Consider the following 56,443-nt stretch of genomic DNA (forward strand, 5'->3'; position numbering starts at 1 on the left):
TGTCGACCGTGATCGTATTAGCGAAGTTCGGCGCAGCAAGGAAAAACGCTCCCTGCTCGCTCCTCACATTGAAGCTCCCACCGCCCGAATTTCCGGTCACGCGACTGCCACCGAGCTGGTCTTGGTACAAAGCAAGATCAGACAAAGGCGGATGCGACATGTCGCCAGCAGGTCGCGACAGGTCAGCCATGCCGAGAATCCCGCCGGGAGACTTGATAGTCCGCAGGTACTCCGCTTGGCAGCTCTGGCTGTACCACTGGGTAAATGAAGTATTGGCAAGCATGAGCCCCCCATTGAAGTCTGGTTAATCAGCCAGGCGTTGTTGCCTGAGGTCCGGCGAATGGCCGGTATCTTTCCTTCCAAGCAGCGGGCGAAGGCAATGGCAACTGGTCAGATCAGTTCCTCGGGCCCTGTCCATCAAGGTGTGTTCGGCAGCCATTTAGATTACGGCGTTTCGTGTGGCCTCAAGTCGAAGATCAGGATCTCGCTGTCGCTCCCATCCGAGACGACCAACCTTGTCTCCTTTCGAACTCGAGCTCCATCGCCATCTCTCAGCGAGCAGCCATTGATCGAGACGGCTCCTCTGGCTACGTGCACATATGCATATCGGTCGTTCGGTAGCTCTAGCACCCCCGCCTCGGCTCCATGGAACAGCCCCGCGTAGGCACGGACGTCCTGATAGGTGCTCACCGATCCGTCCCGACCATCTGGGGAGATAACCAGTTTGAGTTTCCCACGCTTGCCGGTCTGTGGAAACTGGGCATTCTGGTAACGGGGCAATGCACCGCTCCGCTCCGGCTGGATCCAAATCTGCAGGAAGTGCACGCCTTCGGTAGACGATGGGTTGAGCTCGCTGTGGGCGATTCCCGTACCTGCGTTCATCATCTGCACTTCACCCGATTTGATGGTGACGTCATTTCCCAGCGTGTCTTTGTGCTGCAGTGCTCCCTCGAGTATGTAGGAGAAGATATCTACGTCGCGATGTGCATGGTGCTCGAAGCCACGGCCTCCGATCACGCGATCGTCGTTGATCGCGAGCAAGTCAGAAAACCCAACCTGCTTGGGATCGAAGTAGTGGCCGAAAGAAAACGTGTGGCGCGAACTCAACCAATGCCGCTCGATCACGCCGCGATCATCAGCTCGTCTGACTTCGATCATCGGTCGCCCCTTTTCCGGGGGCTCTGCGCAGCGCGGAAGACCGCACCTCGAGATCGACTTGGTACCAACTCAGGTCGGTACTTGAGGCTGCCGTTCAAGCTGCCACGTCGATCGGCCAGTACTGACATGTGCGCAGCTTGTGGACGAACGACTTCACGGATCATGCTGCCAGACGGCAATCGCTCGTTGACATTGCAGCCCATGGTTACAACCAGCAACAAAATTACGCTACATCCCACGAGGATCGCTGGCGATCGGGATGCGGACAACAGGCACCAACAGTGCAGGGGATGGCCACTCTCAGTCCTTGAGAATCGGGACAATGCCGCTTTGCAGGCGCCGATCTCCTGCGGCAATCAAGAGCTTCCGCAGGCGCTCGATGTTTGCTTCACCTGTCATAAGAGACTCCGCAGACGTGTGAACGGAGTACCTTCCCAGATGCAGTTCATGGGCGTGCGGTACTGCGCTGCCGATCACCAGAACCGTGTCGTCAATGGGTCCGGCTTGAACTGTGAAGGGTTGGCCAGACTGTTCGAAGAGCAGCATCTCACCCTCTTTGGCGGCGGTATCCCCTTCCAGCTCGCCGCTCGCTACGGCGAGCCAGGCCACCGTCTGCTGGTCGGGCGGAACGAAAGTCCACTGAGCACCGGCTGGTAGTCTGAGCATCAGATAAGTGAGGCCGTCGGGCGCCCGCGCAGGGCTGCGCATACCGTCATACGTTCCCAGGATCACGCGGGCAGGTCCGGTTGTTGGCACTAGTTGCGCTTCCATGTACTGGCTTTCGACCGTCTCGTGCTCATGCTCCGGCCCCAGTGCAATCCACAGCTGAAAGCCCTTGGCCCGGTGTGACTCCCCGGCCGACAGCTCCCTGCCATGCCACACACCGGCACCAGCTCGCATCCACTCGAAGCCGCCGAATGCAATACGCCCAGAGCCATCCGCGGGATCATCGAAGCGCAGATCGCCGTCAGCGATGACGGTGATCGTCGCAAGTCCCGAGTGTGGGTGGATCGAAAACTGCGATTGCGGATCATGGAGGTCGATATCGAAAAGATCGAGAAATACAAAGGGCTTGAGAATCTGCCCCAGATCCCCTGGGCGCATCAACCGCGTGATGGGACCATGAGTCACGCCTACAGTTCGATGGGAGACTCGGCGCGCGACGCTCACTGCTGCGACTTCCTTCAGGCTCAGCTGGTTCATGTTCATTCCCACTAAAGAACGCGGACAACAGCATGCGCGGCTGCTCGCAGTGTTAAGTACTCAACGCCCGCAATTCGCGCGAACAGGAAAGCACTCGAGCTGACTCGGCAGAAGACAAACACTCCGGTCCAGCAAGGGAAGTTGCGCTTCACCTCACCGTTTGTTGGATCGAAGGATGATGCCAAGGCTGTTCGGCGCGGTCCCTGTTCGTTCTTGCTGGCAGCAGTACGAAACGCTCGTTGTGTTGAACCTCTGAGGGTTAGCCTGCCGAAAGTCCCCTCAGACAGCGCAACGAGTATCCGCACGCTTGCATGTTGCGAAGGGCTCTTGAGTCTTCTGGCGCCAGTTCCATCAAGAGTTTTCTATGAACTCGCCATTGAGATTGCAAAGGCCCGCCCACCACAGTTCGTATCAGTGCCTGCGGCTGGGGGTCAGTGCTTAAGGCGGTCGTTAGCACCTTCAACAGTGCAGAGAGGCATCAAATCGATCGCTGGGAAGTTCTGCGAGACGCACGAGGAAAAGTCAGCGCCACTCAGACGGGCTTCTTCCGCAAAGAGCATTCAAGGACCGCCGTGGTCCGATGGGCCAGAGGTCTCCATGTCCGACGAGAAGGATTCGGTATCACGTCTCCGATGTCGTCTATGCCGATTGCAGCCGGGCCTTGCGTACTTCAGGAACTGACCACCTTCGTAGGCGTTGTTACAAAAGTTCCGTATATGCGGCGCAAAGCTAGACGGTCGGCGAAGTGAGAGGTTCGTACTGCTGCCAGCAAGAACGAACAGTGACCGCGCCGAACAGCCTTGGCAATATCCGAACCCATCAACGAGGCAAGGGATGAAGCGCAATTCTGGTTGCAAAGCGGACCCGCCTCTGGTCACCGCTACAGGATAAATGTCTCTGCCGGCGCAGCAGGCAATCTGCTGGAACTGTGGGACTAAGGACTGAGCCGGTCGCGCACGGCGTCACGGATGCTAAAGACCCGTTTTTCAGCCTCTTGCAAGAGTGCGCAGAAGGGCTGTGCAAAGTATGGATAGAAAAAATGAAGTGCCGTCGGCAAGCGGAACGAATCGAGGGGGCAACGCTCCTACTTCTCTGGAAACAAGGACGAACATGATCAATTTGAACGGTAAGCGAGCCCTGGTGACGGGAGGGTCGCGCGGCATTGGCGCAGCTATCGCTGTTGCCTTGGCGGAAAGCGGCGCTGACGTTGCATTCACCTATCGGAGTTCGATAGAGAAGGCTCAATCGGTCGTGGAGTCCATCGAACGCAGCGGACGCCGCGCTTTTGCAATACAGGCAGACAACGCAGACCCTGAGGCGATCGCACGCTCTGTGGCAGAAGCAGCAGCAGCGTTGGGCGGCATTGATATTCTCGTGAACAGCGCTGCAATCGGCCACACTGGCATGATTGCAGACCTTGATCTGAATCAGTACCAGGTACTGATGGATACCAATGTGCGAGGCCCCGTGCTATTCGCCAAGGCTGTCATTCCACACCTCAAGGACGGTGGACGAATTATCTCGATTGGGTCGGGGTTAGCGGAGCGGGTGCCGTTCCCAGGCGTTACGGCTTACGCGATGTCGAAGTCGGCACTGCTGTCCTTCACCCGGGGTCTGTCACGCGAACTCGGCCCGAGGGGCATCACCGTGAACCTGGTTCACCCAGGCTCTACGGATACGGACGCGAATCCTGCTAGCGGGCCTGCAGCTGACTTCCAGCGAGCCATGACCTCTCTGGGGCGATTCGGAGAGCCCAGGGAAGTTGCGAATGCCGTGGTCTTTCTTGCCAGCCCTGCCGCGAGCCTGATCACGGGAGCTATCTTGGTCGCCGACGGAGGTGCAATTGCTTGAGTGAGGACAAATCCCGTAAGCAAGTCACCTTTGGCGACCAGGCATTGATCGCTCTTCAGGCCATTCACTATCAGAACCTTAATTCATACAACGCCGTGTGGTTGGGATTGATCCAGCCTCACGACGCTCATCAACCATTGAACTGACCACAAAACTATGAATACACCTACCAGCCCCACACATACCCCGAATCGTCGGGGATTTCTTGTTACCTCTGGCGCAATCGGCGCTTCGGCTGTGATTGCTGCGTCGAATGGGCAAGCACAAGCCGTTGACGGCAGGACGCCTGCCACCGAGATCGTGCTCGAATTCCTGAATAACACGGGGGCAGACAAAATCGAATCGGCCGCCGCACGCCTCGTTGCCGAAGATGCCACCTACATCTCGCTCAATTTCGACAACCCGGAACTCAAGAAAATACTGCCGTGGACAGGAACGCAGACGGGACGCAAGGCGTACATAACCACTTTCCTCAGCGTCGCCAACTATTGGACCATTGAAGACTTCAAGATCACGGACGCATTCGGCGCCGGTGAAAACGTTGCCGTCTTCGGCGCATTTACCTACCGCTCGAAGGCCCGCGGCAAGTCGTTCACCTCCCCCCTCGCCATTCACGCAAAAGTGAAAAATGGCAAGATCGTGTACTTCATGTTCATGGAAGACACCTTCGCTTCTGGACGTTCGTTCAGCGCCGGTGGCACATGGAGAGTCAAAACCGCCCCGAATGGTCCAGAGTTCAAGGTGTAAGCACCTCTGAGCTCCCGGGCACGGTGCGCGAGACGTGCCCTACGCACCTACAGGACTTGTGGCGCCTCTGGCGACAAATATTGGCGCAGATCCTTATGCTTGGTCAACATTCATACCGCACAGTCGCGGTCGCCGATCTCCGGCTCAGCGTTCACCATGTGCACGCCAACCACGCGCTCGGTCTTCGTCTACGTCAGTATTTTTGATCAATGGATGCGCGCTATCGAACTTCACTCGAGGAGACCAGTTGGAGCGGGCGCTCCAACAGCTCATCGAAGCGCATCGCAAACGCTTTGAAGTAAGGCATTGAAAGTGTCGAAGCCTTTCCACGGAACGGTGACGGCTTGCCGCCAAACAGATTGTCCCGCCCGCCCACGCGCAGCTTGGCATCCGGTTCGGGCAACAGCGACGCGTGCCTTCCGAAACGGTGAGCCTGCCCCGTGACCAAGTTCAACGCGATCAGGCCGGGCGGCTCAATGTAGGCTAAATAGGCCCAGCCCCCGCTCGGCATCGACCGCGAGATCCTGCACGAAGGCCCCCTTGTGCGCGACCTTGGCAGGCAGCTCGATCTTGCGCAACTGACCTGCCCGGTTTCTCCAAAACAGTGATTTCTAGACATCATGGTCGCCGCTAAGGCCAAGGCGGCCGGTCTCCACCATCGTAGGTTGCGCGCCGAGGCGCGTAGAGCTACATGCTGTGACTTGCGTCGTCAGCATCAAGGAGACCGACCATGCAAAAGCGTAGCAAGATTCATGTGGGTTTGGATGTCCACAAGGGCAGCATCACGGTGGCCGCAGCCGAGCCAGGACGAGAGAAGGCGAGACTGATCGGTAAGGTGGCGCATGACGTGCCCAAGCTGCTGAAGGTGCTGGCCAAGATAGGTGCGGTTGAGGAGCTGCACATCGTCTACGAGGCCGGGCCTACGGGCTACGGGTTGCAGCGAGCATTGACGAAAATGGGTTATGTCTGCGAGGTGATCGCACCGTCCAAGACTCCACGACAGCCAGGCAACCGTGTCAAGACAGACGCTCGCAAAAGCATCGCACTGGCCGAGCATTCGCGACTGGGCAAGCTGACCGTCGTGTGGATCCTCGATCCGGCCGACGAAGCGATCCCGGATCTGGCTCGGGCACGCGAAGACGCTGTCAGTAGCCGCCGGCAGATGCGTCAACAGCTCAAGGGTTTCCGGCTGCGTCACGACAGGCGCTATGGCGGCAAGACCTCGTGGTGCGGTGCACACGATCATTGGCTAGCCAGGCAGAGCTTTGATGCAGCGGCGATGCAGACGGCGTTCACCGAATACTGGCAAGCGGTGAAGTCGGCTAACGACCGCGTCGAGCGCTTGACCAAGGCGCTGCAGAGCTCGATCACGGGTTGGCGCTTCGAGTCGGTGGTCAACGCCTTTCAGCCGCTGCGCGGCGTGGCGGCGATCACCGCGATCGGCCTGGTTGCCGAGATCGGTGACCTCAAGCGATTCGAGCAGCCTGCACGGCGCGCGCCGTTGATGTGTGTGTGAGCTGCCGCGTATTGCATCCTTGGAGGCGGTGAAGGCCGCCGAACTATCGCTATCAGCTTAGGAACCGCAACTCCAACTGGCAGCGCGACAAAGGACGATGTCGCCGTCGGCATTTGGGACTATTCGGGGACGCCTGAGCCATGGCAGTGCAGCAGCTCGGCGTGCTCTCAGCCGGCGGAGATGCGGGCAAGGACGCCCCGAAGCTGGCTTGCAAGTCGGCTCGAGAGAATCGCTGTCTGCCTTCAGCAAGAGCGGACTGATCGCGGTCCTCCCATCCAACTTAGTCTTATGCCCCACTAGTTTCTGGCACAAGTAGTGCATGGCAATGCAGTATTCTTTGGAAGGATATTTCCAAGAAGGGGCGGCGCGCGATTGTGCTGAATGCAATTTGGTACTACTGCTGCCCCACAGCGAAAATATTCCTGAACTTGTATATTGGCTTCAAGCTCTCAAAGCCAAGGAATGGCTTGAATCCAAGTTATTCATTACCGCAACACACCCTCATTTACAAGGCTCAACGCCCCCTCCATCCGCAGAAAAGTTCCGTCGGGGAGCGTCGCATGCGAGTGAATTCTGTTTTCAATAAAATCTTCAACGTGCACCACTGTCGCGCAACTACTTTCCGTCCAGCTCACAAGAAAAATTCCTGGACGAATGCAGGTAGCCGCCATGTTGACCACCTCGGTCTGAGCATAGATTCCATTGTCGATATGAAATTGAATCTTATTTCTAGGAAGCACTGTAAACCTAACCGAAAATTCGATGAATTTCGCATCAAAAACCAACCCAATTGGGTAGCGCGTTGAACGCGCTGGGGAGTTTGCAGCATTCATGATTTTTCAGATGTTCAACTAAAAATACACAAGCAAGCGCCTGTCGGTTTGACGCATACGCCGGATTTTCAGTATCACCATTGAGAAAATAGCCCGCACTGTCTGAACATGCTATTGGTAGTCTCAAATTGTTTGAGGTGGCTTCACAAATCCCCGCCCGCTGGAGCTAGCGGGTTCATCATGGCTCGAACTGAGTTCGGCAATGCTCGTTGGAGCGTTGATGCCGGGCAGGGTCGGCCCTGCATCTCAGCGTAAATCTCCGACTGAGCACACCGATGCGGCAGGAGTTTCGGGAGGCTCCAGCGGTGGGGCTGGAGCCATGAAGAAGTTCCCCTGCGCGGTTGTCAGGCCCTGGCCCCAGAACTTCGTGCAGCTACCGCCACGGCATCGGCACCCGCCGGCAATCGCATCGGGCTGCCGGGATCCGTGGCTGCGCGCCAGATCGCGTCCGCCACGTCAGATGGAAACGTCAACCCATCCGCCTGGTCAGTCATCCCACCCACAACCTTTTGCAGAAGGGATGCATAGGCCTCGGGCGCGGGACCTTGCAAAAGAGAGCGCGCGCTCTCACCGAACCTCGTCGACGGGGCTCGTCCCGGAAGGACGAGATGTGCACGCACGCCAACCTCCTGCAACTCGATAGCCAGTGATTCGGTGAAGGCGTTGACTGCCGCTTTGGATGCCGTGTAGGTCGACAGGAGAGGCAGCGGATGCTCCGTGACCATCGAAGAAACGTTAACGATGACACCTGAACGGCGCGCTCGCATTTGTGGCAAGACGGCTTGCGTCATCGCAATGGTGCCAAGGATATTGATTTCAAAGATCTGGCGTACTGAAGCCATCGACGCAGCCTCCAGTGCGCCGAACAGGCCAACACCAGCATTGTTGACGAGAACGTCGATCGGGCCGGCGACTTCGATGGCCCGACGGATGCTGGCGATGTCAGTCACGTCCAGTGGCAGAGCGCGCAAACGTTCATGTTTCTCTAGCGAGGACCCTTCCAACGAGCGCATGCTGGCAATCACTTGCCAGCCGCGATCTAGAAAGAGCTCCGCCGTGACGAGACCGAAGCCAGACGAGCAACCAGTGATAAAGACAGTTTTCATGGGATTTCCCGCAGTCAAGAACCCACACGATATGCCTACGGCATCAGACCATCTATCATCAATAGTCGACCATTCCTTAGATAGCGTCCAAAATTGAGTGATCCACTGGCTGAAGTCGTTAGCTTTCTGCAACCCAAGCTGTCGATATCCAAGCACGTTACCGCCGTTGCGCCGTGGTTGGTACGGCGGGTCGAACTTCAGCAAGCGTTCTACTGCGTCGTGCTGCAGGGTTCAGCAAACGTGCTATTCGATGGCTGCGCCGCCAGACAATTGAGCAAGGGTGACTTTCTTCTGCTGCCCGCCTCGAAGGGGTTCGCTATGACCTCACTCGACGCGGAATCTGCGGCGCAGTTCCCGCCTTCTCAAATTACGACTCGTGCCGGAAGAGCACGTGTTGGTAGGCGGGATGGGCCTACCGACTTTCAGGCGCTCGTCGGGCACTGCGAGTTTCAATCTCCCGATTCGGCGCTGCTTGTCGCCCTACTGCCTGAGGTTGTACACGTTCAATCCAGTGGTCGCCTGCACAGTCTCGTCCATCTCCTGAGTGACGAGTGGCGAACAGAGCGCCCAGCCCGCGATATGGTTCTGACCCGCCTGATGGAAGTACTGCTTCTGGAGGCCCTGCGGACGGCATCCCAGCCTCAAGCATCACCTGGATTGGTGCGAGGGCTTGCGGATCCGAATTTGGCTTGCGCCCTGCGAGTGATGCATCTGCAGCCCGACATTGCTTGGACAGTCGGTCGCCTTGCCACTAAGGCGGCCATGTCGCGCTCGACATTTTTCGCACGATTCAGTCAATCCGTGGGCGTGGCCCCGATGGCATACCTGCTGAACTGGCGGATGGCAATAGCCAAGTCGCTGCTTCGGCAACGCCAGGCGAACGTTGCCGAGGTCGCTGAGCGGGTGGGATACGGCTCTGCAAGTGCGTTCAGCATTGCGTTCTCTCGGCACACCGGGATGGCACCCGGACGCTACGCACGCGCTCCCGAGGCCTAGTGCGATTGGCCCGTCACCGAGCTAGGCAGCGGCGATCCTCCACGCTCCTTGAAGCTGCACTCCGGCAATGCCACAACCGACGCCTGAAGTCACCTGCGTCCCGGATGCAGGTACTGCGCAAAAGGCAATGCAGCCGATTGATCAATCGCCGCCATCTGTGATGATGCGTCACTAGCAGTGGGCCGCCTTGCGCCACTGAACTCCACGTCAGGCTTCTCTCTGGTGGATGTGCCCGAGGCGCGAAACAGCTGGCCCGAAAAACGTTGCAATGAACTAATCGGTCTTGTTCCTTAGTCGAAACGCCGCCACCTTCATCCGATTGCCGCACAAAGCCATGCTGCACCAACGTCGGCGGTGCGACTTCGTCATGTCATGAAACATGAGCGTGCAGTCATGCGCCTCGCATTGCCGCACGCGGTCCAGTGTTGTGTCCGTCAGCAGATCGACCAATGCCCGTGCGACTGGCTCGAGCAGACTCGCGGGGGCGTCGTCACGACGCTGCGTGGCTGCCCGAAAAGTCTTGCTGGAGTTGTCCCATGCCAGTTCTCTCCCGGCACGACCAGCCTCTAGCACTCTGTTGACAACGCTGGCGTCCGCAGCCTCCTCGGCCTTCGCTGCGTTTACCAACAACCTTGCGCTCTCACGCAGTTCTAGCGCAAGTGTTAGCAAGCCGCTAGGCGCACCCCTGAACTCATCTGGAAGCAAGCTGACCTGCTTCAACCAAGCAACGACGCTGGCGTCATCGACCAGGCATTCGCGCCGTTCGTTGCCGGTTCCGTACCGAGTGTTGATGAAGTCGAGCGCGAGGTTGTCACCAATGAGCGGCGCGCTGGATGTGGGTTGCGATGTCTCTGGCATGCTCGCAATGTAACCTAAATAATAGATTTGACAGGTTACAGTGTGCTGATGTAACCTGTACATGTACTTTTACTGGTTACATGGAGTTTGTACTATGGCTTCTAACAAAACCGCTGCGGCGGTAGGTATCGCGGCAATGACGTTGACTGTCGCCGCCCAGGCGGCAGACCTGCAGGTCCGGCACCGTTTCGAACAGGTGGGGGATGTAAAGGTGTTCTATCGAGAGGCAGGCAACCGCAACGCCCCCAAGGTGCTGCTTCTTCATGGATATGCCGCTTCCTCTTTCATGTATCGCGGACTCATCCCGATGCTCGCGGACAAATACCACGTCATTGCTCCCGACTTGCCCGGGTTCGGCTTTACGGAAGCACCAGCGCGTGGGAAGTACGCCTACACCTTCGACCAACTTGCCAAGACCATCGGGCAGTTCACTGAGCAACTCAAGATGGAGCGCTATGCCATGCAGGTCTTCGACTACGGGGCGCCAGTGGGATGGCGCCTAGCGGTGGCGCACCCTTCACGCATTACCGCGATCATTTCCCAGAACGGAAACGCCTATGAGGAGGGACTTGGCAAGGGCTGGGCCCCGATTCAGAAGTATTGGAAGGAGCCCTCGAAGGCCAACCGAGATGCGTTGCACGAGTTCCCCACGCCAGCGTCCATCAAGTGGCAGTACCTCGAGGGGGTTAGCGATCAAAGTCTGGTGGCGCCGGATGCCATTGAGCTGGAGAGCTTCCTGGTGGCGCGCCCTGGCAATGCCGAGGTGCAACTTGACCTGCTGCTGGACTACAGGTTCAACGTTGCGAAGTACCCGGAGTTCCAAGCCTACTTCCGCAAGCACCAACCACCGCTACTGGCTGTCTGGGGCAAGAACGATCCGTTCTTCCTTCCTGCCGGTGCGGAGGCCTGGAAGCGAGACATCCCGACTGCAGACATCCGCTTCTATGACACAGGCCATCTGGCACTCGAGACCCATGGTGCGGAGATCGGCGCAGTGATTCGAGCGTTCCTAGACAAGAGCGTGAAGTGAGCCTGGTCTGCATGGCAAGCGGGAGGTTCTTCGCCATGCAGATGAGCGCTTGGGTTCAGCGGCTTACTCGATCCAAATCAGGTAGCTCCACATCGCGCACTACGCGTGGCTCGCGTACAGCGGAGGCGTTCTTGCCGCCGATCATGTAGCCACGAACCGCACTTGCCAGCTTCATATCCGCAGAGTCGTCCGACGACTCCAGCACTTGCATGATGGCTTGCCACGCAGTACTGCGGGCGTTGGCGGGCTCTCCCTTTGCCTCCATCTTCGGCCTGCGCTCCGCCATGAGCAGGCGCCCCTCACTGCGAGCACGAATGCGCCACAGTGGCTCGTAGCCCCTGATGGCGCCTCGTGACGCGCGCGAACTGGCGCCAGCCTCGACACCCCATCCCTTCAACCGCTCGGCAAAGAGCTCACGCCAGCGCCGCAAGTCCGCCTTCCTCGGATTCAGTCGATGCCCATGCCTGGACTCCATCCGCACGCTGAGGTGCACGTGGGGATTGGCCTGGTGATCGTGCAGCACCATCAGGTATCGGTGGTCCTTGAACTCGATCTGTGCAAACTCACGGGCCGCCCGCAGTACGGCCAGTGGGTCTGTACCCTGCGGCATCGACAGCATCACATTGAGCGCCTCCCGCCGTGGGCCCTCCTCCGGAATCCTCGACCCGCCATAGCGCCAAGCGTCCGTCAGCTCGTGCACCGCTTCACGCCCGGAGGCCTTCAATCCCAGCTCGTCCTCGATCTCCAGCCGCCCCGCTTTGCTGATGTAGCGAAAGTGCGCGGCAATCGCTTTCATGCAGCGCCCGCCCCCTGTCACCTTGACCATGACCTGCGGTACGCGCCGCAGCACCACCGCCCCGATGTGACGGCGAATCGCGTCGGCGCGTTGATGGACGGACTGCCCCGAGAGCTTTGGTGTCGAGCTTCTCACCACACGGTTTGGCGGATAGAAGAGCCTGTCACCCCACTGGACCAGCAGTCCGTCGATCCACTGGGGCTGCTCATTCATGACGTTCTCCGCTCGCTCGGGCGCGTCCAGCTGAGCCCGCCCGGGATCGTGGCCTGCTCAGCCCGGACTCAGCCAAGGCCACCGAGGCCAGCTTCAGGTGCCGGAGGATGGGCGCTTCGATCCGCAGCAACAAGTCCCGGTATGCGCGCGCTGCCTCACCTTCCCCGTGCCTCAGCAAAGCAGCCAGTTGCAGGAGTCCCCGGCGTACGGTCACCAGCTCATCTGTCGAAGCGTGCAGCTCGGTCAGCAACGCAGGCCGCCCTCCTCCTCCGGTTAACGACGGCACCTCACTCGCAAGCCCCACGAGGTAGGCGCCTGGTGACAATCGGGCCTGCCGAGCAGCCAGGCGGATGAGTTGGGCGTCTGCGGCGCTCAGGCGCAGCGACAGACGGACCGGTCCGCGGCTCACGGGGTTGATGCGCACGGATGGAACGAGGTCGCGCCCCTCCTCGTTACCCAAGCGCTCAACCAGCACGCGCCGCACAAGGTTTGCGGGCGACACGCCCTCAAGTCGCGCGCACGCCAGGAGCGCTGCTCGCATCCCTTTCAGGTCGACGCAGAAGAGCTCTCGATGCGACTTGTCCATGGTCACCTCCATCGCGGATGGGTGCAATACATCGGGGCGCCTTCGCCCCTATCGCTGCACTCAACCCATGACCAAGTATTGGTCGGAGATCTAGCTTTCTGAGCGCTGATTTCTGCCAAAAATCAGCGCCGCTACCCGACCAATCGTGGACTAAAGATTGATCATGGATACCTCAGCCGTCCACGCAGCGTCCCTCGGTGACTCCGGTCCGTCCCCTGACCGTCCATCAAGCGTTCCGGGAGCGCCCCGGGAGAGGCACCTGAGCGTCCCCGGACTGACCTCAGTGGCTAGCCTGAAGCTGATGCCGGGGGAGCCGCCCGGGCGCGCCACGCGCAAGGCGCGGCAGTTCGAGGCCGAGATCGCCAGACTCCGCGCGGAGGGCTACACGCTGGCGGCCATCCGCCGATCGCTGGCTGCGGCCGGCGTAGAGGTCAGCCTCGCCACCATCAGGCGGGAACTGAAGCGCCCCACGCGCGCACTGCCAATCACCATGGCAACCGCGGTCCCTGCCGTCACGTCACCCGGTCTACTCATAGGCAGCGCAGCCACGCACTCCGCACCGGCCCACGCCGCAAGCCGGCCACAGCAGCCTGGCGCACAGCCATCCGCCGCAGAGCTCTGCGAGCAACCCAGCGGCAAAGACCTGGCTCAGGCGTTCTGCAGCAGCCAGAACCATCACCCCCTGAAGCGCGCAAAGGAAAACCCATGAAGATCGCCGTCATCAACTTCTCGGGCAACGTGGGCAAGACCACCGTGGCCCGCCACCTTCTGCTGCCCCGCATTCCCGCTGCGGAGCTGATCGCTGTGGAGAGCGTCAACGCCGACGCCGACGCAGAAACAGCACAGACCCTGCGGGGCCGCCAGTTCGGTGCGCTGCAGCAGTACTTGCAGACCATCGACAGCGCCGTCATCGACATCGGCGCGAGCAATGCCGAGGAGTTTCTGACCCTGATGAAGGCCTATTGCGGCAGCCACGAGGACTTCGACTGCTTTGTCGTGCCGACAGTGCCCTCAATCAAGCAGCAAAAGGACACCATCGCCACGCTGATCGAGCTGTCGCGGTTTGGCATCCCGCCACAGCGTCTGAAGCTGGTCTTCAACATGGCTCAGCCCGGCGTGCCGATCAAGGAGTCGTTCTACCTCGTGCTCGCCTTCCTCGCCCAGCAACGGCTGGCGCAGGAAAACACGGCTTGCCGCTTGTACACGAGCGACATCTATGGCTTGGCGCGAGACAGCAATACCGACATCGGCACGCTGGCCCTCGACCAGACCGACTACAAGCGCCTGATCCGTGACTCGGACGACAGCGAGGAAAAGCTCGCGCTCGCCTTGAAGCTGGCCGCCCGCCGGCTGGCCATCGGCGCAGTTCCCGCGCTTGACGCCTGTTTTGCGGCTCTCGGTCTGGATGAGCTTGCTGATGCAGACACCGCGCCTGCGGTGCACTACTCGTGAACGAGCCCTTCACAGCACGGGATGCGCTCGTCGCCGAAGCGCTGGGCGACATCGGGGTGCTTCTGGATCGCGCCGACATGGTCGCGCTGGAGATGAGATCCGCCGCCGAAGCGGTCGAACGTGCCTGTGAACGGCTCGAAGCGCACGCCGCTGCGGCGGAGCCGCGCATGGCCCAATTGGCCGAGCATGCCCAGGGCGTGGCGGCCAAGCACATCGCGCGCAGCGCCCGCGAGACCATGCACGCCGCCGCCGACGACGAATGCCGGTCGATGGCCGCCTTCGCCCGCGCGCTCTTTCACAGCGAGCTGAACCCCGCCTTGCACAGCCTCCTTCAGGCGGCAAAGGCCTGCGCTGAGCATCGAGATCATTCGCGCATCAGTTGGTGGGCCTGTGCCGTGTCGGCGGCGGCATCGGTCATGCTGACAGGGTTGCTGGCCTTCTGCATACTGCACCTGTAGGCCCGTGCAGCATGCCCTGCCGGTCCACGGCGCGGCGGACAGGTTGTTGGTTGGTTTTCCCGCCGTGCCGGAGTGGCTCCTCAGGCCTTCAACTTGCGCATCTCCTCGGCCAGCACCCAGAGTGCGCGGTTGAGCTGCACGCTGCGGTCGATGCTGCCGACGGCGCGGGTCTGCATGCGCCGGCCCTGGGTGCTGCGCCCAGGCTGTCCGCCGCGCAGCAGGTTCTCGGCGTAGCCGCAAGGCGGAGCAGGCCGGCTACCTTGAGTTGCGGCGCCCCCGCAAGGCTCGTGCAATCAAGCGCAGCGACTGGCGCGGGCATCGAGCCGCAGCGATCACAGCATGTGTCTGCGGCCAGGCATCGGGCATGGCGGGTGCCCAGGGGCGATGAGGCTGAAGGCCTGATCGGCAGTGGGCGCGCTCGCGCGCAGCGGGAGCGTACTCAGCCCACGGCCCTGGGCACGGGAAGGGCCGCCCGGCCACCACCGCTGGCCGCCATTCCTGGGTCCGGCGATTCCGGCACCAGCCAGAAGTGTTGGCGCCGACCGAAAACTGACCCGCTCAGGATTCGGTTGGCCACAACACCCGTGCTCAAGCCCGTTGGGATAAAAACTCACGCAAATACGACGAAGCAGTGGTTGCCGAACACGAGACAGGTGCAAAAGACGACATGGTTGAGGATGGAGACGGCCTTTTGCCGAACAAATCACAGGCCTGAATGCTTCCTCAACCCGACTCTTGCTTTTACTGCGCTGGAGTCGGCTGCCCGGCCACCAGTTCGGCCGACTGCTGCTTGACCAAGGCCTGGTGCGCATAGTCCGAGCGCTCGCCGTTGACGACGTCAAGTTCGCCTGTTGCGCGGGCCCGAGCCAGTTCGGCGGCGACCTCGGCGCGGCTGCGGGTGAAACCTTCAGGGCGCTTGGGTCGATACCCCCTGCGGTCCATGTCCCGCAGCTCGCCAGCCTGGATAGCCTTCAGCAGCTCCGCCACGACTTCCTCGCGACTGCGCGTCGAACCTTCCGTGCGCATGGGCCGATAGCCCCTTCGGTCCAAGTCCCGCAGCTCGCCAGTCTGGATAGCCCGCAGCAGGTCCGTCAGGACTTCCTCGCGGCTGGTCTGAGGCGCGGTCACCTTGATAGTCTTGCGCGCCGCGATGACGGCTTCGCGGCCGGTGTCGGCAGAACTGCCACCATCGGCCAGCGCTGCGCCGGCAGCCAGAAGGGAAAGGGCAATCACAGTCAGATTTTTCATGATGAGTTCCTTTGAGTTAGGTTGCTGACCGCTGCCTGTGGCAGCAGTCAAGCAGGCAATGCACGCCCACGCTTCAGCGCGAGGCACATCCTTTGAGTGAACGAATGGACGAGAAGGTCAGCCCGGCTTGTTCAGCTGATCGAGATCACGCTGAACCAGGCCGTCTGGCGCTCGATGCCCGACGGTCCAACAACGAACGTATCCACTCCCTGTGGGACCCGTACACGTTCCGCACGACACGACCACTCGACGTAGGCCATGTCTTCCGCGAAGCAGGCGCGATCAGTCGCCCAAGAGGCTTTCGGCAGCTGCTTGATCAACTGCTCGTAGAAACTCTGGATCGCGTCGCGGCCGACGAACGTTTCACCGTTGACGATGAGAATGGCGTTCGGGTCGTATTCGCTGGCAACGCCAGCGGCGTCCTCCTGCGCCAGGGCTGATTCATGGCGGGACAAGACGGCTTGCAGGTGTTCGAACTTGCTGTTCATGGCGTTCTAGTGATCTGAAAGGGTTCGGAGGTCAGCGCCAGTGCTTGGGTCTGGAGAAGACCTGCTTTCCACGAGAGCTGCCTCTTTGGTGGCTGTCCAGGCTTTGCTGCAAAGACGAGGCAGAGAGTTCCAGACCGCTGCCAAGGCGCGTCGAACGGATCTGACCCAGGTCTACCAACTCACTGACTCGGTGAAGAATCTGCCCCTGAGAGCTCAGGTCCTCGCCTTCGAACAGCGTCTTGGTAAACATCAATTCCCAATGGATCGACACGCTCTTGCGCTTGAAGACGGAGATGTCCAGTGACTTCGGGTCGTCGATCAGGCCGTACGAGCCGAAGGGCTTGATGACCTGAGCTGCAGACAGAAGATGCTCGTCGCTGGCCGTGAGACTGGCGATGTAGTCGACCTGCCGCACGCCGATGGCGCTCAGCTGCTCTGGCCACGACCGGGCAAAGTTAATGACATGGTGTGCGCCAAGTTTGCTAACCCAGTCCACGCTCTCCGGCCTCGATGCGGTGACGATGACTTTGACGTTCGTGAGCGCTCGAGCGATTTGAATGAGTGCTGAGCCAACCCCGCCGGCACCACCAATGATGAGCAGCGTGCCAGGCGAGCCCTGAGCTCCTTGCTGCACCCGGAATCGCTCAATCAGCAGCTCCCATGCCGTCAGCACAGTCAGCGGAAGGGACGCTGCGTCTATCGGATCAATCCTGCTTGGAGCCCGCGCGGCGATACGGCTGTCGACCGCCTGCAGCTCCGCGTAGGCTCCTGGCCGGTTGATATCACCGGCGTACCAGACGAGGTCTCCGGGACGGAATCCGATGACCGCAATTCCGCAGCCGAGCACCTCGCCCACGGCGTCCCACCCCAGGATCCTGGGTGCCAGGCCCGGCTCGGTGGAGTCCTTGACCTTGTAGTCAACCGGATTTGAGGCAGTGGCCAGCGGCCTGACCAGAAGGTCGTGGGGCTTGATCACCGGGTCCGGCACTTCTTGCTCGATGAGCTCGGCAGCTGTACCCGATGAGTGGCGTATGGAAACAATGGCTTTCATATCTGCAATCGACTCGCGAGCACGCGAGTCCTTCCTTCATGTCAGTGGCTATCGATGCGAAAGTTCGGCAGGACGTACTCCGTGAGCTCGTCCATGACCGAGGGTGCGGGCCGGCTGCTGTACTTCAGGTTGAACGCCGTGTGAGCGATACCAATGGCTTGGTAGCGCGACAACAGCGCGATCAAGGCGTTGCGCCCGATCTTGAATCCCAGATGCATGGGGCGCGGGGCAGCGTCCGCTTCGGGCAGCAGATCGATGTACAGCGACTGCATCACCGGTTTGTAGCGTTCCGGGCCGCACACCACCTGGACGGCCGAATTCCAGCTGGAGACAACCTTGGCCTGCGCCGCGATGTCCCGCGGGTAGGTCATCCAGCCGTCAGCATGCGTGGCAATCCATTCGATCGACTGTTGAGCAAAACCCGTGACCAAGAGCGGAACCCTGCCAAATGGGGGAGCCGGGAGGAGTTCGAGGGGAACGCCTGACAGTTTTCTGGCCAGGTCCAGCGGCCCTGCGTTGCGGTAGAGGCCAGAAATCTCTTCAAGCGTGTGCCGGAAGTCCGCGCCCCGCTCAGCGTGATTCTTGTCGTACAAAGGAAACTCTGATGGGCGGTCACCTGTAGCTGTACCAAACAACAGGCGCCCCCCAGAGATGAAGTCGAGCGACGCGCTGGCTTTGGCCAGATCCATAGAGGGGCGCAGCGGCAGGATGACACTTCCGGTGCCAATGGCGATGTCAGTCGTCTGCGCTGCGATCCACGCGGCAAAGACCCAAGGGTCGATCATCTGCCCGACATCACCGAAGTGCGGGTCACGCAGCGGCACGTCTCTGACCCACAACGCGGCGTAGCCAGCCTCGTCAGCTCTGCGCGCCAGAAGCTGCGGCTGCTCGAGCCGCGGCGTATCGCCCTCGTACGCCTCAATGGGAAAGAAGAACCCCAGCGTCATGCTTCCTTTACGAAAGGTCCGACGCCAGCCTGGATGCTGCGAAAGATCAGAGGACTGCGCAGTGCGCCTCTCGTCAGGCCGATGAACACTGGGGTTGGGCATGGTCATCACCTCAGCTTCAGTTCACTTCAATGACAACTTTGCCGCGCAGGGGCATGCCGTTGGCGCTGCCCTGCTCCAAGGCGGTATGCGCTGCACCGATCTGCTCGAGGGGGAAGGTCGCACCAATGATGGGCCGAATCACGCCGCGCTCAAGAAGCGCCTTGAGCGCAAGCAGCTTGCCGCGGTTCTGTCGCGTGAACACAAAGTGGTACTCAGCGTTCACGCCCCATGCAGCAACCAGGTTCTGGGGCGTTGTGATGTCGACCAGGGTCACGACACGGCCGCCATCGGCCAGGACGTGGGGGGAGCGCTCCAGCGTCTTGCCACCGATCGTGTCGAGTACGACGTTGACGCCGTTGCCACCGGTCAGTCGCGCAATTTCCTCGACATAGTCACTCTTCTCGTAGTCGATGGTGGCGTCCGCTCCGAGCGACAGCAGGAACTCGGCTTGATCACCACGGCACGTAGTGATCACGCGAGCGCCCATTGCCTTTGCGATTTGGATCGCAATCGTGCCGACACCGCCGGCGCCACCGTGGATGAGAACAGTCTCAGCCGGCTGCAGTCGGGTCCGCGTGACCAGTGCCTCCCAGGCGGTGCCGCCCGTCAGCGTGATCGCGGCCGCTTCCGCGTGGGTGAGGTTGGCCGGCTTGTGAGTCACCAGCTCTTGGGGGACCACGTTGTATTCGGCGTAGCTGCCGCCCTTCGGCCCGAAGATCTTGGGCGTGTAGAACACCTCATCGCCAGGCTTGAAGGCCGTGACTCCAGGACCTACGCGCTCGACGACGCCAGACACGTCATGCCCTGTGATTGCGGGCAGTGGCACGTAGTCCGGGTAGTCGCCGCGCCGGATCTGATAGTCGAGAGGATTGATGGACGTGGCGTAGACGCGTACGAGGAGCTCTCCCGCGTCGACGCTCGGCACGGGTACTTCTTGCAGCTGCAGGTTCTCGACGCCGCCGAAGGCGGTCAGGACAATGGCTTTCATGTGACTTTTCTCAGGTTGGTTGAGTTGAGTGATCTGGGTTATCCGAGAGGCATCCCTCAAGACGCATTCATTATCGCATCGACATTTTGCGATATGTCGATTATCAAAATGCCCATGCAGCCACCGAGGGAACTTCACCATGGCTCTGCTTAACCCGAACGCTGCTGTTAGCGATGGAAGAATCGAGTCGCAAGAGTAAGTAGCGAAGCACAAGCGTGCAGCGCACCTAATGGGGCTTACGTTGTCCATCTTTAGGACTATTCAGTCCGCCGGTTCTCTGACTGCAGAACTCTCGTGCGTCCTTCCCTCGGTGTAAGTTGGTCGGATCGACATACGCGTCGATGTGCAACGCTGCTCGACCACGATCACCGTGTCCTGGCCGACCAGCGCCGCTGATGCGTTCGCGAACTGACCGCGTGAGCTCCTGCGTTGATCCGTATCGACACGGTGTGGCTCGCCATCGAGCCGCTAGACATGCGCGCCAGTACCGAGACGGCCCTGTTGCGTCGTAAAGGTCTTCGGTGCCGCCCGACCGCACCACGCCTACTTGTTTGCCAACCTGCGAGCCGATCAAATGAAGGTGCTCGTGCACGACGGCATCGGCATCTGGCTGGCGGCCCGTTGCCTGCACCGAGGCCGCTTTGTCCGGCATCGCGAGCTCGCAGGTGAGCAGATGTCGCTGACGTACGCGCCGTTGCAGGCTCTCGTGCTGGGCTTGCCCTGGCAGCACATCGGCGGAGGTGGCGTCATCGACGTGCTGCAGTGCGGTCTAGGTCCGACATCTGCGCCGCACGGCTTGAATGAGAACAGAAGGTTCGAACGGCCAGAATCGCATCTCGCCGTGGCGCAGAGCGACGAGCAATGCCTTTCCACCATGAGCTGCGATCAACGCACTCGCGGAGCACGTCGCAGTTCACTTTGCTGACCAAGACGGCATCATCTGCCTGAAAACCGGAAGCGTGAACGGCTCGGCAGGGGTCAGTTCAACCACGCCTCCGCCAGAACCCCTCTGGCTGCAACATCTGCAGGCGCATGCTAGAGTGAATTTAGTCGCACGCCGAGCTATCGGTAGTGCGTTTGCACTCTTTTGCGCTGTGTCGGCTGTCTGATGACCTTCGAAGTCCCGCTTATTCGTGTGCTGGAGGTGCTGGCCAACGAGCAGCGAATGGACATTCTTCGCAAGCTCAAAAGCCCCTCGAGCTTTCCGCCCCAGGATGAGGGCGACCCTCTCTTGGATGGAGTTTGTGTGTCGTCCATTCAGGCCGGGCAGAAGCTCGCCTTCTCGACTACCTCCAAGTACCTCACCGACTTGGCCAGCGTCGGCTTGGTTACCGTCAAGCGGTCCGGTAAGTGGTCGTACTACCGTCGCAACGAGCAGGCCATCAAGGTTCTTGCGAAGCGCCTGGCGACCGAGCTCTAGGTCCTCCGGCGCGCGTACTGAATGGCTTGCATAGGCCGGCCTACGTTGTTCAGGTCGGTGGTTGCCTGGGAGAGGCTATTGAGCAAGATGCCTTCGCACGCGAAGGCAAGGCTCAACATGAGGTGAATGGCTCGGCCATCAACAGATCGGCACAGTCCTAGCCGCACAGAGTCAAAGCCGCTCCCGCAGCTTCGCAAGGGGCGCCGGCGCCTACCCGCGCCCCGAGTTGATCCAGGTGGTCAAAGGAGCGACGCAGGTGATCGACACTCGTTGGTTGATCCATCGTGCGGAATGGGCGCTTTCAGGGCGGGCGCAGCGAATGCTGAAGCACGTTCGGCTGCGTTTCGCGCCAGACGATGGGCAGGCTCGAATCGATCCGGTCCAGTCTGGGTAACCAGGCTTGCTGGTTGTATCCCGCGTGGCGTCGCCGGCTGCTCAAAATTCGGTCGACGCCAACAAGGAAGGCTAACTAGTGGCACCATTCACCCCTTTGGCCCTGAAGACTTTTCATGAAAACAATGCTTACGTCCTTGCTCGCCACCGTGCTGCTTGGTGCAACGGCGGCCGGCGTCCATGCGGCCGATCTGCTCGACGAAGTAAAGGCGCGTGGCACGCTGCGCATTGCTTGCGAGGGCAGTTACCCGCCCTTCAACTTCAAGGATGAGAAAGGGCAACTTACAGGCTTTGACGTCGAGATAGGCCGAGCCATTGCGGCCAAGCTCGGCGTGAAACCGGAGTTCACCACCGTTGAATGGAGCGGCATCCTGGCCGGCTTGCAGTCCGGCAAATACGACGTGATCGTCAATCAGGTAGCGGCGACCGACAAGCGGCGCGAGACCTTCGACTTCAGTGGGCCCTACGTCATCTCCTACCCGCAGCTGATCATCCGTGCCAACGAGACGCGTAAGCTGGAGCAGGAAGCGGACCTCAAGGGCAAGAAGATCGGCGTCGGCCAGGGCAGCAACTATGCAGAACTGGCAAAGAGCATTGACGGCGCGGAGGTGCGGACCTACCCCGGTGCCCCGGAGTACCTGCAAGACCTGGCCACCGGCCGCATCGACGTGGCGATCAACGACAGCCTGCTGATCCCCTACCTGCGCGAGAAGACCAAGTTGCCGGTTAAGGCCGGCGCGCCGATCGGCAAGGCCGACAGCAACGCAATTCCTTTTCGCAAGGGCAATCCAAAGTTCAAGCAAGCGATCGACAAGGCGCTGGAGGAAATGAAGGCCGACGGCAGCTACGGGAAGATCTCGACCCGATGGTTCGAGCGTGATGTGAGCAAGCCACTGGCTGCTCGCTAACCGGCGCGGGACTGCGATGGATTTTCCATCACTGTTCGCGCTGGCCTGGCCTGTGATGCTCAAGGGGACCGGCTATACGCTGCTGTTCGCGGTCGCTGCGATGATCTTCGGCCTGCCGCTGGCGGGCCTCGTCACGCTGATCCGCGTGTTACGTGTGTGGGGCCTGAGCAGCCTGGCGGCGGTGTACGTGAGCGTCATTCGCGGCACACCACTGTTGGTGCAGGTTTTCATTGTCTACTACGGCCTGCCCAGCGTCGGCATCGAGCTTTCACCGATAACTGCGGGCATATTGACCTTGACCCTTAATGTGGCGGCCTATATGAGCGAGACGCTGCGCGGGTCGATCAACGCCGTGACGCAGGGCCAATGGCTGGCGGGAACCAGCCTTGGTCTGACGCGCGATCAGACATTGCGTTATGTGGTGGGGCCACAGGCGCTGCGGGCAGCGGTGCCGAGCCTGTCTAACAGCCTGATCAGCCTCATCAAGGACACCTCGCTGGTGTCGGTGATCGCGGTGACGGAGCTGATGCTGGCGACCAAGGAACTGATCTCCACCACCTTCCAGCCGTTTCCCCTGTACATGGCTGCAGCTGGAATTTACTGGATCCTCAGTTTAAGTTTTGAGCAGATCCAGCGCTGGATGGAGAAGCGACTGGCCTACCCTCACTGAGTGCGCCTGTCCGGCGAACCTGAGCTGCGGTCCGGGTGAGTGCTTTTGGTGGGTAGGCGTTCGACAAGTCCAGGATTGCATCGGTACCTTTCAGGAAGCGCACCGAGGCGCTTATCGAGCTGGCAGTCCTGCTTAACGGCTTCGCAGTGCTGTGTCTGCAATGGAATGGACGCCCCACCCCCAGCCAACTCGAAGTTCCGTGCCCATTCCGGCGCCAACTCCAGCCGGCCGGCATGCTCTAGCACCGCCAGCCCGTGCAACTTGGCCACCGCGCGCGCAAAGCCTTCGCTATCGCCGGTCTTGTACTGACCGCTGACACGCAGATCCGACAGACCTGCGGCCAGCACAATCGGCGTCGCGCTGTAGCGGTTCATCTCGGTCACCGCCTCCAGCAGCGAGAGGTCTGCAAACACCGCCTCTCCTCGCCGCCAGGCGAGCAACTGATCCATGCGAGGCCGATCAAGCGCGGGCGCCGCAGCCGGTTGCGGTGATCGATGGCCCCCTTGATCGCTGCGAACCCTCAGCCGTTCACCGGCCGCCATCACGACAGACTGCGCAATCGCGGGCGCAGCTTTTCCGCTGCCGCTTCCCTGCACAATCACCTGCCCCTCCACCAGCGTGATATCCAGCGCTTCGGACACACCAGCGTTCGAAGGGACGATACGCACGAGGAAGGCCGTTCCTGTGGCTGTGACCGCTGCATCGGCGGCCTGCACGACAAAAGGCCGGCTGACATCCTTGGCCACCTCGAAGAACGCCTCGCCGCCTTCCACGCGCACGCGGCGCTCGGTCTGGTCGAGCTCCACCTTCACCCGGGTCGAGGTGTTCAGCGACATCCGGGTGCCATCCTTCAGGATCACCAGGCGCTGCTCGCCGATGCCGGTGTCATAGCTGTCGATGCTGCGCCAGGGCTGGGCCACCAGCACACCGACCACAAGGACCGCCGCTGTGGCCGTCAGGGCTAGCGCCCAGGGGCGCGGCCAGGCCCGCCCCCTGGTGCCGGCATTTGCAGGGCTGGCGCCCTGCCCTTCCTCACCTCGGCCCTCAGGCCCGCTGGCAGTTGCTGCCCGAGCCACGGCGGCCCGGTCCACACCCGCCGCCTCCATCCACAGATCCGTCCCGCGCTCGAAGGCCAGCCGGTGTGCCGCCGAGCGGGCCTGCCACGCTCGGCAGTCGCGTTCCATGTGATGTGATCGATCCGGCCCGTGCAGCCGAGCGATCCAGACCGCCGCCTCGGCCGAGATCTCTCGCGTCACGACGGGCTCGGCCCCTTGTCTTTCTTCCCCCTGAGGGGGATGCGCCACAGCTGGTCTTCGCACATCGTTCGCATCGCCAGACGCGCGACACCCTTTCGCTGGCGTGCGCTGCTATGCACGACCCGGCGCAGCCCGCTGGAATCACGCCGTACTCCTGGCGGGAAATAGGCCATTCGGTGCGGCAAGGCCATCGATCGCGACACAGCACAGCGACAGCTCCGTGGGCCAGGCCCTATCCCAAAGGGAGTAACCGTCAAGCCTCCGCAAGTAGGGCTTCAAGAGGTTGGCAATTGCGGACATTGGAGGGGCGGGTTCAAGCCCGCTCCCCTCCACCCTCACATTGAAGGACTCGCCATGAAAGCCTCATCCCACCTCACGCTTGCCATCTTCATGACGGCACTTTGCGCCGGCGCCGGTGCCGGCGCTGCTGAACTCACCCGCGCACAAGTGATTGCCGAGTTTCATGCGGCTCGACTGCACGGAGACATCCAGGTAGGCGAAAGCAGTCTTACGCTGCGGGAGCGCTTTCCCCAGTTGTACCCTGCTGCCACCCAGCCAGCGGTCGCCTTGTCGCGCGCCCGAGTGAAAGCCGAGCTCGAGTCGGCACGCCGCAATGGAGATCTGGCCCACCAGATCACAGGTGAACGCCTTAACGAACGCTATCCGCAGTTGTACCTGCGGCAACCGCAGGGCCTGGGCAAGACCCGCGCCCAGGTGCAAGCCGAACTTGCCGAAGCCCGCCGTACCGGCGATCTGGAAGTCGACGAGAGCGGCCTGACGCTGTACGAACGTTTCCCTGGTCGCTACGCCGACGCCCGTGCCCAGCAGGAGGCTCGCTCCGCCGCCTCGTCTAGTAGCCTGTGATGCCCGCCGCATCCAAATACAAGATAGCCACGTACCCGATGGCCGCAATGTGACTGGCAGTGCGGCCATCTCTGTTGGCGCCGGCAAAGTGAACAAGGATCACGGTAGCCTTACCCAACGGATTCATGCAGAACTTCGAACTTCAAAGTGTCAAAATGAGAGTATCGAAGTACCCAGGCGCCGGCCGAATGGCAAGCCCATGAACATCAGAAGCATTGCAGCGACGCGCTACATCACTCCGCTTAGAGAAGGCGGGTCTCTGCCCGGCCTTGTGGAAGCAGACGACCAAGGGCTCTACGTCCTCAAATTTCACGGGGCTGGCCAAGGGCGTAAAGCACTGATCGCTGAGCTGATCGTGGGTGAGTTGGGCCGCGCTGCGGGCCTACCGGTCCCAGAGATAGTGCTGATGCACCTCGATGCTGACCTTTCAAAGACAGAAGGAGATCCTGAGATCCAGAGTCTTCTACGAAATAGTGCGGGGCTGAACCTGGCTTTGGACTATCTGCCGGGATCAGTCACCTTCGACCCGCTCATCTGCCACATCCCTGAGAGCCTGGCTTCGAGGGTCGTATGGCTCGACGCATTTGCCATGAATGTAGATCGTTCCGCTCGCAACACGAACATGCTGATGTGGCATCGCGGCCTTTGGCTGATCGACCATGGCGCTGCGCTCTATGTTCACCACCAGGACGAGACATTTGTGGGCAATTCCGGCTCGCCTTTCGCGCTCGTCAAGGAGCACGTCCTATTGTCATGGGCCACGGCGCTGCGAGAGGCGGATGCCGAAATGCGTCAACGCCTCAGTGGCGACGTGGTGGATGATGTGGTCGATGCCGTGCCGGAGGCCTGGCTTACGGATGCTGAAGGTGCCATAGAGCCGCAGGCGAGGCGGGATAACTATCGACAGTTCCTGAAGGCGCGCCTTCAGAGTTCGCACATTTTTGTTGAGGAGGCGATCCGTGCCCAGTCCATGCACGTATGACTACGCCATCGTGCGCGTCGTGCCGAACGTCGAGCGGGAGGAGTTCGTCAATGCTGGCGTCATCGTCTGCTGCCTGAGCCGGGGTTTCTTGAGGGCTCGCATCGAGTTGGACGAGGCAAGGTTACGGCTGTTGTCTCCTGACGCTGACATCGCTCTCATCCGCACGGCGCTGAACGCGATACCCACGATCTGTGAAGGTGGAAAGCAGGCTGGCGCAATTGGGCAGCTGTCCCCGCGTCAGCGTTTTGACTGGCTGGTTGCCCCCCGCAGCACCAGCATTCAGACGTCTGTCGCTCACGCAGGACGTACCGAAGATCCCGAGGTCGCGTTGGAGCGCCTTCTGGACCGCATGGTGCGGGCGCCTCGCAGTGCCATTGATGCCCGAAAGCAGTTTCCAAGCGGGCAGGAGATCAAGTTTCTCGACCCGAACCACGGTTGAGCAGCCATAGGCTGGCATCTGATAGTGCCATTCTTGATCGGAGCGCCGGAGTGGCGTATCGCCTCGACCGGATCTGTCAGCAACCCATCGATCGGAAGGAGAGTCCGTCATGGAGATTACGTCGGGCCTACCCAATCATCAGGGGGTCTACGGAGGCGTCAGTGGCCCGGTCATCTGATCCAATGGTAACCAAGGATGCAATGTCTGGATGGGGGCCGGTCCTGGTACGGTCTGTCCATGCAATCGACTCAATAGAAAAGAAAATTGAAATTTAACTTGCGCGATAATCATTTGCGCGCTACATTAATACCCATCGGCGCTACGGAGTGATGTCCACCTCGCAGCGTCGGCCGGAAGCAGCGGTTCGCCGCAGCCTCTTCACAACCTCTCTCACCCGCCATACCGTTAGCACATTAACCATTAAGGAGCTCACCATGTCCAAATTCATCGTCACCGCCGCTGCCGCTACTATCTTCGCTGGCATCGTGTCCTTCTCCGGTCCGGCCAGCGCTCAAGCAGCAGAAGGTGCGTTCACCCGCGCCGATGTCGTTGCTCAGTTGACCGCTGCGCGGGCATCCGGCGAACTGGCTCGGATCCAGAGCGAGAACGGCGTGTACAGCGCTCGCGAATTGGGCAACGGCGCTTCCAGCGTGTCCCGGGCTTCGGTGGTCGAGGCGCTGCAGCGGGCTCGGGCAAGCGGCGAACTGGATGCCACCTATCGCGAGTCGTACGCCCCTCAGTTCCTGAACACGCCGACACTCGTTGCGAAGTCCACCCTCACCCGTGAGGACGTGAAGGCCGACCTGGCACGAGCCCGCAACAGCGGCGAGTTCGCACGCCACTTCGGCAAGGACAGCCAAGCTTTCTGATCAGCCTCATCGCGTTTGAATTAATTAGCACACTAACCTTTAAGGAAGTCATCATGTCCAAGTCCATCTCCTCCATCGCCCTGTCCGTCATCATCGGTACCGTTTTCAGCGTTGCCAACGTCCACGCCCAGACGCAAGATCGCCCGCTGACACGCGCTGAAGTCATTGCTGAGCTGGTCGAAGCGCGGAGCTCCGGCGAACTCCAACGCTTGCACAGCGAAGGCGGCTCCTACGGCAGTCTGGAGTTGAACAGCCGCCCCTCGACGGTCAGCCGCTCAAGCGTGATTGCCGAACTGGAGCGGGCCCGCAGCGCCGGCGAGCTGAAACACGCTTTCCGCGAATCTGGCAGCTATCTGCCTGACAGCGTGCGCGCGACCAGCACATTGACGCGTGAACAGGTCAAAGCGGAGCTCGAGCGCGCACGCCGGTCGGGCGAGTTCGCCCGGCTGAACAGCAACAACAGCCACTTCGCGCTGTGAACCCGGAAGGCGGTTGCACCCCCACCCCGCCTTGATCGCGCGGTGGGAGCGCAAGCCGGACATAGAACCGGTTGCTCTCACCCTGCCCTATCATCCAGCCCCTCAAGGAGTCCCCGCATGACCAGTGCATCCGCTTCACGTAAGACTGCAGCCGCCAGCAATGCCAGCGCTTGCGACAGCACCGTGGTGCTCGAAGACCAGCTCTGTTTTTCGCTCTACACCAGCGCCCTGGCGATGATGCAGGTCTACAAACCGATGCTGGAACGACTGGGGCTGACTTACCCGCAGTTTCTGGTGATGACGGCGCTATGGCAGGCGGACGGCGCCACCGTCAAACAACTTGCCGAACGGATTCACCAGGACTCCGGTTCGCTCACGCCGTTGATCAAGCGCTTGGAGGCCGCCGGCTACCTGGAGCGCAACCGCGATACCCGTGACGAGCGCAACCTGTGCATCACGCTCACCCCCAAGGGGCGTGCGCTCCAGGCGGATGGCCGCGCCGTGAGCCAGCAGTTCGCCGCGACCTGTCGGCTGTCGTCCAAGGAAGCCATCGGGATGCGGGACGGGTTGCGCTCGCTGGAGTCGCGACTACGCGACCAGCGCGATGGCAGCTGACCTCGACTGAGGTCTCCGATCACTCGTGCGCCGCATGGACGGGCACCCCTAAACAGCATGCCGCGAACGGAGCACCTCCAGATGACGGCAAATCCGATTCGCATTAGGCGGACGGGCCGAGCCCTCCTCCCGTGATGGCATAGCTGTCTTAGCGCAGCACCGGACGGTCTGACGAAAACGCACTCGGCAACGCCGTCGGCACCTTCACTGCGGCGTGGGCTCACCGATGCGTCGCTAAACCCAGCGCTGCCCGCGACGGACGTCGGCGCGCGCTCAAACGGCGCCGCTATCCCGTCCACGAAAACACACACCCGCTGGCTCCGATACAGGTTGGCTGCATAGGTGACATGGATGGGCAGGGGCTCGAGGTGGCATTCCCTCAGAAGTGGTACCAGATCCCCGGTATCAAGCTGCGGCTGAACACGTTAGCGCGGAGCGCGCATCACTCCCAGGCCCGCCTGGCAGGCGGCGACGGCCACTTTGACATCGTCAAAAGCGTAGGGGCCGTGACCATAGACCTCTACCTCCTCGTCTTCGCTCAGGAAGACGAAGGTCGGCGTGCCGGCCGCGCGGGCATTGAAATAGCTCAGCACCACATGTCTAGCCAAACGACGCGCCGGGGAGAAAGCGCCGCGGAGCCTCGGCGGTCGGCTATGGGCAGGCTCGAACGACGGTCTGAGTGCATCATTTTCGTTCTCGGTGCCTTGTGAGAATGAGAGTGGAACGGACGCTCGCCAATGCAAGCAATGGGATGAACGCCCCCAAAGCGCAGACGGCATCGAAGTGCCATAGTGGATGCGTCAACAAGCACTCGATCGCAAGAAGCGTCCACCATGGAGATCACGACGATACGCCCGCCGCGTCCTAAGCTCACAGTGAGTTGAGGAAGGCCAGCAAGGCCTCGCGATCCGTCTTGGACAGGGCCTCGAAGCGCTGCCGGCTCGCCGTTGCCTCGCCGCCGTGCCAGAGGATGGCTTCGGTCAGGGTGCGGGCCCGGCCGTCATGCAGATAGCCCACCTTGCCGGCATTACCGGCGACCCGTTCGGTGTAGCCGATGCCCCAGAGCGCCGGCGTGCGCCACATGCTGCCTGTGGCCTGCCCCTCGACCAGGTTGTCGGCCAGTTCGGCCCCCATGTCGTGCAGCAGCAGGTCGGTGTAGGGCTTGATGATCTGGTTGCGCAGCTCTGAAAACTCAGAACCGCTGCCCGTCTTCATCTCGCTGACATGGCAGGCGGTGCAACGGTTGTTCTGGAAGATCTTGGCGCCTGCGGCCACCTGGGTCGGATTGACGTCCAGGTAGGGCAGCGGGGCCACGCCCTTGGGGAAGCCGCTGGCCACGCTGCGCTGCGCCGGCACGGCCAGCAGGCCCAGGTAGCGCGTGATCAGAGTCAGGTCGTCCTCGGACAGGCCCCGTTCGACCTTGGCCGGCGCGCACTGGCCCATCAGGCAATCGCGGTTCGGGTAGACCGGGCTGGTGACCGACATGTCGAGCAGGGCCGCGTTGGCGGCCTGGTGGCGCAGGCTGACCTTGGAGGCCTTCCAGCCGTAGCGGCCCAGCTTCACCGCGCCGGTCTCCGGGTCGTAGGCGTAGTTGGCCTGGCCTTTGACGCCATCGGCGTCAGGCGTGCTGCGCACGCGCGAGAGGATCTCGGCGTCGGAGACGGCTTCCAGCAGGCCCATGCCTATCATCGGCTGGGCGCTGCGCAGCGAGAACACGCTGGGCGTCGGCCCGTCGAATGCGACCCTGGGCTTGCTCAGCGTCACCGCGGTGCCGTCCGGCAGCGTCACAGTCTTCAGGTCGAAGCCCGCCACACGCACGCCGGTGCCCCAGTCCTGCGCGGCGCCGGTGGCGAGCGAGCGCGCATTCATCTGGACGGCCATGCCGTAGATCGGATGCGGCACCTGCTGCCCGCTGGCGTCGGTCGTCGCGGCGCGCACCGCCATCGTGTCGAGCCGCTGGTTGATCGCGCTCGGCGCCAGGCTGCGGCCGTTGCCGATGTGGCAGGCGAAGCAGGTGGCCTGGTTGAAGCGCGGGCCTTGCAGGCCGACGCCCGCCTGGTTCCGGTCGTTGCCGCTCTCGTTGTGATCGCCGGTCCACATATGGGTGTGGATCCAGCGGCGCCCTTCCATGAAGCGCTGCATGTTCTGCATGCCGATCTGGTTGTTCGGCTGCTGGAACATAAAGCTCGCGTTGTCAGCGTAGTCATAGGACACCGAACCGAGGCCGCCCTGCAGGGTGTCCTCCGGCAGCGGCGCGTTCATCAGGCGTGGCTGCACGCCGTACCAGGGGCGCAGGCCGCTGCCCACCACATAGGTCACCTCGTTGGTGTAGTAGCGGAAGGCGCCGCTGTCGCCGATCGCGTCCATCGCCGCGCGGGTCGAGAAGAACGAGCCGGTGAACTCGATCGCGTCGCCCACCTTCAGCGCACGCGAGGCCACGCTGGCGCCGTTCGGCGCCATCACGCCGTTGGCGTTGGCGGCCAGCGCCCGGTGGCCGGGATAGCTGTCGAGCACGACGCTGCAGCCGTCGTTGGCGCCCTTGACGCCCTTGTAGCCGCCGTTCGGATTGAGCAGTGCGTCCTGCGGCGGCTTTGCGACGATGGCGCAAGCGGCCACATCGTTGAAGCCTGCCGTGTAGGTCGAGCGGTCCAGCAATTCTCCGGGTGACATCCAGCCATAGCCCGTCACACCGGGTTCGTCGAAGCGCCGGAAGAAAGAGTGGCCGCCGCCCCGCTGTGCCTGCTGGTAATACTGGTTGACGACGATGGTCGGCTTGGTGACACCGGCGACCCGGCTGTTGTCGATGAACTCCACGCCCCAGGTGCGGTTCTTGAAGTAGTTGGCGACGAAGTTCAGGTGGGCGCCCGGACCCTTGTCCTGCGGCTTGCCTGTCGCGTCGACGGTCTCGTTGACACCGTAGCCGATCTCGTTCCAGTCCTCGCCACGCTCGCGCGCGTGGCGGGAGCGGCCCACCATGCCGAAGCGGGTGACCAGGGTGCCATCGGGCAGCGAGAACTGCACCGTTTCCAGCGGTGCCTGCGCGGCGGGCGGGGGCGCGAGTGCGGCCCCGTTGGCCGGAAACGGCAACGCCGCCGTGGCGAGCACCGGCAGTGAGTTGTCGCTGCCCGGCGATTTGAATGTCACCTCGAACAAGGAGTAGCCATACTGCGTGGCTCGCGCGACCCCTTGCAGTCGCACATAGCGCACATGGGCGTTAAGGTTGAAGAACTCCTCGGTGCCGCCCTTGCCGCCCACCACGTAGCGGATCTGATACCAGGTCTGGCCATCGTCCGAGCCCTGCAGCGCGTACTCCTTGCCGTGCGCGTTCTCCCACGACAACTTCATATAGCCCAATTGGGTCTTGGTGCCGAAATCGAACTGGATCCACGCGGCATCGTCTGCGGCGCTGGACCAGCGCGTGGTCTTGCTGCCGTCGATGGCCAGGGCGGCCGTGTGGGCGCCCTCGACGGCCGACGAGGTCGCCGCGGCCACCTTCACCGCCACGCCCGGCTTGCTGAGGTCGATGCTGCCGACCGGCAATTGCTGCGCGGGCGGGAGGGTCGGGGTTGCCACCGGCGTGGGCGTGGGCAAGGCCATCCGCGCGGCCACCGGTGCGGGCTCCAGAACGGGCTCCGCCATAGGCGACGAGGCCGGTATGGCCGGGAGCACGGGTGCGGGCGCTCCACCGAGGGGCGGCGCGTCTGCGGGCGGCGATGTCTCGCCGCCACCGCCACATGCGGTAAGCGCGGTGGCAAGCGCGACGAGCACGGCTGACGGGCCCCACGGATGACGAGGTGCGTGACGTTGCCGGCCGGCAGCCACGGCCCCGGCGATGATGGTCTTGCTGTTCATGTTCAATTCCCTCGGAGCTGCGTGCTGACAACGGGAGAAGGCGACCGAAAGCCGTCCCGCCGTTAGCTATCGCTTTGTTTATCTATTCTTTGTTGTCTGCCTGGCGACGAAGGCCGGCCGACTGCGCGAGATGGTGTCAGTGCCCATGTCTAGGCTGATGTCGAGTTGTAAGCGGATATGAATGGCGAGGCACGCACAGTCTGCGGACGCCGACACAGCGGCGCCCGCGGCAGTGTCAGCAAGTAGCCACATAGCGGTCGGCACGCGCGGCGTTGATCACCGCCGCCGGATCGATTGACACCATCGCCGCAGGGCTAGCGTTTTGCAGCCAGCCATTGGATGTCGCGAACCACTCAGCGAGTTCGCCATCATCGAAGACATCGTGCAGTTCACGAATTGCATGCTCGACGCCGCAAAGCACAACGAGCAAGTCGGTGTCAAACTGGAACAACGGCAACCAGCGCTCACCTCGCGCCTCAAAGCTGACCACCCGACGGTCGACAATCCATCGCGCAAGAACCGAAAGCGGTTGGTCGTATCTATCCCGCAGCGGAGCAAGAAGTTCTTCGGTATTGACCAGGCCACCGGTTTCATGGAACAGCTTTTGCAGCCGCCACAGCAACGAACTCGGGTCGAACGACGGGGAGCAGATCGCTGGCGCCGGACGCGTGATCGGCCAGGCAGTCGGGGAGCTGCCCCCAAGCACCGGCTGTTGAAGGTCTAGCAGCGATCGTGCAGAACGCATCAGTAAGGACATGACATCTCCACCGACGTTGGTTTGACGATGCCGACGAGCACGGGACGGTGCCTCACCTGCGAAAGCCTCCGAACAACGAATTCAGACGAATCAACCATCGGCTGGTCTCAGTAGTAGCAACCAGCGCCGGAAGCGGCGTTGGTTGCCGTAAGCGGGCAGAAGTGAGCCGGCTTCTGGTCCCGACGGAAAGGGTTACTGATTTGCGGCTAAAAAATGGCATGGTGAGCTCCTGGCTTTGCATGTCGACACCGCTCAGCAAGAAAGGCTGGCCCCGGCATGCAGGATCGGCCAACTGCAAAACTGCAGCGAGCGAAAGCGACATGACAGGATGGCGCGATGCTCCTGCTGGCGCATCTGCCGGAAGTAGCAGACGCGCATCGTGCGAGAGGCCACGCCAAGGGGTCAGCTTTGGCCAGCTACTCCATGTCAGCCGACTTCGCGACCGTCTCAGCATCGAGATCACGAGCGGGTTCGGATCACCGCTCGAACAGTCTTGACGCGACGGTCGTTCAGCAACAGCGCGGCGGCCTTGCGACTGCGGCGATCTCCCACTTCTGCCGTGGGGCAGGGCACAACCCGGCTAGGTGGCGCAAGCGCACCAAAATGGAGCCTTTAGAGGTCGCAGTTCTGACCCTACAATAATTAACAATTGAGGAGTCTAGGGAGCGGACACCTATCGAACGATGGTAACTAAGCAGGGTAGAGAGTGGAGCCAAAGCAAGCTTTGCAGTTTGGAGCTTTTACGCTTGTGCCGACGCAACGCCTGCTGCTCGAGGGGAGTGCACCTGTCCGCGTGGGCGGCCGCGCTTTAGACATCCTGATCGTTCTGGTCGAGGCCGCGGGGAAGGTCGTCAGCCGTGAGGAACTGATGGCCAGTGTGTGGAAAAAGGTGGTCGTCGACGAAGGCAGCCTGCGCGTTCACGTCGCAGCATTGAGGCGGGCCTTGGGCGACGACGGAGACACCCGCCGCTACATCGTCAATATCCCCGGTCGCGGCTATTCGTTCGTTGGGCACGTTTCGCGGTCCGCGCCGGACAACATGACCGGAACCGAGCCGAAGCCGCATGAGGGGCGCAGAGATCTGCCGCCCCTACTGGTCAATGTTGTCGGACGCGACGACGCGATCCGGGAAGTCTGCTGCATGGTCGCTGAGCATCGCCTGGTGACGGTCGTTGGTGCAGGCGGCGTCGGCAAGACGACGGTTGCTGTCGCCGCAGCGACGCAACTTGCAGCACTCTACCGGGACGGTGCGCGTTTCGTCGATCTCGCACCGCTTACAGATGCGCGTCAGGTCACCAACGTCTGGGCGAATGCCATTGACCCCTCGCAGCCCGTCTCGGACGAGCGAGAGCTGGGTGCACTGTCCGCAAATCTGCAGATGTTGATCGTGCTCGACAACTGCGAGCATGTCGTGCAGGCAGCGGCAACAGTGGCCGAGGCGGTGCTAGCTTCGGCGCCAGGCGTGCACATCCTCGCGACCAGCCGTGAACCGCTGCGCGCGACCGAAGAGTGGGTCAACCGGCTGGCTTCGTTGGCACTTCCTCCCGCTATGGAGCGATTGACGGCCAAGCAGGCCAACGCGTTCGCCGCAGTCCAGCTCTTCACCCAGCGCACCGCTGCGACCTTGTCGGGGTTCGCCCTCGCCGATGAAGATGTGCCCCATGTCACCGAGATCTGCTGGCGCCTTGATGGCATCCCGCTGGCTATAGAACTTGCTGCGGGACGGGTCGCGCAATTGGGGCTTCGCAGCCTGTCCGAGCGGCTGGAAGACCGATTTGACGTACTGACCAAGGGGCTCAGTACGGCGCTGCCGCGGCAGCAGACGCTTCACGCGGCGATCGATTGGAGCTATGAACTCCTGTCTGAGCAGCAGAAAGCCGTACTCAGGCGGCTCTCGATCTTCGCCGGCGCGTTCTCGTTCGATTCCGCCGTCGCGGTCTGCGAGGACGAATTAGCGGCCGATCCTCGCGATGCGATCGACGAGTTGGTTCTGAAGTCGCTGGTCACAATCGACACGGGTACCGACATCGCACGCTATCGCTTGCTCGAGGTGACCCGCGCCTTTGCACTCGAGAAGCTCAAGGACGCGGATGAACTGGCGGCGGCGTCTCGCAGTCATGCGCAGCACGTGTGCAGCGTGTTCGAAAGGCTGGAAGCCGAGTTGCCGCTCGATCGCGCCGTTGGCGATGCAGGACAGGCGCGTTGGATCGATGACATCCAGCTCGCGGTGCAAGCGAGTTTCTCCACACTACGTGATCCGGGTCTCGGCGTGCGGCTGCTGGCGGCCACCGCTCCGGTCTGGTACCAGCGCTCGCTGATGGACGAGTATCGGACGAGGGCCGAAGAGGCTCTCGAAAAAGCAGGTGATCTTGCCGAGCACCAGGAGGCTACTCTAATGCGCTTGTGGCTTGCGCTCGGCGTCTGCTACTGGTACACGATGGGGGTAGGCCCAGAGCAGGCGCGAGCATTCGAACGAACCTACGACATCGCACACCGGTCGCAGAACGTTGAGTTCGAGCGCATGGCCCTGTGGGGGCTGTGGATGGAGCGCAATGGATCGGCCCACTACGCCGCAGCGCTAGACCTGGCACGCAAGCATGTAGCGTTGACGCCACCCGGCACTGAACTCGGGGTCGAGATTCGGGGCAGGCGCATGATGCAGTTGTCGTTGCACTTCATGGGCGACCAGGCTTCGTCACGAGAAGAGGCGACCACGGCACTGCGCCTCCTCCGGCGTACCGACCATCGCGGCACACTTAGCCGATTTCTAATCGATCCCAACGTTTCGATCAACGCGGTCCTGTGCAGGATTCTGTGGGTTCAAGGCCTTCCCACTCAGGCGCTCGCGGCTGCCGCAGAGGCTGTGCAATCAGCGCGATCGACGCAACACGCGTTGACGCTGTGCTTCGCCCTGTGCACCCAATGCACGGTCTTGCTGTGGTGTGGGCGCTGGGCAGACCTGGCTTGTCAGGCCGACGCGCTGACGGAACTAGCATCGGACCGTAGCCTGAGTTACTGGAAGGCATGGGGACAGACCTTCAAGGACGCTCATGCCTATGGCGCGGAAGGCGTGGTCGTGCCGCAGTGGCGCAGTCCGTTTCTCGGTGCGCAGCAGCTTGAATTGATGGGAACCGTCAGCAACGAGTTCCTCGAAGTCGAGACCCTGGCCCGAGCGGAAGCAGACCAGTGCCCCTGGTGTGCGCCAGAGGTGCTACGCGCGCAAGGCGAGAAGCTGCTGCGCCAAGGCTCATCCCCGCAAGAGGCGGAACTATGGTTTGTACGTTCTCTGGAGTTGTCTCGATCGTCGGAGGCGCTATCCTGGGAGCTGCGGGCAGCCACGAGCCTGGCTCGATGCTGGTCAATCCAGAACCGGCGGGTCGAGGCAGCCGCATTGTTGACCGGCGTACTGGAGCGTTACACGGAAGGCTTTGACACGTTGGATGTGCAACGCGCCCGTGAGATGCTGCAAGCGTGACGAGAAAATCGTCACGCCAGGAGTCAGCGCGTCAGGTGAGGGCTTTAATGCGGTCTGAGATCGAAGATTAGCAGTTCGGCGCCGTCGCCATCCGAGACGATCAGCCCGGGCTCCTCGCGGACGCGGGCTCCGTCCCCGTCGCGCAACACCAAGCCATTGACCATCACGGTTCCCCGGGCAACATGCACGTAAGCATGCCGGCCAGCCGGAATCTCCAACGCTTGCGACTCGGCGCCGTCGAACAGGCCGGCGTAGACGCGCACGTCTTGGTGGACGCTCAGTGAGCCGTCCCGTCCATCCGGCGAGATGATCAGCCTGAGTCGACCGCGCTTGCTGTCGTCGGGGAAGTTAACCTGCTGGTAGCGCGGGGCTACGCCGCGTAGGGCGGGCACGATCCAGATTTGCAAGAAGTGCACCAACTCCGTCTTCGATTGGTTGAACTCGCTATGGGTAATGCCGGTGCCGGCACTCATCATCTGCACGTCGCCCGGCCTGATCACAGAGCCTGTGCCCATGCTGTCCTTGTGCTCCAACGCGCCTTCGAGCACGTACGAGAAGATTTCCATGTCTCGGTGCGGATGCTGGCCGAAGCCCTGGCCGCCGAGGACGCGGTCATCATTGATGACCAGCAGGTCAGAGAACCCGACCTGCGCGGGATCATGGTAGTTGCCGAAAGAAAATGTGTGGCGTGAACTCAGCCAACCGTGCTCGGCCACGCCTCGTTCAGAGGCTCTTCTTACTTCAATCATCGCGTGTTCCGGGTCTTTTTTCAGCAACCAATGCCAGTGCGTCTGCGCCCACTGGAATGCATCGCGGGAGAGATGGATTCGGCGACGGTTTCCAGCATCGCTCGTGCTCGATTCTTGTGGCGCACCGCTCGCGGCGCGGCACCCCTTGTGTCGCAACGCGTCTATACCGAAAGGCAGATGCCGCTGGGGGAATCGCGCGCAACGATCAAGCGCTACACCCGATCTAGTGTCACGTCATGAAACACGACGCGCTCCTGCATCCCGAACAATCACTTCACTGCTGGTGCCCACCAACATCATTCGCTGGGACTTCAAACTCGCGCCTGCGAACCACCTCCTGGGCGGGCAGCTCTAACTGAACTTCGCCGATGGCACAACGACCAAGACGGATCCGCTGGTCGGCGCCGACAGAGTCTGGTCGGGAGTTCGTCTGCTGCTGTCTGCTGCAACGCCCACCTTTACCAGCACGACTTCTATCGAGACCCGTCTCTTCAACGGCGACGGGCCACATAGTGCCAGCGCCGAGGCCATTGGCAGTGGCACGCTCATGGCGGTCGAGGCGGGCAAAGGCAACCTCGCCATGTGTGAAGGCGCAGAGTTGGGCCAAGCGCTCTGCGGTGATCCAAGCGACATGGAGACCGTACTGGCGGGGTATGAGTTGCCGTTCTTTACTCGCCGCGCCTCATTCGCAGAACAGACCGCACGGAACCATCGGCGCTTCTTTGGTGACGAAGCACCGCACAGTGTGGTGCCGCTGTTCACCGCGCACTGGTCGCGTCTCGCACCGCAGTCGCGGCAACCCGAGTACAGGGTGCATCCCGAAGAGGGCGCGCTGCTCAGCCCACGGCTGCTTTGAGATGTCCAACTGGCAACTGCTCCCGATGTCACCGTCGGGTCGTTCAGAGTTTTGGCGGTGAAGGGCCGCCATTGGTCATGAACAGCCAACCGGCCACGTAGGCCTTCAGGGAAACTGCTCAGGAACTCTCAGGCATGACGTTTGCGCGCTGGCTGGCGTTTTCCCACCGGAGGTACGGGCGCCAAGGGTGGCGGGGCAGCGCAGGCGAGCGCTTGCCGCGACCGACCACGGGACTGTTTGCTGGAGGAGCGATCGCTGCCGGGCCACGTCGAAAGTGCCTGATCGGCGACAGCGTTGAGCACCTCGCGGTCGTAGCCCGCCTTGGCCTGCACTGCCATGCCGTGAGTCACCGCGGAGACATAGGCCGCCAGCGCGGCACAGTTCGCATCGGCCGGCAGGTCCCCCTCGCGCTTGGCACGCTCAAAGCGCTCGCGCAACGTGGCTTCGGCCGCGACGCGGGCCTCGATCAGTGCACGGCGCACCGGCTCTGCATCGTCCGATCCTGCCAGAACGCCATGGATTGCCAGGCAACCGGTCCGCTCGGGGTCGCGCGTGTTCAGCTCCACAGCGTTGCGCAAGATGTGGGCGGCAACCTCTCGCGAAGTCGGCAGTTCCAACGCTGCGGGGTAGAACGCCGTGTAGTGCGTGTAGTAACGCTCCAGTGCCAAGCGGAACAGGGCCTCCTTGTTGCCGAAGGCCGAGTAGAGCGCGGGGCGCGCCACGCCTGTGGCCTGCGTGAGGTCCTTGTACGACGCACCCTCATAGCCCTTGCGCCAAAAGACGTCCAGCGCGGCGTCCAGCGCTTGGGTCACATCAAACTCACGTTGGCGTCCCATCTGTCAGATACCCCCATTTTTCGTAACGATCGATATTAAACCTCTTGACACTGCACGTCCAATTTAATAACGTTCGTTACCGTACTGATCGTTACGCTTCTCCCGATTCCCGGGAGGCATCGTCAGTCGTCCACGGAGACACGTTTCATGCAGCAATCCTTGAAGGGCAAAGTCGCACTTATCACCGGCGGTTCGCGCGGTCTTGGCGCCGCGACGGCCGCGCAGTTGGCCGCGCTCGGTGCCGACATCGCAATCACCTACGTCGCCTCTGCCGCGAAGGCGCAGGCGGTGGTCGACAAGTTGAAGGCCATGGGCGTCCGCGCGCTGGCTGTTCAAAGTGATCAGGCGGACACGACGGCAGCCAAGCACATGGTCGACCAAGTGCTCGCGCATTTCGGTCGGCTTGACATCCTCGTCAACAACGCAGCCATCGCAGTGCAAGGCAAGACGGTGGACGATCCGGCGCTTGACACGGTCAATCTCGACCGTCAGTGGCAGATCAACGTCATGGGTACAGTGGCCACGACACGCGCCGCGGCGCCTGTTCTATCCGACGGCGGTCGCATCATCTTCATCGGCTCGCTATTGGGCACCCACGTTCCGTTTGCCGGAGCAGCCGACTACGCGGGTAGCAAGGCGGCCCTTGTCGGCTACGCGAAGGGCGTGGCACGGGACTTGGGCGGCCGAGGTATCACCGTGAACGTGGTGCAGCCGGGCGTCATGCCGACTGACATGTCCGCAGAAGTTCTTGGGGACGGTGTTCCCGAGGCCCTCTTGAACCTGCACCCGATTCGCCGCATCGCCACGCTCGAGGAAGTGTCGGCATTGATCTGCTTCCTGGCCAGCCCGAACGGGGCATACATGACCGGCGGCGTGATCGACGTGTCCGGCGGCTTAGCCATCTGAGTACGGTAGATCAGCAACCGACACATTCCGCGAGCAACGTCCACAGGACCAAGAAGTGACCAAGAAATTTGATTCGAAATCGACTGCAGACGACGTGCTGAAAGGCTTTGACTTGAGGGGAAAGCGCTTCCTCATCACGGGAACATCCGCAGGCATCGGCGTCGAAACCGCGCGTTCGCTCGTTGCCCGCGGTGCTAGTGTCGTTGGCATGGTGAGGGATCTTGACAAGGCCAGGGCAGCCACTGCATCGGTGCAAAGCGCCGCCGCATCGTCGGGTGGCAGCTTCGAGTTGCTTGAACTCGATCTGGCATCCCTGAGCAGCGTGCGCACCTGCGCCCATGACCTGCTTGCAGACGGCCGTCCGTTCGAGGCGATCATCGCTAACGCGGGTGTGATGGCGACCCCGTTTGGTCGAACGGAAGATGGCTTCGAAGTCCAGTTCGCAACAAATTATCTGGGTCACTTTGCCTTGATCAATCTAATCGAACCGTTGCTCATCGACGGCGGGCGTCTTGTGATGTTGTCGTCTCAAGCGCATCGAGTCGCTGATGTGGATCTCGACGACCCAAACTTCACGCAGCAGGCCTACGACCCCTTCGTCGCTTACGGTCGATCAAAGACGGCCGAGACCTTGCTCGCTGTGGAGTTCGACAGGCGTCATCGCCATCGTGGCATCCGGGCAGCTGCGGTGATGCCCGGAAACAGCCTGACCGAACTGCCGCGCAACTTTTCAGCAGAACAGCTGCAGGGATTGTTCGAGACCGTTGGAAAGGCTCGCGCCGACGCGGGGCTACCACCCGGCGAACTGAAGGATGTCGCGCAGGCCGCAGCGACCTCGGTCTGGGCAGCCGTCGTGGCCGACGGTAACGAGATCGGCGGCCGCTACCTCGAAGACTGCGCGGTAGCGCCAGTCAATGATTTGCCAAACCCGTTCGCAGACGGCGTCAGGTCCTATGCGCTCGACGCTGGACGAGCCAGGCAGCTCTGGGCGAAGAGTGAAGAACTGGTGAGCGCGGCATGACGGCGGGTTGGCTTTGCCCGGCTGGCCAACCAGAACCGACTCTGTGTCGCGACCGGAGGACGGCTGCATGACAACTATCGGCATCATCGGCGCGGGTGAGATCGGTAGCCAGGTTGCACGCGCTGCGATCAAGGTGGGCTACAAGGTCGTCGTCGCCAACTCTCGCGGGCCCGAGACGCTGGGGGCGCTCATTGCCGAGCTAGGCCCTTCGGCGCGCGCAGCGACTGCCGCAGCCGCTGCGGCTGCCGGCGACTTCGTCGTCATCGCAGTTCCGCTCAAACTTGTCAACGACATGCCGGTAAAGGAACTTGCGGGCAAAATAGTCCTCGACACCAACAACTACATGATCTGGCGCGACGGCCACTTCCCAACGATCGACTCTGGGAGGCAGACTGTACTCGAGCTACGCCAGGAGCAGCTACCAACCTCCAAGGTGGTGCAGGCCTTCACTCATATCCAGGCTCCTCGGATAACGACCGCCGGTTTGCCGGCACACGACCCACGTCGATTGGCGCTACCAACCTCCAGCAACTATCCGGACGCGGTTGAACTGGTCACTCGCCTGTTCGACCAGCTCGGGTTCGACACGGTCAACAACAGCCCCCTCAGCGAGTCCTGGCGCACGGCACCTGGTCAGCCGGCGTGGCGGGCGCTGCAACACCAAACGCGCCGAGAACTCATCGCAAACATCGAAAGAGCGCAGCGAATCATTCTGGCTTAGCGCCCGATCAGCAACAACGGGAAAGGGCCGGTGGCGCCCTTCCAAAGCTTTGAACAGCAGCCATTCAGGCGCTAGTTGACGGCGACAGCTGAGGGCAGCCAGACTAAAGGACCGCAGCACCATTGACACCGGTCGCGCAAGCGAGCAGTTGCAGCTAGCGCTGGTCGTGCAGATCAAGATTGAGGCTGCGTCTCTGGACAGCACCTGCGTGAAGGTGCATCCCGATGGCACGGGTGCGCCAAAAAGAAGCGGTCCGCAGGATATCGGCAAATCCCGTGGCGGATGGAACACCAGAATCCACCTCGTCGCGGCGAGAGCGCACGCATCCATAACAGGGCCTAGCGCAAAGCACGACAACCAACCACGGCATCACCCACTGCTTGATGAGGTCGCACGCCAACGAAAACTATGTCAAGGTCTGGCCGGCTGGGCATGCTTGGAGGCGTCGCGAATTCCTGCCTCACGATCGCTCGCGCCGGCTAACTGCACATGGTTGAGATCTGCGCATAGGCAGCGACTCCCGCTGTTCGTCCGTTTCGAGCGAACTCACGCTGACCAGCGCCAAGCACTTCCTGTAGGCAAAAAGCAGGCCAAACAGCATGCCGCTGGAAACCACTCGCTTCCCAGTTCGCGGCTGCTCGTTGGGGCGTACCCCCGATGCCAAGTGCGGAGATTGGCCGCTAGACCGGTAGCGCGTGACCGCTGTCCGTGGTGTGCACAAAATTGCGCCGCCACAGGACCAGAAGCCTGCTCGCGCGCATCAGGCCCCCCCGCTCTATAGCGGCCGATGCGCCGGCTATGAGCGAGCAGCATCACGCCAAGGCGACGGCTGACAATGACACCCGACCACCGGCGGCAAACTGGGCCTTCACTTGCGTGCCGGCCCAACAGGCCTTCGGCGCATGCTTGGCGAGCTCAGAGGCGCCGTAACAGCCCGAGCGGCTGGTACCCACCACGCGAGACAGGCGTCCTTACTTCTTGGCCATGTTCCTCGTGCAGGTGAATTCCACCGATCAAGGTGTCAGGGAAGACTAGCCCAGCACATCTGTGCGCAGCATGTCCGGTGCCGACTGCAGAGCCAATTCAGGCGCGCAACGACAGGCTGGCCTGTGCGACTGTCTTCATCAACGCGATGCTCGACTATCAGCAATATTCCGTGCCGAGTAGTCCGAAAGACCGAGAGCGACGGCTGCCTTTGTTGCGCTGTGGCTGTGAGCAGCGATTTCTAAGCTGTCGTCCATGTTGACGGCGATCCAGCACCAACCATCTCGGCGCTCGCCACGCAACGTGAAGGACTCATCGCATGACTCTCAATGATCTCATCACTACGGCCGGAGCTGACGGCGCCACGAGCTCCGGTGCCGCTGACTCGTGTGCCGATGCCGCTGTGCCACAGGCGTCTTTCCATTACGCGCAAGTCCACATCGGCGCTTGACCTCACCACCCAAGGAGTGCTCCTCATGTTTCCGTACAAGTTCATCGTCCCCTTCCTTAGCGCCACGGCGATGGCGACCGCTGTCGCCCAAGAGGGTGGCTCTGCCTCATCGGCAGAGGCCACTACCGTCGTCCTCGTGCATGGCGCCTTTGCCGACAGCGCGAGTTGGAACGGTGTAGTGCCGCTCCTACAGGCACGCGGTCTGCGGGTCGTCAGCGTCGCCAATCCGCTGCGCACATTGCGCGGCGATGCAGCCTACCTAGGCCAGCTCGTTGAAAGCGTGCCCGGTCGTGTGGTGCTGGTTGGCCATTCCTACGGTGGCGCCGTCATCACGAATGCGGCCAAGGGCCGCAAGAACGTTAAGGCTCTTGTATACGTGGCGGCGTTCGTCCCTGATATCGGCGAGACAGCACTCGCGCTGGCCGGCAAGTTCCCCGGCGGAACGCTGGGCGAGGCGCTCGACAAGCCCGTGATGCTCGGCGACGGTGGCAAGGACCTTTACATCCAGCAGGCAAAGTTCCACCAGCAGTTCGCGGCAGACGTGCCGAAGGCCACCGCTGAGCTAATGGCGGCAGCGCAGCGCCCGATCGCGGAGGCAGCGCTCACGCAGGCCTCCGGCGCGCCGGCGTGGAAGGACGTTCCGTCGTGGTCGATCTACGGCACCGCGGATAAGAACATCCCGCCGGCTGCGATGCGCTTCATGTCGGAGCGCGCGGGCGCGAACAAGGTGGTCGAGGTCGAAGGCGCCTCGCACGTCGTCATGGTGTCTCATCCAGACAAGGTGGCCGCGCTCATCGTCGAGGCCGCGCTGTAAGGGAGTGTTCACAAGCCTCCGCCCCAACCGCAACCCCATCCCCCACCTTAACAAAGGAATGCAATCATGAAACTCCGCAACGGACTCACTTCCCTTCTTCGCCCCGAAGACTCTGTACTCGTCTTGATTGATCACCAGCCATACCAAATGGCGAACTTGCACAGCCACGAGCCGCAGATGGTGATCAACAACACAACGGCTCTGGCAAAGGCAGCCAAGGCCTTCGGCGTTCCCACCATTCTGACGACGGTCGTCGCCGCACGCGGGGGGCTGCTGTTCCCACAGATAACCGATGTTTTCCCCGGCCAGGAAGTGATCGACAGGACGTTCATCAACACCTGGGAGGACAAGAAGGTCGTGGACACTGTCAAGGCGACCGGCCGCAAGCAGTTGATCATTGCTGGCTTGTGGACCGAGGTGTGCGTTGCGATGCCGGCCATCCAGGCCATCGGTGAAGGCTGGGATGTGACGGTAATCACCGATGCATCGGGAGGTACCTCCGTCGAGGCCCATCAGGTGGCGATTCAGCGCATGGTCGCTGCCGGCGTAAACATGATGACCTGGATGGCGCTGGCGGCCGAATGGCAGCGTGACTGGGCAAGAGCCGAGTCTGCCGGAGCACTGACGGAAGTCCTCACGCAGCACGGTGGCGGCAGCGGCATCGCCTACCTGTGGGAAGTGCAGTTGCTCAATACGCCCGCTCCGAAGAGCGAAGGCTGATCCAAGCGGGATGGTCCGGGCTTCAGAACGACACGCCTGAGCGGCGTTTGCCTGGGCCGTCTTTGAGCCCAACTCGACGGAGGCCGTCCACTCTTCACTCCCCCGAAGGGAGGGCCAATCATCGCAACGAAAGGAATATCAAGATGCCGCCTAACCACTTTCCCGTTGGACTAGAAATGGACGTCTCCTATGCCAACTTCAATGTCAGCCTCACGCTGCTGTCAAACGCACAACTAAAGTTTGAGATCAAGGATGGTCCGTTCGCCAGAACCGAGGTTGTCGACATCGAAGTCGTATCGCTGAGCAATGGTCTGTTCGCGGTCAGTTGGAAGGAGAAATCCGGGGCGACCGTCACGAACGTGCAGGACTACGACCGTGAGTTCATCCACTCGTTCGCCACGCTGCCAGGCGGACAGTTCATGCGCATGAGCGGCAAGCTCACGGTCACTCGTGCGGCTGATCATGCCTCCGACCATCGCCCGCAGCGCAACAAAGCTCTGGTGCTCGAGGCGATGACCTCGCTGTTCCAGCGCCACGAGCCAACGGCCGTCGAACGCCTCTACGCCGAGGACTACATTCAGCACAACCCAAATATCCCCCAAGGTCGCGAGTCGTTGCGCGCCCTTGTCGCTGGCATGTCGCCAGCCGTTTACTACGAGCCGGGCCTTGTCGTTGCAGAGGGTGACCTGGTCGCCATCCACGGCCGCATCCGTGGATGGGCAGAAGCACCACAGGTGGTGGTCGATCTCTTCAGGGTTAAAGACGGCAAGCTCGCCGAGCATTGGGACGTGCTGCAGGACGAAGTGCCAGCGACGAACGCCGTCGGCGGCATTTCGATGTTCGATCCCGGGGAGGCAGCGACATGATTGAGCTGGTCATCGAACGACGCCATCTCGACCTGGGTGGCGGGATGAATGTTGGCCGCGTCCTGCCAACTGCAACGCGCCGCATGATCGGCCCTTACATCTTCTTCGACCACATCGGTCCGCTCGACTTGCCGCCAGATGTGGACCGCAACATCGATGTGAGGCCGCACCCGCACATCGGTCTGTCTACTGTCACCTACCTGTTTGCCGGGCAGGCCATGCACCGCGACAGCCTCGGCTACGAACAGACGATCCGGCCGCGAGAGGTCAACTGGATGACCGCTGGCCGCGGAATCACGCACAGCGAACGCTTTGAGCACGCGCGGATGCAAGGCGATCATCTGCATGGCATGCAGGCATGGATTGCGCTACCAACCGAGTACGAAGAGACAGCGCCCAGCTTCTCGCACCATTCCGAAAACGATCTACCGCGATGGAGTGAAGGCGGAGTGCAGGGGCAACTCATCGCCGGCTGCGCCTACGGCATGACAGCGCGGACTGCAACGCATTCGCCACAGTTTTATGCACACCTCAGCATGACCCCAGGTGCAACGGCCGAAGTACCCACAATCCATGCGGAACGCGCGGTGTACATCGCTACGGGGGTGGTAGAACTTGGCGGTTACACCTTCAACGCCGGCCAAATGCTGGTGCTGGGTGCAGGCGCGTCGCGGGTGCGCGCTATCGAGCAAGCCGAAGTAATGGTTCTCGGCGGCGAGCCAATCGGCGAACGCTTCATGCTCTGGAACTTTGTTTCGTCATCGAAGGATCGCCTGCTGCAGGCTGCCGAGGACTGGCAGGCAGGACGCATGAGGCTGCCAGATGCCGACAATACCGAGTTCGCTCCCATGCCAGACCTTCTCACGTCTCGCGGTTCTTTGTCGTGAGCGGCTTGGTTTTCACTCACCCGAGGGGAGTTCACGATGAACTGAGGATTGCCTGTCACATCAACCGACGAGTGGCGTCTTGACCAGCAACCTCGTCCACGAGGGCACGTAGACACTAGGCCCAAACGCCATGATCCACAACTCCGAAGTCTTCTCCTGCATTCGCAACCAGCAACACGCCACCACAGATGGCCACGAAGGAAAGTTCGATCGATGCACTTGGCACTGATGTTGAGCGACTGGGCTTGAAGGACACCCGTGCCTGCCTCGATAGGCCTTGACACCCACTCCAAAGGAACCTCCCATGACCACCCGAGATGTTGTTTTCCCCGCCGGCCGCCAAGCACTTTACGACAAGAATCGCTACTCACCGGCGATTCGAGCCAACGGCCTACTCTTCGTTTCTGGACAGGTCGGCAGTCGCGAGGACGGATCGCCGGAACCGACGCTAGAAGGCCAAGTGCGCGGCGCCTTTGACAATCTCAACGCGATCCTCGCTGCTGCCGGCTGCAGCTTTGCCGACGTGATTGACGTGACGGTCTTTCTCGTCAACCCTGAGCAGACCTTCGAAAAGGTTTGGCCTATCGTCACCAACGAGTACTGGGGCTCAGCGCCGCATCCCACACTGACCGGCATCGGTGTGACTTGGCTGTACGGCTTCGACTTTGAGATCAAGGTCGTAGCGAAGTTGCCGGCGTGAGAGTACCCACCCGCGTTCACGGGTCGGTGAGGGGGATACCGTGTCCAAGGTGCGGCGTCCTTTTGCGAGGCCATGAACCCAGCAAGCACGGCGTATACCGTGAAAGACGCTCGCCATAACGCTGAGGAAATTTACGTGGGCGATGCGGCAAAAAGACTGGGCATTCACTTGCCGTCAACCGCGGACTGTACAAAGGACAAGCCTTGAACGCCAATCTTTGCGGCGTACTGAACGGTCATTCGCCTTACACCGTGCGGTAGATCAAGGAGGTCCGCTGACGTCGAGAGGAAATGCAAATGCCACGCTATCCACCTGAAGATCACCGGCATCCGATGCTGGTCTACCTGTTCACCACGTTAGCCGCCTGGGCGGCAACGCTGGTAACAGCGCTCTGCTTCACGACTGGCCACGTGGCGGGTGCCACCGCGCCTCCCACTCATCAGCATTCAAATTCATGGACACCATTCTCATCACCGGAAGCTCCTCCGAACTCGGAATTGAAACCGCGCGGCTCTTCCTGAACCGTGGCTGGCGCGTTGTCGCAACGATGCGCACACCACGGGACGATCTCCTACCCGCCACGGATCGACTGCGAGTCCTGGCATTGGACGTCACCGACCCGCAAAGCATCGAGCAGGCCCTCGATGCCGCGGGTCCCATTGAGGCCTTGGTGAACAACGCCTCAATTGGGTTGATGGGTGCATTCGAAGGGTACTCTGTCTCAACGGTACGCAAGCTCTTCGAGACCAACACGCTCGGCACGATGGCAGTTACCCAATCAGTATTGCAGCAGTTCCGGCAACGCAAACGGGGCGTGATCGTGAATGTGTCCTCCTCGATAACATTGAAGCCATTGCCGCTATTGGCGGCATACACGGCAAGCAAGGCTGCAGTCGAGGCCTTCTCCGAGTCGCTTGCGCTAGAACTCGATCCGTTCAATGTTCGAGTGCGGCTGGTACTGCCCGGCTTCGGCCACGGGAACCTCTTGAGCGAGATTGCAGGCGAACGGATGCACCACAGCATTCCAAAGCCTTACGCGGAGTTTGCGGCAAAGGTACTTGCAAGCGGGAATGTTGAACCCGCTGTCACTCGCTCCTCAGAGGTTGCGGAGGCTGTGTGGGTTGCTGTGACGGATCCTTCGCTTTCGGTACGCGTGCCGGTGCGCGCCGCCGAGTTCGCATCCGCTATCAAACAAAACAACTTGCCGCCATGATCGCCCCCGTCCCTACTCGCGTTTGCCACCGCGCGACTCATCCAAGCCCACAATTTCCGTGGGGAGCGCTCTTCACCCCTGCAGCATCTGCAGGGCACGTTGCACGTCCGGTGTGTCGAAGCCTTCCGTGTAACGCTCCAACACGCCGGCGAGCAAGGCACTGGCATCGTCACGCTGGTTCTGGTTCAACCAACATTGAGCCAGGCTCGTTGCTGCGCGCAGCTCCCAGGAGAGAGCTCTTGACGCTCGAGCCAAGTCAAGGGCGCGGATGAACCATTGCTCCGCCTCTTGGGGCGCTGAGCCCTGGCGCAGCAGCCTCTCGCCTTGGGCGCGCAGCACCTCCGGCGCACACCAGGGGCAGTGGCCGGCCTCAGCCCGAAGCAAGACCTCCCCGCTCAGCAATTCATCGCTGACCGTCGTCAACATCTCGAACTGATGAGGAACGCGAAGGACGCCGGGCGAGTGAGGCACAACCACGCCCTCCGTACCGTAGGCAAGGGCGTCCTTGTAGGTCTGGGCCCATGCTTTCCAAAAACCCAGACGGCGGTCCGTTGCCACTTCCATCAGAGAGTCGGCCTGCCGACCTAGCTCTACCCAACGGCCACACCACAGCAGCACTGCGCAATGCCCGAACAAGGCGAAGCACAGCGACAAGGCATGTCGTGTCGATCTAGCGGACTGAACGGCCTCGGCCGCCACCTCAAGCGCCTGAGTGGGAAGGCCTTGAATCCACAACGTGTGCGACAGGAATGCATTAATTACCGAGTGAGGATCGAGCCGAAATTGGCCGAAATTGCCGTGAAGATCAATCCGGCGAATGAGGCCGATGGTGGCCATCGCCTCGCCTCGAGACGCAGCCAGGTCACCCATAAAGTGCAGGGACACTTGCATCACGTTCCCGCTCTGGATCTCTGCCTGCGGATCAGTACCAAGGGGCGTCAGATTGGCGTGCTGATGCGCAAGGGCGAGTGCCGCAGCATAGTCACCCGTCGAACAGCTCTGAGCACAAAGCCCCCACAGAGCCATACGCTCGAAGTGCACGTTCCGCAATCGGCGTGCGAGGTCGTAGGCTCGTCCGAATGCCCTTGCCACCTCGGGGCCCGTCCCTTTGATGTGCCAGTAGCACAGACCAAGCAGATTCCACATGCGCATCAAGGCTTCCTCAGGCTGCTCAGCCAGATCGCCCGCTTTCTCGAGTGCTAGTTCAGCCCTTTCCCGGTACTCGTCCAGCAGGGAGCGCTGAAACCAGACTGAAGCGGTCGCCGACAGCAATCGCATGCTCATGCGAGGATCACGCAACGTGGAGAAGCTCATCTGGACCGCGAGTTTTATGTCGTCGATCCAGCGGGCATCACCCGCGTCCCCGACGGCCCCATCAAACGGCGACGCAGATTCCACGCGTTCGAAGACGATGCAAACGTGCAGCGCATGAGCGCGGGACGCCGCCAACAGTTCCCCCGCCTCCTTCAGCTTCTCGTGTGCATAGGCTCTCGTCGTCTCGAGCAGGCGATATCGCCCGACGTCGGTACCTGTGTCTACGGTAATCAAGGACTTCAGAACCAATTCATCGATAGCATCGAAATAATCGGTCGTCAAATCATCCTCGCAAACTGCCACGGCAGAATCGAAAGAGAAAGCACCGGCAAAGACCGACAGGCGCCTAAGTACCGCTTTCTGGTCCTCGGAAAGCTGCTCGTAACTCCAATCAATTGCAGCGCGCAGCGTCTGTTGACGCGGCAGCGCAGTACGCCGCCCCTTGGTAAGGATGGCAAAGCGGTCTTCCAGCCGTGCCGCCAGACCGGGAAGCCCGAGCTGCGCGACCCGGCCTGCTGCGAGCTCGATCGCCAAAGGAATGCCGTCCAGGCGCCGGCAGATCTCGATGGCATGGGGCACGTCGTCATCTCTGAAGAGGAACCCAGCGAAGTTCGCGGCGATTCGCTGCGTGAACAGCTGAACCGCAGAGAACTCCTCGGCTTGCTCGACCGTGAGTCGCCCTGAAGCGGGCGGCAGTTCCAGCGAAGCCAGCCGGATGACCCACTCTCCCATCGCTCGTGTGGGCTCGCGGCTGGTTGCTAGGACGTGCACGCCAGGCGCTGCGATTAACACCGCTTCAGCCGCTGCCGCGGCTGCTTGCACAACATGTTCGCAATTATCGAGCACGATCAGCATGTGTCGGTCGGCCAAAAGCTCACCGAGTTCGCCTTCATGCAATACGGGCCGCGTTGGATCGACGGCGTGGGCCCACACGTTCGCGACCTGCTGCGCATCAGAAAGCGGCGCGAGATCGACGAACCGAACGCCGTCACGATAGTTGGCCGTCAGCTGCGCTGCAGCGGCAATGGCGACGGTCGTTTTTCCAACGCCTCCAGCACCCACAACGGCCACCATCCGATTCTTAATGACCATGCCGCACACTTCGCTGATAGCCTCCTCGCGGCCGACCACATTGACCAGTAGTGACGGCAGATGGCTGCGTCCCTCATGCGGCATCGACATGGTCTCGTTCACACCATCAGGCGTTGATGGTGAAACGTCCTCCACAAAGCAGTAACCGCGGCCCGCAACGTTGACAATGTAGCGACGCAAGTCTCCGTCGTCGCGCAGAGCCCGACGCAGCGCTGCAACATGGACGCGCAGACTACCTTCGTCGACGACCACTTTCTTCCAAACGCTGGCAATCAATTCGTCGCGGCCAACGATCTTGCCTGCGGCTTCAACCAGAACGATCAGGAGGTCCAAAGCTCGACCGCCCACGCGCACCGGAGCATTCCCTTCGAGCAGCAAACGCTGGGCTGGCAAGAGTTTGAACGCTCCGAACTGCCAAGCTTGCGGCTGATTCATATTTCTAACCTCATCGTCGCCGACGTCAAATGACTCACTTCAGGACCGCACTGCTGCAGCCGCGCAGGCTGCACGTCCAGCTCGTCGAAGCCTTTCAAATACTGTTCCGCCACGCTAGCCAACAACGCGGCGCCTCGGCATAGCGGTGCGGACTCGCTAACCATTGATTCGATCCTGCAACGCCCAGGATGGGGCCGGCAAAGATCGAGCAGCAACTTGCCGAAGCCAGCCAGTTCGAGCGCGCGCGATGAGCCCTTCACCTTGCGCGGAGCAGCATCGGCCTGCCGCAAGGCAGACCAAGGACTACCCTTCGAGCAGCTCCTCTCCGGCTGTGGCTATCAGTTCAAGCTGGCACAGGGCAGTTACTGCGTTGCCGCCCGGCACGGTCACGCCCTTCGGAACTAGGCATGAGCATCCTTGATGATCTTCCCCCATTGCCTTTCAGAGACGAACTCTGCTGCGCATATCGCCGAATTTTCTTTGCATCGGTACGAGATCCCCATAACTGCACAGCCTCCCTCCACATTCTGGCGCGAGCAAGGCGTCATTGCACTGCCTAAAAATGCCGTCGGCTGACTAGAAATGCCATCACTGATCAGCTGGTCGACAGCCGTACGCGTAAAGTCGTGACTGAGGTGTCGCGCATCGAAATCGTTGAGCAATGCCCGGCTGTACTTGGCGGTCGTGCTAGACCTGTACGCGCGCAAGGTCGTGGGCTGGGCAGTGGCGCCGAGCATGCATGCCGAGCTGGTGTGCGCGGCGCTGCTACTGGCCATCGCGCAACGCCACCCAGCGCTGGGCCTGATCTTGCATTCAGACCCAGGCAGCCCGGTACGTCAGTGCGCCGCATCAGGCGCTTCTGGCCAGCCACGGCCTTGCCGGCAGCGTTAGCCACTAGGGCAACTGCTGGGACATTTAATCTACGATGGCCCCGAGCACTGCTTCCGGCCTGACTCGTGCTGGGATTGGTGTAATGCCTTTGCGTTGACATGTCGGTCTGATTCGGTGCTCACCTCGGCAATGCCGAGCCTGCTGCGAGTGACCTAGTAGGAGCCTTTTCGGGCTGACACGCTTCCTCGAACAGAGCGGGATCGCAATTCTCGAGATCAACCGGCCGAACCGTTCCCGCCGTCGCAATCGAGGCAAGAGCGACCAGACCGATGCCGAGCGTGCAGCGCGCGCTGTCCTGGCCGATGATGCAACCGGCGCCCCGAAAGCCCAGAGCGGCCTGGCTGAGGCCCTGCGTACTCTGAGCATCGCTCGCCGCAACGCAGTCGAGCGCCTGTTCCGCCGACTTAAGGGCTATCGCCGCATGTTCTCCCGCTTCGAGAAACTCGACGTCATGTTCGCCGCTTTCATCAGCTTCTCCTTGATCGCTGATGGATTGCGTTTGTGTTCGTGGGCCCTAATGCCTCCGAGCAGGTGCGGGGTGTGCCTTAGGAAGCCTCCTAGGTGAGCCGATCTGCACGCCAAGCTGCGGGGGAGGCCCCGGTCATATTGCGAAACGTCCTACCGAAATGGACGGCATCGGCGAAACCCGTCATCTGTGCGACATCATCGAGCGACAACCGCGTTTCCAAGAGAAGACGTTTGGCGCTTTCAATGCGAGATTGCAGTTGCCACTGATAGGGTGCCAAGCCTGTGGAAGCCTTGAACGCCCTGCTGTAGTAAGACTGAGACAACCCCGCTAAATCAGCAAGCGTGGCTAAATCGACACGCGCAGGCAACTGAGCATCAAGAAAGCTGATGGCGTCTCTCAGTTGCCGCGGGGACAGCCCAACAGGCACCTTGACACTCGACTTGGGACGCTCGAACAAAAGCACCGCTATGGCGGATGTCAGTGCGTCTCCATAAAGCTGCGCCGACGGATCCGGGTTCTCTACTTCGTCCGCCAAAAGCTTGCATAAGGACCAGATTCTTATGTCCGTAAAGCGAAGCCTCGGAACATCGGCCGTGCTGACTTCGGCGATGCCAACGCGAGCCCGTAAAGCTGCGGCATCAAAACTCAGACCGACGTCTTTGACAAAGCGTGAATCTGGCGTGAAGCCCCAGAGCTCCAGTCCAGCAGGGGCAAAATGCATGTGCTGAGGTTTGTATTGGACCGGACACGGCGCACTTGCTTTCAGTCTTGGCTCGCAACGCCCCGGGCCGACCTCTTCCAAGATCGCGCCAAGTCGAGTACTACTTTCGTTCCGTAGTCGATGCAAGACACGCCCTGCGCAAGTGAACTCCGTCACCTCAACACGAACGCCATTCCAGTCTCGACCAGCCATGGTCACACTAACAAGGTTTTCGGGTAGTTCAGATTCGTTCTGCATGTGCGGGAGCCATTCAGCAGTAGATGAAGCGATCAGGCAACTTTCAGAAAAGCGTCATGCTGGCTTGCAAGCTCCTTGAACCCTGCAGCACCGATGGTGCATGCTCTGAGCGCGGCTGGAGAGGCCCCGAAGCGCAGTGAAAAACGATCAATTAATCAGCTCCTGACGCCCCAGGTAGCACGGCCGCCTGGGCTGCTGCCGGCCCTCTATAAGTTAACGTTGCCAAACGCTGGGTAGCTTTGCCTCGAATTGTAGGACCGGTATATAGGGCGGATTCGATCGTCATCGCAACGCGTGAGCTGCTACTCAGGGTAACGATTCAGCAATTTTAGAGTGGCGGAACGCTCCGCCCCCCCCGAGCAGAAAAAGGTCCGCTGCGGGCGCAGTGAATGATGCTTAACACTGATTAACCGGCTTTGCCACCGTTGGGCGGGGCCCACGCCTAGAGTATGCCGATCAGACAAGCATCTCAAGATTCAGCCATGACCAAAATCTTCCAACCTCTTCGTGCACTTCCTCGCCACAACGACCCTCTCCTCGCGGTCGGAATCAACGCTGCGTTGGTTTCGGCGCCAGGAATCGAAGTTGTAGCGGCTCCGGAAGGCTCATCATTTCCGGATGTCGAAGTTGTGATTGGCGACTACGAGAGCGGCATGGCATGGGCGCATCACCAGAGGTTCCACTCATCAGCAGCCCGGCGGTCCCCGGGCGTGGTCGTCATCACCTGGCGCAATAGCGAGTCCGATGTACGCACTGCGTTGCAAGCCGGCATTAGCGGCTATCTGCTCGGCAACTGCGGACTGAACGAACTCGTGGATGCAGTGCGCATGGTAGGCCGCGGCTCTCATTACATTTGCGAAGTCGCCGCAGCGCTTGTGGCGAAGAGCTTGACGCGTACGCCATTGACCATGCGGGAGCGGGAGATTCTGCGCTTGATTGCAGATGGCATGTCCAACAAATCAATTGCATCGGAGCTCGACATTGCCCTAGGTACGGTCAAGGCCCACGCCAGGGCGATACAGGACAAGCTAGGCGCACGCAGCCGCACGCAGGCAATCGTCGCGGCTGCTGAACAAGGGCTACTGGGGCCTCACTCGCCGCTGCGTCCGGCCGCAGCTCTATACGGTCAGCACACTTCGATAGCCGCTGCAGGGCGATCTCACCAGTAGGATCAGATCGCTGGCTCACCGCGCTTGCGGTGGGCATGATTCTGAATGACGTTGCTCATCATGAGAGGCGAAGCGTAGGCGCAGCGCGGGCCGTCTCTACGCCTTGGCTTATGAGCCGCGAGACGCCAGGGACTAACGACTGTGTGCAATGGGATGGACGCCCCCGCCCGTAGACGGCATCGAAGTGCCACAGTGGATGTGTCGGTAGCCACTCGATCGGAAGGAGCAACCGCCATAGAGATTACGACAATCAGCCTTGATCTGACCAAGAACGGTACTCAAGTTCACGGGGTCAACGAACGCGGGAAGAATCAGCAGCCATCACTTGAATGGTGACCGGGTGCACATCCAACCCATTCAGCAAGTGGCGGTCTGACCAGGGTGGCAACTGGCATCCGCAGGGACTGCGCGATGGCATTCAGCACCGAGCCAGTATCGGCGTAGATCGACGGTGACTCGCTCGCGGCGAATCACCGAGCGCGGCGCATCGCTTGTCGCTTTGGCCATGATCGCCAGTGCACCCACACTCGGGCTGGACGGACACTGATTTTCAGCCAATTTTCAGCAACCCTAGGAGCAGCCGAAACAAGATTCCTGGGGTCGAGAAGCGGTGACTACACACCCGAGGCAATCGATTCAAAACTGGCACCAGACTGGCACCAGCAAAAACCGGCCAGGAAATGTTGGTGACCACTATCGATAAAATCCTTGTAAAACTGGTAGGCCGTGCAGGACTTGAACCTGCGACCAAAGGATTATGAGTCCTCTGCTCTAACCAACTGAGCTAACGGCCCCCTGGGGGAGTACCGGCCTTGCACCGGAAGCCGCGCATTGTATAGGCGCGCTTGCGGCGCTTGTCCGATGCGCGCCCTACTTCTGCGACAGCGCGTTCGTCACCATCCGCGAGGTGATGTCGACGATCTGGATCATGCGGTCGTAGGCCATGCGGGTCGGGCCGATCACGCCGAGGGTGCCGACCACCTGGCCGTCGACCTCGTAGGGGGCGGAAACGATGGACAGTTCCTCGAAGGGCACGACCTGGCTCTCTCCACCGATATAGATGCGCACGCCCTCGGCGCGGCTGGAGACATCGAGCAGGCGCATCAGCTGGGTCTTCTGCTCGAACACATCGAAAAGGCGGCGCAGGCTGCCCATATCGTTGCTGAAGTCCTGCATCGTCAGCAGATTGCGTTCGCCGGAGATCACGACGCGCTCTTCCTCATGCTCCAGCGCCTCGGTGCCGACCTGCACGGCCGCGCTCATCAGCCGGCCGATCTCGCCGCGCAGCGCATCGACCTCGCTCTTGATGCGCTCGCGCACCGCCTCCAGGCTCAGGCCGGCATAGTGGGCGTTGAGCCGGTTGCTGGCCTCGGCGAGCTCGGGCTGGGTCAGGTCTTGCGCGGTGAAGATCACGCGGTTCTGCACATCGCCGTCGGGCGAGACCATGATGACCAGCACCCGGCGTTCGCCCAGGCGCAGGAACTCGATGTGATGGAACACGCTGGGCTTGCGCGGCGCGGTGACGACGCCGACAAAGCTGGACAGATTGGACAGCAGCTGGGCCGCGCTGGCGATCACGCGCTGTGGCTGGTCGGGCTGCAGCTGCGAGCTTTCGATGGGTCGCAGGTCGGCGCCGACGATGGAGGCGGGCTGGGCCGTCAGCATGGTGTCGACGAACAGCCGGTAGCCACGCGCGGTCGGGATGCGGCCGGCGCTGGTGTGCGGGCTGGCGATCAGACCCAGCTCCTCCAGGTCGGCCATCACATTGCGTATCGTCGCCGGGCT

At 61.4% G+C, this 56,443-nt stretch carries 53 protein-coding genes, 1 tRNA gene and 4 pseudogenes (2 of these 58 cut by a window edge); 33 read left to right on the plus strand and 25 right to left on the minus strand.

The window, feature by feature from the left end:
* The 3 genes from O5M90_RS11015 to O5M90_RS11025 form a co-directional block, all read right to left on the minus strand.
* Positions 1 to 283: the beginning of an AraC family transcriptional regulator gene (locus O5M90_RS11015; protein ID WP_269838541.1), read on the minus strand. 608 nt of this gene lie to the left of the window's left edge; only the first 283 of its 891 coding nucleotides appear in the window; it begins with the start codon at positions 281 to 283; its stop codon lies off the left edge, out of view.
* A 161-nt stretch (positions 284 to 444) separates the two neighbouring features.
* Positions 445 to 1,158, minus strand: coding sequence for a pirin family protein (locus tag O5M90_RS11020; RefSeq protein WP_269838540.1), 714 nt, complete (start codon positions 1,156 to 1,158; stop codon positions 445 to 447).
* Between the two features lie 300 nt (positions 1,159 to 1,458).
* Positions 1,459 to 2,361: a pirin family protein gene (locus tag O5M90_RS11025; RefSeq protein WP_269838539.1), complete on the minus strand. Its 903-nt coding sequence runs from the start codon at positions 2,359 to 2,361 to the stop codon at positions 1,459 to 1,461.
* A 1,110-nt stretch (positions 2,362 to 3,471) separates the two neighbouring features.
* On the opposite strand from O5M90_RS11025, the gene O5M90_RS11030 reads away from it, so the two are divergent.
* Both O5M90_RS11030 and O5M90_RS11035 read left to right on the plus strand, forming a co-directional pair.
* Entirely contained in the window at positions 3,472 to 4,212 is a 741-nt protein-coding gene (locus O5M90_RS11030) for an SDR family NAD(P)-dependent oxidoreductase (protein WP_269838538.1), read from the plus strand.
* A 156-nt stretch (positions 4,213 to 4,368) separates the two neighbouring features.
* Positions 4,369 to 4,959 carry a nuclear transport factor 2 family protein gene (locus tag O5M90_RS11035; protein WP_440402023.1) on the plus strand — a complete coding sequence of 197 codons (591 nt, stop codon included), beginning with the start codon at positions 4,369 to 4,371 and terminating at the stop codon, positions 4,957 to 4,959.
* Positions 4,960 to 5,179: 220 nt separating this feature from the next.
* On the opposite strand, the gene O5M90_RS11040 is transcribed toward O5M90_RS11035, so the two are convergent.
* Positions 5,180 to 5,413: a hypothetical protein gene (locus tag O5M90_RS11040; protein WP_269838536.1), complete on the minus strand. Its 234-nt coding sequence runs from the start codon at positions 5,411 to 5,413 to the stop codon at positions 5,180 to 5,182.
* A gap of 276 nt (positions 5,414 to 5,689) precedes the next feature.
* On the opposite strand from O5M90_RS11040, the gene O5M90_RS11045 reads away from it, so the two are divergent.
* Positions 5,690 to 6,475 carry an IS110 family transposase gene (locus O5M90_RS11045; RefSeq protein ID WP_269838535.1) on the plus strand — a complete coding sequence of 262 codons (786 nt, stop codon included), beginning with the start codon at positions 5,690 to 5,692 and terminating at the stop codon, positions 6,473 to 6,475.
* Positions 6,476 to 6,960: 485 nt separating this feature from the next.
* Here O5M90_RS11045 and O5M90_RS11050 read toward each other — a convergent pair whose 3' ends face one another.
* Positions 6,961 to 7,308: a MoaF-related domain-containing protein gene (locus tag O5M90_RS11050; RefSeq protein WP_269838534.1), complete on the minus strand. Its 348-nt coding sequence runs from the start codon at positions 7,306 to 7,308 to the stop codon at positions 6,961 to 6,963.
* A 344-nt stretch (positions 7,309 to 7,652) separates the two neighbouring features.
* Positions 7,653 to 8,414, minus strand: coding sequence for an SDR family oxidoreductase (locus tag O5M90_RS11055; RefSeq protein WP_269838533.1), 762 nt, complete (start codon positions 8,412 to 8,414; stop codon positions 7,653 to 7,655).
* A 93-nt stretch (positions 8,415 to 8,507) separates the two neighbouring features.
* Here O5M90_RS11055 and O5M90_RS11060 point away from each other — a divergent pair, with 93 nt between their 5' ends.
* The gene (locus tag O5M90_RS11060) at positions 8,508 to 9,410 is read left to right on the plus strand and encodes an AraC family transcriptional regulator (protein WP_269838532.1); all 903 of its coding nucleotides are present in this window, start codon (positions 8,508 to 8,510) and stop codon (positions 9,408 to 9,410) included.
* A 273-nt stretch (positions 9,411 to 9,683) separates the two neighbouring features.
* Here O5M90_RS11060 and O5M90_RS11065 read toward each other — a convergent pair whose 3' ends face one another.
* Positions 9,684 to 10,268 (minus strand): CGNR zinc finger domain-containing protein, encoded by a 585-nt coding sequence (locus O5M90_RS11065; protein ID WP_269838531.1) that lies wholly within the window; start codon positions 10,266 to 10,268, stop codon positions 9,684 to 9,686.
* Positions 10,269 to 10,404: 136 nt separating this feature from the next.
* Between O5M90_RS11065 and O5M90_RS11070 the strand changes: the two genes are divergently transcribed.
* Positions 10,405 to 11,298, plus strand: coding sequence for an alpha/beta fold hydrolase (locus O5M90_RS11070; protein ID WP_269838890.1), 894 nt, complete (start codon positions 10,405 to 10,407; stop codon positions 11,296 to 11,298).
* Between the two features lie 55 nt (positions 11,299 to 11,353).
* On the opposite strand, the gene O5M90_RS11075 is transcribed toward O5M90_RS11070, so the two are convergent.
* Positions 11,354 to 12,307, minus strand: a complete 954-nt coding sequence (locus tag O5M90_RS11075) for a relaxase/mobilization nuclease domain-containing protein (protein ID WP_269838530.1) — start codon at positions 12,305 to 12,307, stop codon at positions 11,354 to 11,356.
* Complete coding sequence (locus O5M90_RS11080; RefSeq protein ID WP_440402025.1) at positions 12,300 to 12,893, minus strand: hypothetical protein; 594 nt, start codon at positions 12,891 to 12,893, stop codon at positions 12,300 to 12,302. The genes O5M90_RS11075 and O5M90_RS11080 overlap by 8 nt, the downstream gene beginning before the upstream one ends.
* Positions 12,894 to 13,176: 283 nt before the next feature.
* On the opposite strand from O5M90_RS11080, the gene O5M90_RS11085 reads away from it, so the two are divergent.
* From O5M90_RS11085 to O5M90_RS11095, 3 genes are read left to right on the plus strand one after another with little or no spacing between them, the layout of a single operon-like run.
* On the plus strand, positions 13,177 to 13,602 hold the full coding sequence (locus O5M90_RS11085; RefSeq protein ID WP_269838529.1) for a helix-turn-helix domain-containing protein: 426 nt from the start codon (positions 13,177 to 13,179) through the stop codon (positions 13,600 to 13,602).
* Positions 13,599 to 14,345: a StbB family protein gene (gene stbB / locus O5M90_RS11090; RefSeq protein ID WP_269838528.1), complete on the plus strand. Its 747-nt coding sequence runs from the start codon at positions 13,599 to 13,601 to the stop codon at positions 14,343 to 14,345. The genes O5M90_RS11085 and stbB overlap by 4 nt, the downstream gene beginning before the upstream one ends.
* Positions 14,342 to 14,803 carry a hypothetical protein gene (locus tag O5M90_RS11095; protein WP_269838527.1) on the plus strand — a complete coding sequence of 154 codons (462 nt, stop codon included), beginning with the start codon at positions 14,342 to 14,344 and terminating at the stop codon, positions 14,801 to 14,803. Before stbB ends, O5M90_RS11095 begins: the two co-directional genes overlap by 4 nt.
* A gap of 80 nt (positions 14,804 to 14,883) precedes the next feature.
* Here the strand turns inward: O5M90_RS11095 and O5M90_RS11100 are convergent.
* The 6 genes and pseudogenes from O5M90_RS11100 to O5M90_RS11125 form a co-directional block, all read right to left on the minus strand.
* Positions 14,884 to 15,030: pseudogene (locus tag O5M90_RS11100) on the minus strand (DUF932 domain-containing protein); the annotation flags it as partial.
* A 514-nt stretch (positions 15,031 to 15,544) separates the two neighbouring features.
* Positions 15,545 to 16,051, minus strand: a complete 507-nt coding sequence (locus O5M90_RS11105) for a hypothetical protein (protein ID WP_269838526.1) — start codon at positions 16,049 to 16,051, stop codon at positions 15,545 to 15,547.
* Between the two features lie 131 nt (positions 16,052 to 16,182).
* Positions 16,183 to 16,539 carry a nuclear transport factor 2 family protein gene (locus O5M90_RS11110; RefSeq protein WP_269838525.1) on the minus strand — a complete coding sequence of 119 codons (357 nt, stop codon included), beginning with the start codon at positions 16,537 to 16,539 and terminating at the stop codon, positions 16,183 to 16,185.
* Between the two features lie 31 nt (positions 16,540 to 16,570).
* Positions 16,571 to 17,590, minus strand: coding sequence for a zinc-binding alcohol dehydrogenase family protein (locus O5M90_RS11115; RefSeq protein ID WP_269838524.1), 1,020 nt, complete (start codon positions 17,588 to 17,590; stop codon positions 16,571 to 16,573).
* 41 nt (positions 17,591 to 17,631) lie between these two features.
* Positions 17,632 to 18,639 (minus strand): TIGR03571 family LLM class oxidoreductase, encoded by a 1,008-nt coding sequence (locus tag O5M90_RS11120; protein WP_440402026.1) that lies wholly within the window; start codon positions 18,637 to 18,639, stop codon positions 17,632 to 17,634.
* A gap of 16 nt (positions 18,640 to 18,655) precedes the next feature.
* The gene (locus O5M90_RS11125) at positions 18,656 to 19,627 is read right to left on the minus strand and encodes a zinc-dependent alcohol dehydrogenase family protein (protein ID WP_269838522.1); all 972 of its coding nucleotides are present in this window, start codon (positions 19,625 to 19,627) and stop codon (positions 18,656 to 18,658) included.
* Positions 19,628 to 20,174: 547 nt separating this feature from the next.
* On the opposite strand from O5M90_RS11125, the gene tnpB reads away from it, so the two are divergent.
* From tnpB to O5M90_RS11145, 4 genes are all read left to right on the plus strand, one after another.
* The gene (tnpB, locus tag O5M90_RS11130) at positions 20,175 to 20,552 is read left to right on the plus strand and encodes an IS66 family insertion sequence element accessory protein TnpB (protein WP_269838521.1); all 378 of its coding nucleotides are present in this window, start codon (positions 20,175 to 20,177) and stop codon (positions 20,550 to 20,552) included.
* 183 nt (positions 20,553 to 20,735) lie between these two features.
* Entirely contained in the window at positions 20,736 to 21,047 is a 312-nt protein-coding gene (locus O5M90_RS11135) for an ArsR/SmtB family transcription factor (protein WP_269838520.1), read from the plus strand.
* Between the two features lie 509 nt (positions 21,048 to 21,556).
* On the plus strand, positions 21,557 to 22,348 hold the full coding sequence (locus tag O5M90_RS11140; RefSeq protein WP_269841355.1) for a transporter substrate-binding domain-containing protein: 792 nt from the start codon (positions 21,557 to 21,559) through the stop codon (positions 22,346 to 22,348).
* A 16-nt stretch (positions 22,349 to 22,364) separates the two neighbouring features.
* Entirely contained in the window at positions 22,365 to 23,018 is a 654-nt protein-coding gene (locus O5M90_RS11145) for an amino acid ABC transporter permease (protein WP_269841106.1), read from the plus strand.
* On the opposite strand, the gene O5M90_RS11150 is transcribed toward O5M90_RS11145, so the two are convergent.
* A complete protein-coding gene (locus tag O5M90_RS11150) occupies positions 23,012 to 24,274 on the minus strand; it encodes a FecR family protein (RefSeq protein WP_269841107.1) in 1,263 nt (420 codons plus the stop codon). The genes O5M90_RS11145 and O5M90_RS11150 overlap by 7 nt on opposite strands.
* A gap of 354 nt (positions 24,275 to 24,628) precedes the next feature.
* Between O5M90_RS11150 and O5M90_RS11155 the strand changes: the two genes are divergently transcribed.
* From O5M90_RS11155 to O5M90_RS11180, 6 genes are all read left to right on the plus strand, one after another.
* Positions 24,629 to 25,138: a DUF4148 domain-containing protein gene (locus O5M90_RS11155; RefSeq protein WP_269841108.1), complete on the plus strand. Its 510-nt coding sequence runs from the start codon at positions 24,629 to 24,631 to the stop codon at positions 25,136 to 25,138.
* Positions 25,139 to 25,337: 199 nt separating this feature from the next.
* Positions 25,338 to 26,120 carry a HipA family kinase gene (locus O5M90_RS11160; protein WP_269841109.1) on the plus strand — a complete coding sequence of 261 codons (783 nt, stop codon included), beginning with the start codon at positions 25,338 to 25,340 and terminating at the stop codon, positions 26,118 to 26,120.
* Positions 26,098 to 26,559, plus strand: a complete 462-nt coding sequence (locus O5M90_RS11165) for a DUF3037 domain-containing protein (RefSeq protein ID WP_269841110.1) — start codon at positions 26,098 to 26,100, stop codon at positions 26,557 to 26,559. Before O5M90_RS11160 ends, O5M90_RS11165 begins: the two co-directional genes overlap by 23 nt.
* A gap of 434 nt (positions 26,560 to 26,993) precedes the next feature.
* Positions 26,994 to 27,428, plus strand: coding sequence for a hypothetical protein (locus O5M90_RS11170; protein ID WP_269841111.1), 435 nt, complete (start codon positions 26,994 to 26,996; stop codon positions 27,426 to 27,428).
* Between the two features lie 53 nt (positions 27,429 to 27,481).
* Positions 27,482 to 27,907, plus strand: a complete 426-nt coding sequence (locus O5M90_RS11175; RefSeq protein WP_269841112.1) for a DUF4148 domain-containing protein — start codon at positions 27,482 to 27,484, stop codon at positions 27,905 to 27,907.
* A 117-nt stretch (positions 27,908 to 28,024) separates the two neighbouring features.
* Complete coding sequence (locus tag O5M90_RS11180; protein WP_269841113.1) at positions 28,025 to 28,522, plus strand: MarR family winged helix-turn-helix transcriptional regulator; 498 nt, start codon at positions 28,025 to 28,027, stop codon at positions 28,520 to 28,522.
* A 425-nt stretch (positions 28,523 to 28,947) separates the two neighbouring features.
* On the opposite strand, the gene O5M90_RS11185 is transcribed toward O5M90_RS11180, so the two are convergent.
* From O5M90_RS11185 to O5M90_RS11195, 3 genes are all read right to left on the minus strand, one after another.
* Positions 28,948 to 29,130: a hypothetical protein gene (locus O5M90_RS11185; RefSeq protein ID WP_269841114.1), complete on the minus strand. Its 183-nt coding sequence runs from the start codon at positions 29,128 to 29,130 to the stop codon at positions 28,948 to 28,950.
* A gap of 262 nt (positions 29,131 to 29,392) precedes the next feature.
* Positions 29,393 to 32,161, minus strand: a complete 2,769-nt coding sequence (locus tag O5M90_RS11190) for a di-heme oxidoredictase family protein (RefSeq protein ID WP_269841115.1) — start codon at positions 32,159 to 32,161, stop codon at positions 29,393 to 29,395.
* 448 nt (positions 32,162 to 32,609) lie between these two features.
* Positions 32,610 to 33,131, minus strand: a complete 522-nt coding sequence (locus tag O5M90_RS11195) for a hypothetical protein (RefSeq protein WP_269841116.1) — start codon at positions 33,129 to 33,131, stop codon at positions 32,610 to 32,612.
* Positions 33,132 to 33,879: 748 nt separating this feature from the next.
* On the opposite strand from O5M90_RS11195, the gene O5M90_RS11200 reads away from it, so the two are divergent.
* A complete protein-coding gene (locus O5M90_RS11200; protein WP_269841117.1) occupies positions 33,880 to 36,606 on the plus strand; it encodes an ATP-binding protein in 2,727 nt (908 codons plus the stop codon).
* 44 nt (positions 36,607 to 36,650) lie between these two features.
* Here O5M90_RS11200 and O5M90_RS11205 read toward each other — a convergent pair whose 3' ends face one another.
* Entirely contained in the window at positions 36,651 to 37,355 is a 705-nt protein-coding gene (locus O5M90_RS11205; protein ID WP_269841356.1) for a pirin family protein, read from the minus strand.
* A 547-nt stretch (positions 37,356 to 37,902) separates the two neighbouring features.
* On the opposite strand from O5M90_RS11205, the gene O5M90_RS11210 reads away from it, so the two are divergent.
* Entirely contained in the window at positions 37,903 to 38,211 is a 309-nt protein-coding gene (locus O5M90_RS11210) for a hypothetical protein (protein ID WP_269841118.1), read from the plus strand.
* 128 nt (positions 38,212 to 38,339) lie between these two features.
* Here the strand turns inward: O5M90_RS11210 and O5M90_RS11215 are convergent, their stop codons facing one another.
* Positions 38,340 to 39,023, minus strand: a complete 684-nt coding sequence (locus O5M90_RS11215; RefSeq protein WP_269841119.1) for a TetR/AcrR family transcriptional regulator — start codon at positions 39,021 to 39,023, stop codon at positions 38,340 to 38,342.
* A gap of 171 nt (positions 39,024 to 39,194) precedes the next feature.
* Here O5M90_RS11215 and O5M90_RS11220 point away from each other — a divergent pair, with 171 nt between their 5' ends.
* The 10 genes and pseudogenes from O5M90_RS11220 to O5M90_RS11265 all read left to right on the plus strand — a co-directional run bounded on the left by O5M90_RS11220 (position 39,195) and on the right by O5M90_RS11265 (position 48,330).
* Positions 39,195 to 39,953, plus strand: a complete 759-nt coding sequence (locus O5M90_RS11220) for an SDR family NAD(P)-dependent oxidoreductase (protein WP_269841120.1) — start codon at positions 39,195 to 39,197, stop codon at positions 39,951 to 39,953.
* Between the two features lie 55 nt (positions 39,954 to 40,008).
* Positions 40,009 to 40,974 carry an SDR family NAD(P)-dependent oxidoreductase gene (locus O5M90_RS11225; RefSeq protein WP_269841121.1) on the plus strand — a complete coding sequence of 322 codons (966 nt, stop codon included), beginning with the start codon at positions 40,009 to 40,011 and terminating at the stop codon, positions 40,972 to 40,974.
* A gap of 67 nt (positions 40,975 to 41,041) precedes the next feature.
* Complete coding sequence (locus O5M90_RS11230) at positions 41,042 to 41,695, plus strand: NADPH-dependent F420 reductase (protein ID WP_269841122.1); 654 nt, start codon at positions 41,042 to 41,044, stop codon at positions 41,693 to 41,695.
* Positions 41,696 to 41,891: 196 nt separating this feature from the next.
* Positions 41,892 to 42,017 (plus strand): annotated as a pseudogene (locus O5M90_RS11235) (IS5-like element ISCARN85 family transposase); the annotation flags it as partial.
* Between the two features lie 1,138 nt (positions 42,018 to 43,155).
* Complete coding sequence (locus O5M90_RS11240) at positions 43,156 to 43,944, plus strand: alpha/beta fold hydrolase (RefSeq protein WP_269841123.1); 789 nt, start codon at positions 43,156 to 43,158, stop codon at positions 43,942 to 43,944.
* Positions 43,945 to 44,010: 66 nt separating this feature from the next.
* Positions 44,011 to 44,664 carry a hydrolase gene (locus O5M90_RS11245; RefSeq protein ID WP_269841124.1) on the plus strand — a complete coding sequence of 218 codons (654 nt, stop codon included), beginning with the start codon at positions 44,011 to 44,013 and terminating at the stop codon, positions 44,662 to 44,664.
* Positions 44,665 to 44,840: 176 nt separating this feature from the next.
* On the plus strand, positions 44,841 to 45,530 hold the full coding sequence (locus O5M90_RS11250) for a nuclear transport factor 2 family protein (protein ID WP_269841125.1): 690 nt from the start codon (positions 44,841 to 44,843) through the stop codon (positions 45,528 to 45,530).
* Positions 45,527 to 46,417, plus strand: coding sequence for a pirin family protein (locus O5M90_RS11255; protein WP_269841126.1), 891 nt, complete (start codon positions 45,527 to 45,529; stop codon positions 46,415 to 46,417). Before O5M90_RS11250 ends, O5M90_RS11255 begins: the two co-directional genes overlap by 4 nt.
* 304 nt (positions 46,418 to 46,721) lie before the next feature.
* On the plus strand, positions 46,722 to 47,117 hold the full coding sequence (locus O5M90_RS11260) for a RidA family protein (RefSeq protein WP_269841127.1): 396 nt from the start codon (positions 46,722 to 46,724) through the stop codon (positions 47,115 to 47,117).
* 454 nt (positions 47,118 to 47,571) lie between these two features.
* Entirely contained in the window at positions 47,572 to 48,330 is a 759-nt protein-coding gene (locus O5M90_RS11265) for an SDR family oxidoreductase (RefSeq protein WP_269841128.1), read from the plus strand.
* A 72-nt stretch (positions 48,331 to 48,402) separates the two neighbouring features.
* On the opposite strand, the gene O5M90_RS11270 is transcribed toward O5M90_RS11265, so the two are convergent.
* Positions 48,403 to 51,171, minus strand: coding sequence for an ATP-binding protein (locus O5M90_RS11270; protein WP_269841129.1), 2,769 nt, complete (start codon positions 51,169 to 51,171; stop codon positions 48,403 to 48,405).
* Positions 51,172 to 51,840: 669 nt separating this feature from the next.
* Here O5M90_RS11270 and O5M90_RS11275 point away from each other — a divergent pair.
* A pseudogene (locus O5M90_RS11275) lies at positions 51,841 to 52,066 on the plus strand (DDE-type integrase/transposase/recombinase); the annotation flags it as partial.
* Positions 52,067 to 52,432: 366 nt separating this feature from the next.
* A pseudogene (locus O5M90_RS11280) lies at positions 52,433 to 52,561 on the plus strand (IS5-like element ISCARN85 family transposase); the annotation flags it as partial.
* A gap of 58 nt (positions 52,562 to 52,619) precedes the next feature.
* On the opposite strand, the gene O5M90_RS11285 reads toward O5M90_RS11280, so the two are convergent.
* Entirely contained in the window at positions 52,620 to 53,252 is a 633-nt protein-coding gene (locus O5M90_RS11285) for a helix-turn-helix domain-containing protein (RefSeq protein ID WP_269841130.1), read from the minus strand.
* Between the two features lie 719 nt (positions 53,253 to 53,971).
* On the opposite strand from O5M90_RS11285, the gene O5M90_RS11290 reads away from it, so the two are divergent.
* The gene (locus tag O5M90_RS11290; protein ID WP_269841131.1) at positions 53,972 to 54,658 is read left to right on the plus strand and encodes a response regulator transcription factor; all 687 of its coding nucleotides are present in this window, start codon (positions 53,972 to 53,974) and stop codon (positions 54,656 to 54,658) included.
* A 717-nt stretch (positions 54,659 to 55,375) separates the two neighbouring features.
* Here O5M90_RS11290 and O5M90_RS11295 read toward each other — a convergent pair.
* Positions 55,376 to 55,452, minus strand: a tRNA-Ile gene (locus tag O5M90_RS11295).
* 76 nt (positions 55,453 to 55,528) lie between these two features.
* A protein-coding gene (gene hrcA / locus O5M90_RS11300; protein WP_137943771.1) for a heat-inducible transcriptional repressor HrcA crosses the window boundary here: on the minus strand, positions 55,529 to 56,443 show its 3' portion. It continues 111 nt past the right edge of the window; 915 of the gene's 1,026 nt are visible here — the last part of the coding sequence; the start codon falls outside the window, past its right edge; it ends in the stop codon at positions 55,529 to 55,531.

This window comes from Paucibacter sp. M5-1 (assembly GCF_027498415.2).
Taxonomy (GTDB): Bacteria; Pseudomonadota; Gammaproteobacteria; order Burkholderiales; family Burkholderiaceae_C; genus Roseateles_E.

Coding starts and splice junctions, on each gene's coding strand:
- O5M90_RS11105 (WP_269838526.1), bottom strand. CDS start 16,051: ATGAAAAATCTGACTGTGATTGCCCTTTCCCTTCTGGCTGCCGGCGCA.
- O5M90_RS11195 (WP_269841116.1), bottom strand. CDS start 33,131: ATGTCCTTACTGATGCGTTCTGCACGATCGCTGCTAGACCTTCAACAG.
- O5M90_RS11115 (WP_269838524.1), bottom strand. CDS start 17,590: ATGAAAGCCATTGTTTCCATACGCCACTCATCGGGTACAGCTGCCGAG.
- O5M90_RS11160 (WP_269841109.1), top strand. CDS start 25,338: ATGAACATCAGAAGCATTGCAGCGACGCGCTACATCACTCCGCTTAGA.
- O5M90_RS11220 (WP_269841120.1), top strand. CDS start 39,195: ATGCAGCAATCCTTGAAGGGCAAAGTCGCACTTATCACCGGCGGTTCG.
- O5M90_RS11030 (WP_269838538.1), top strand. CDS start 3,472: ATGATCAATTTGAACGGTAAGCGAGCCCTGGTGACGGGAGGGTCGCGC.
- O5M90_RS11210 (WP_269841118.1), top strand. CDS start 37,903: ATGGCGGTCGAGGCGGGCAAAGGCAACCTCGCCATGTGTGAAGGCGCA.
- O5M90_RS11070 (WP_269838890.1), top strand. CDS start 10,405: ATGACGTTGACTGTCGCCGCCCAGGCGGCAGACCTGCAGGTCCGGCAC.
- O5M90_RS11140 (WP_269841355.1), top strand. CDS start 21,557: ATGAAAACAATGCTTACGTCCTTGCTCGCCACCGTGCTGCTTGGTGCA.
- O5M90_RS11285 (WP_269841130.1), bottom strand. CDS start 53,252: ATGCATTTTGCCCCTGCTGGACTGGAGCTCTGGGGCTTCACGCCAGAT.
- O5M90_RS11270 (WP_269841129.1), bottom strand. CDS start 51,171: ATGAATCAGCCGCAAGCTTGGCAGTTCGGAGCGTTCAAACTCTTGCCA.
- O5M90_RS11025 (WP_269838539.1), bottom strand. CDS start 2,361: ATGAACCAGCTGAGCCTGAAGGAAGTCGCAGCAGTGAGCGTCGCGCGC.
- O5M90_RS11290 (WP_269841131.1), top strand. CDS start 53,972: ATGACCAAAATCTTCCAACCTCTTCGTGCACTTCCTCGCCACAACGAC.
- O5M90_RS11250 (WP_269841125.1), top strand. CDS start 44,841: ATGGACGTCTCCTATGCCAACTTCAATGTCAGCCTCACGCTGCTGTCA.
- O5M90_RS11080 (WP_440402025.1), bottom strand. CDS start 12,893: ATGGACAAGTCGCATCGAGAGCTCTTCTGCGTCGACCTGAAAGGGATG.
- O5M90_RS11260 (WP_269841127.1), top strand. CDS start 46,722: ATGACCACCCGAGATGTTGTTTTCCCCGCCGGCCGCCAAGCACTTTAC.
- O5M90_RS11125 (WP_269838522.1), bottom strand. CDS start 19,627: ATGAAAGCCATTGTCCTGACCGCCTTCGGCGGCGTCGAGAACCTGCAG.
- O5M90_RS11265 (WP_269841128.1), top strand. CDS start 47,572: ATGGACACCATTCTCATCACCGGAAGCTCCTCCGAACTCGGAATTGAA.
- O5M90_RS11180 (WP_269841113.1), top strand. CDS start 28,025: ATGACCAGTGCATCCGCTTCACGTAAGACTGCAGCCGCCAGCAATGCC.
- O5M90_RS11020 (WP_269838540.1), bottom strand. CDS start 1,158: ATGATCGAAGTCAGACGAGCTGATGATCGCGGCGTGATCGAGCGGCAT.
- O5M90_RS11135 (WP_269838520.1), top strand. CDS start 20,736: ATGACCTTCGAAGTCCCGCTTATTCGTGTGCTGGAGGTGCTGGCCAAC.
- O5M90_RS11065 (WP_269838531.1), bottom strand. CDS start 10,268: ATGCCAGAGACATCGCAACCCACATCCAGCGCGCCGCTCATTGGTGAC.
- O5M90_RS11110 (WP_269838525.1), bottom strand. CDS start 16,539: ATGAACAGCAAGTTCGAACACCTGCAAGCCGTCTTGTCCCGCCATGAA.
- stbB (WP_269838528.1), top strand. CDS start 13,599: ATGAAGATCGCCGTCATCAACTTCTCGGGCAACGTGGGCAAGACCACC.
- O5M90_RS11120 (WP_440402026.1), bottom strand. CDS start 18,639: ATGCCCAACCCCAGTGTTCATCGGCCTGACGAGAGGCGCACTGCGCAG.
- O5M90_RS11190 (WP_269841115.1), bottom strand. CDS start 32,161: ATGGCGGAGCCCGTTCTGGAGCCCGCACCGGTGGCCGCGCGGATGGCC.
- O5M90_RS11175 (WP_269841112.1), top strand. CDS start 27,482: ATGTCCAAGTCCATCTCCTCCATCGCCCTGTCCGTCATCATCGGTACC.
- O5M90_RS11050 (WP_269838534.1), bottom strand. CDS start 7,308: ATGAATGCTGCAAACTCCCCAGCGCGTTCAACGCGCTACCCAATTGGG.
- O5M90_RS11035 (WP_440402023.1), top strand. CDS start 4,369: ATGAATACACCTACCAGCCCCACACATACCCCGAATCGTCGGGGATTT.
- O5M90_RS11230 (WP_269841122.1), top strand. CDS start 41,042: ATGACAACTATCGGCATCATCGGCGCGGGTGAGATCGGTAGCCAGGTT.
- O5M90_RS11045 (WP_269838535.1), top strand. CDS start 5,690: ATGCAAAAGCGTAGCAAGATTCATGTGGGTTTGGATGTCCACAAGGGC.
- O5M90_RS11075 (WP_269838530.1), bottom strand. CDS start 12,307: ATGAATGAGCAGCCCCAGTGGATCGACGGACTGCTGGTCCAGTGGGGT.
- O5M90_RS11055 (WP_269838533.1), bottom strand. CDS start 8,414: ATGAAAACTGTCTTTATCACTGGTTGCTCGTCTGGCTTCGGTCTCGTC.
- O5M90_RS11255 (WP_269841126.1), top strand. CDS start 45,527: ATGATTGAGCTGGTCATCGAACGACGCCATCTCGACCTGGGTGGCGGG.
- O5M90_RS11170 (WP_269841111.1), top strand. CDS start 26,994: ATGTCCAAATTCATCGTCACCGCCGCTGCCGCTACTATCTTCGCTGGC.
- O5M90_RS11240 (WP_269841123.1), top strand. CDS start 43,156: ATGTTTCCGTACAAGTTCATCGTCCCCTTCCTTAGCGCCACGGCGATG.
- O5M90_RS11145 (WP_269841106.1), top strand. CDS start 22,365: ATGGATTTTCCATCACTGTTCGCGCTGGCCTGGCCTGTGATGCTCAAG.
- O5M90_RS11245 (WP_269841124.1), top strand. CDS start 44,011: ATGAAACTCCGCAACGGACTCACTTCCCTTCTTCGCCCCGAAGACTCT.
- O5M90_RS11205 (WP_269841356.1), bottom strand. CDS start 37,355: ATGATTGAAGTAAGAAGAGCCTCTGAACGAGGCGTGGCCGAGCACGGT.
- O5M90_RS11155 (WP_269841108.1), top strand. CDS start 24,629: ATGAAAGCCTCATCCCACCTCACGCTTGCCATCTTCATGACGGCACTT.